Here is a 52,993-nt window from a genome sequence, read left to right as displayed (position 1 = left end):
CGCCGCCGACGCTGTACAGGCCATCGTCGTTGGGCTGGATGATCGAGGTGGCCGTCTGGGAGCCCTCGTCGAACCACTGCCAGCTGACGTGCAGGACGACCGCGCGGGCTCGCCCTCGCGGTCGATGCCACCGTCGATGACGTAGATGGTGTCGGTGACGTCGTGGCCGTACTCGTCGGCCGCCTCCTGCGTGCGGGCGGCGATCTTGCGGACGGTGTCGAGGGTGAAGTTCGGGAAGAGCCAGCCGTTCCACCGGTTGTTGGGGTTCAGCTTGGCGTCGTAGGGGCCGAGCATGTCGTCGATGCACACCCGGGTGTCGATCAGGCGGGATGCTGTGTCGGCGGGCTGCTGCGGCTCGTCGGTGTCGGTCACGGTGTGTTCCTCCGGGCATGGAAGGGGCCGGGCGCCCGCATGTACGGGGCCCGGCCCGGTGGGCGGGGTGAGGACGAGTCAGTGGGCGGTGGCGGCGTGACCCAGTGCGTTGATGAGGACGGCCACGGCCTCCTCGGTGCGGCCTGCGGCCACCAGCGCGGCGTGCCGGTAGAGGGTCGCCGCGGCGTTGGCCGTGAGCTGGTCGACGAACTGCTTGTACGTCAGGTGGCGCTGACGCAGAGGCCGGTGTCGGTATCCGGCGCGCAGCGCGCTCGTGACGATCTCCTCGGCGCGCCTTGCGGCAGCCCGGGTCAGGGCGACGTCGCGGGAGGCGCGGGCGAGAGCCTGGTGGCCGCGGGGCGCGGCGCAGGCACGCTGGGCGGCCGTGCGGCCCTGCGACCGGTCGGCGCGCAGGCGGGCGCAGGCGGTGCGGATGCGCTCGACGTCATGCAACTGCCGGGCGGTGAGCCGGGCCTGGCCGGCGGACGGCGCGTCAACGTAGAACGAGGCCAGGTTCGCGACGTACAGCTCGGCGCGCAGTTCGTCGTTGTCGCCGTCGTCGCCGGGGGCCGGGTGGACGGCGACGATGCGCATGGCGTAGGGGTCGTTGTGGAAGACGACGAGCCAGCTGCGGAGCGGTCTTTCGAGGCTGATGGGCATGCGGGTCTCCAAGAGGTCGCTGGACAGACGAGAGTTGCGGCACATGTGGGACCCGGGCGGCGGGAGTCAACCCGCCGCCCGGCCTTACGGTGTCAGCGGCTGATCTGGCCGATGTAGACGTGCACGTCGCGGGCCACGAGCCACAGGCTCTTGACGATCAGAGCGGTTTCGAAGAGCGAGCGGTAGAAGTGGCAGGCGACCTGCGTGAACTGCTCGCGGGTCAGGCCGTGCTCGCGGTCCTTGGGCAGGAAGGACTCGCCGGCCTCGAAGGCCATGGCGATGGCCCGGTTGACGAGGTCGGCGGCGTTGCGGACGTCGGCGCCGTCGACGTCGTGACGCTCGACGGTCTCCAGGATGTTCAGTCCGGGGCAGGGGGGCTTCGGCATGAGCGTGGATGCGATGGTCACGATGTTCTCCAAGAGGTCGCGGCGGGGAGGGGTGGCTCCCCTCTCGCGCTGTCCTTATTCTACCGCTTTTGGGGTTGTGTGCCCCCCTATGCCAGAAAATCTCAGGTATGGGCCAGATCTTTCAGGCGCTCGGGCGCGGCAACCTGACCACGAGCGCGGTCGCGTTGTCCTGGCTCGCCCCGCCCGACCGGCCCAGGGCCAGGGCCTCGGCCACGAGCGAGCCCGCCCCCTCCTTCGGGTCCAGGGCCATCAGCATGACGTCCTCCATCAGACCCGGCACGTAGGTCTCCAGCGGGTGGTACACCCCGTCCGAGCACAGGACGAGCTTCGCGACCATCTCCAACAACACCGCCTCGAAGCCGATGTCGCCGTCTTCGAGGCACGCCGTCAGCGACATGTGGTCCCACGCCTTGGGCTGGCGGCCGGCGTCGCGCAACTCCTGCGCGAAGTTGTGGTCCTTCGTCAGCGGCAAGAGGTTGCCGAAGTCGGAGAACCGGTAGGCGCGGGCGTCGCCGGACTAGGCCAGGCGCAGCACCGGGTCGGCGGGGTAGTGGACGGTCACGACCGCGGCCGCCCGGGTCCATGTGGCCGTACTCGAATCGTTGAGGTGAGCATGGGGCGGGGCGATCTTGAAGCAGTTCCGCGCGGTTGCCACTCGCTATGACAAGCGGGGCTACGTCTTCCTCGGCACCGCCAGCGCCGCAGCCGTAGTCATCTGGCTCCGGACCTGACGATGTGAACAGCTCAGCCACTGCCCTCGGCGAGCCGCTGATGCCCGCACGGTACCAAGCCGCCGTTCTTGTCGAAGACCTCGGCGTCATGACCGGCGTTCACCCACACTGTGATGCCTTGGCCATGGACGACCACGTTGAACGGCGACTGCTCCGAATCCGCCTCCGTTACCACCGTGAACACCTCGCCCGGACGCATCCAGTGATCAGTCCCCCATGGCTCGACCCAGAGGCAGACCATGCTGCTGGTCTCGTTGCTCACGCTCGTCTTGGACACGCTCGCACCCTAACCAGCAACATGATCGGCCGGACAAGTCCTAGTTGCGGCCACCGCCGTCCAGGCCGCCGAAGCCCAGCACACCGCCGTCTCCGAAGAGAAGCTGGCCGCCACGGTGGTGGCCAAGCTCGCGAGGGAGGTGATGACCCTCGACGAGGAGCTCGCAGACACCCATCTGCTGATCGAGGGCCGGTTTCACGACCACCCGCACGCCGAAATCGTCCTGAGCATGCCCGGAATCGGCCCCGTCCTGGGCGCCGAGTTCATCGCCCACACCGGTGGCGACATGAGCGTTTTCGGGAGCTCCGACCGCCTCGCCGGTGTCGCGGGCTTGGCGCCTGCCCCCAAGGATTCCGGACGGATCAGCGGCAACATGCGCCGACCACGACGCTACTGCCGGCGTCTGCTGCGGGTCTTTTACATGTCAGCCATGGTCGCCGCCCGCTGCTGCCCTGTCTCCAAGTCGTTCTACGAACGCAAGAGAGCCGAAGGCAAGACTCACAAGCAGGCCGTCATCGCCCTCGCGCGCCGCCGCCTGAACGTTCTCTGGGCCCTGATACGTGACGGCCGAACCTTTCAGATCACCGCGCCACCCAGCCCCATCCCACTGGGCTGACACCCTCACAACGAGTCATCAACCGGCCTTGACAACCACATTGGGAATCAGTAGGCTGCCGCGCCGATCGCCGCGTGAATGTTGTCGACTGCGGCCACGAAAGCCCCCGGGTCGCGCGGTTCCATTTCGAGGCAGATGCCCAAAGGTGTCTGCGTACCGCGTAGTTCGACGACCTGAGACAGCAGGCGGTACTCCTCCGCCGGGATGTCGGCGAGGTGCTGGTCGAGGTACACGGTCCGGCCCCCGTACTCGGCACTCACGTAGCCGGCGAGGTGGATCTCCGCGACTCGCTCCCACGGGAAGGCGCGGGGCAGGACGGGGCTGCGTCCGTGGACGTTGCGCTCGAACTGGAGGACGTGCGAGAGGTCGAGGCAGATCTGCACGCCTTCGTGGTCCGACGCCTCGTCCAGGAAGGACCAGAGGGAGGGGGAGTTCGGAAGCCACTCCAGTGGCGGGTTCTCCACCCGGAAGGGAACCCCGCAGGCGGCCGCGATCGCTGCGGCGCTCTCCCGGCACCGTGCCGCCGCCACGTTCATGTCCGGTGGACGGAACCACGTACCCTCGCGCCGGCCGAGGTACCAGAAGCCCGCGTCGCTGACGAGCGCCGAGACCTCATGCTCCTTAACCAGGGACGTCAGCGACTCCACCCAGGGTCCGGTGCCCTGTTCCGGCTGGGCCATGTTCAGGTCGAGCGGGTGGAGGGTGAGCCCGGAGCCCAGCGCCCGCCGGGTCTCGACGACCCAGTCCGGAATCCCGACGGCCGTGTGGACGCCGTACTCGACGAAGTCGGTGACCCAGCCCTGCGCGGCCGCTCCGCGGGCGTACTGATCGCACGCGGCCTCGACGGCGACTCCGATGCTGACGCCGCCGATCACCGCGCGCCCCCGGCGGGGACGTAGGACAGGGAGACGCCGTCGTCGAGCCGGTGGAAGACGACGATCCCCGGACGCGGCTCCGGTGCGGGCGTCACGTCGAGCGGCGGCACCCGAAGGAGCCACATCAGCGGAGCGGACCGGACGAAGGTCATGTCGCGGTAGCCGGTGACGTGCTGGAGGGTCTCCAGGACGTCATGGCCCACGATCACGAACTCCTTGCCCGCTCGCTCCTGGATGCCGAGGGCCTCCTTCACGGCCTTCCGCTCCACGTCGTCCAGCTGCTGCGCCTGGGGGCTGGACCACAGCTCGCAGCGGGCGAGGTCCTTCAGCCACTCGGGGTGCTCCTGCGCGACGAAGTGGCGCACGAAGTTGACGGCGTGGGCGAGGGGCTCGGTGTACGCCTTCTCGTACTCCCCCGACTCGCAGTAGGGCCGCAGGCCGTCGAGGGACCTGAGGGAGGACGCCAGGGCCACGGCGAAGTTGGGCGCCCACCGGTTGAGGTCGTCGACGACCTGTGCCATGAGGCGGGCCCAGGCCAGGTACTCCGTCGTCGCCTCGTCGTGCGGGGGCTGCCGGACCAGACTCCGGAAGCAGTCGGCCTCCGGCACCTCGCGAGCGACGTCTTCAGACGTGGTCATGCCATTACCCTCTCAATCGCGTCGAGACCGCGGTGCTGGACCTGTGCCGGGGCCAGTTCTGCCTCGTAAGTCACCCAACCGAGCTCCGGAGAACGCTCCTTCACGGTCCGGAGCACCTCAAGACAGCCCCGCAGCGGCGGGACGTTGTGGTTGTCGAGCAGCAGCAGCCGGTCGCCGAACCGTACCTCGCTCAGTCCGGCGATGTGCGCCACCCGGACGGCCTCGAACGGCACCCGGTCCAGCTCCCGCTCCATATCCAGTCCCTCGTTGACGCACCAGGCGTAGAAGTGCCCGATGTCGAAGCAGAGCGTCGCGCCGCGCTCGGCAAGTTCCTGCATGAACTCACGGGGGCTCAGCTCGCCGTCATGGGTGAGGCTGAACGGGTTCTCGGCGTGGACCGGGGCGCCCAGCTCCGCCGAAAGACCCTGGACGTTGCGGGAGACGCGTCCGGCGACCTCGCGGTCGAGCGACGTGGGGCGGAACCAGAGGTTGCACTCGCCACGCCCGCCCAGCCTCCAGTAACCGAAGTCGGTGACCATGTAGCGCGGCTCGCATCCCGCGTGGTTCTCCGCGATCAGCCTGGCCTCGTTGTCGATGTCGAGGGCGTCGGGCAGTTCGACCGACACGAGGTGCCGGGTTATGTCGCCGACGATCCCCTCATCGAGAAGGCGCCGCATGCCGGGGTCGTTGGCCGGCGGGTGGTGGCCGCCGTACTCGACGTATGAGACCCGCCGGTACACGGTCTCGTCGAGGTGGCCAAGCGCCGGCACGAAGTCGGAGACGCTGATCCCGATCCTGGTCACTTCTCTCCCCCGCTCCACTCGTGCCGCAGCAGTCCGAGGATCAACTCGTCGACACGTTCCTCGTCCCGCTGGAGGTTCTCCCGCATGACACCCTCCCTCACGAAGCCAACCCGCTCGAACAGCCGCACGGAACGCGGGTTGTCGGCGAAGACCTCCGCCGTGATCCGGTGCAGATCGAGCACGTCGAAGGCATGGTTCACCGCCTGCACGACCGCCTGGTACGCGTAGCCGCGCCCCCACAGGTCCTTCTCGCCGATGACGATCCCCAGCCGGCACCGCCGGTGGGCCCGTTCGATGAGCGCCAGATGGAGAAAGCCGATGGGTTCCGCGCGGTCCGCGAGCCCGATCGCGAGGTGGACGATGCCGTCGCTGGAGCGCATCCAGCGTTCCAGTGTCTCGGCGACCTGCTCACGGGTGTACGTCCGGATCTCGTCGTCGCTGAGCCGCTGGATCTCGACGTCGTTCTTCCACCGCAGCAGCGGTTCGAGGCTCGCCGACGTGTGGGGCCGCAACTCGACGGCGAAATCGGTCACTTGGGTTGCCGGCCTCTCATTCATCGTGCTTTCGCTCCTTGACCAGTTCATGGATACATCGCATCGCGATCTCGGCGGTCGCAGAGTGGGCGGGATCGGGCACGATCTCCGACACGTCGGCGCTCACGACGGTGCAATTGTCCGCAATCCAGGCCATCACGCATCTGACCTGCTCCGGGGTGGCGCCGAACGGCTCCTTGCTCCCCGTGTTCGGCACGTACACCGGATCGAGTACGTCGACGTCCAGGCTGACGTGCACCTTCCTGCCCCTCAGCGCGGACAGCGCCGCCGGGTCGACCTCGCGGACGACCGTGACGAGGCCGCCGGGATCGTAGGCCTCGTCGTAGGTCGTCCAGGCCCTCGCGCCCACGTTGACCACCTCGCGGAAGGCGCCGCCGGCGGCGAGTGCCGCCACGAAGTTGCCGTTGTGCAGCTCGCCGGAACCGTCGAGATGGAGACCCAGGTCCAGGTGGGCGTCCAGGTAGACGTAGGTCAGATCCTCGTGCCGCGCGGCCGCGGTGACGGCCACCGGATAGCTGACGGTGTGGTCGCCTCCGACGACGACGGGGACATGCCCTGCCTCGAAGACCGCCGTCGAGACCTCGGAGATTCCGCGGACCACGTCGCCCACGTCCCCGGAGAGGACGCCCACGTCGACGGCCGAGGGGCGGTACCGGCGGGTCCAGGGCCGCATCCGGGCGGACGAGCACCGGACGAAGGCGGCGGCCCCGTCGGAGTTCTCGCCGAACCTCCTTGAGAGGTCGGGATCGACGCCGAAGAAGCAGGCCGCCGCGAGCGGGCCGCTCGTCAGCTCGGCGAGGGGCACGACCAGCGCGCCCCCGAACCCCACCCGTCCGGTGCCGTCCGGGTCTTCGGGCGCCTCACCCATCGGCACCGCCCTTCACGAAGTACGAGAAAGGAGCGGACTCGCCCGGGATGCTGAGGCTCAGGTCCGCGGCGGCGTCCCTGACCGCGCGCTCGCCGTCCCACCGGTAGGGAAGACGGATGATCTTCCGCCGGTCCGGTGTCTTCGTGCCGCCGAGGCGCGCGTACTCCAGCTGATAGGCGGCCGCCTCGACGGCCGTCTGCAGGTCCGAGAGGCGCGACTCCAGCTCGGGCGTCATGTCGGTCCGCACGAACCGGAGATGGTGCTCACCGTGGTCGTTGGTGGTCCGCCGGCCGTTGAGCACGACGAGGTTGGCGCTCTCGGGGGTGAACGCGAGCGGGGCGTGCGGGGTGAGTCCGAACGAGTGGACGCCGAGCGATTCGACGTACTGGAGGATCTCGTCCAGCTTCTCCAGGGTCTCGTCCACGTGGCGCAGCTGCATCCTCGGGTGGTCGAAGATGAGATTGGCCTTCACCTTGATGCCCTGTTCACGGGCGAACCTCATCGACCGCAGGATGTCGGTATATGTATTGCCCTTCTGCATTCCTTCGAGGACTTCGTCCGCCAGCGACTCGACGCCGATCGTCACCAGGTCGACGCCGCTTTCGGCCATGGCCTCGAAGTGGTGGGCCTGCGCCTTCGGTTCGGCGCGGATCGAGCATTCGAGTCGTGCGCCGAGCTCACGCGTGCGTCTCGCGCCGGCGTCGGCGAGCAGCCGGAAGTACCCCATCGGCACGGCGTCCGAGATCAGGTCGATCCGTGACACCCCGTGCTTCTCCACGAGTTCGCCGATGTCGTGCACTACGTCGCCGGCCCGCCGGAAGAAGGCACTGACCTTGAATGGGTCCTGGGAGGCGAGGAAGGGGTAGTCGCAGAAGTCGCACTTCCCCCAGTAGCAGCCCTCCGAGACCAGGACCGGGTAGATGCGCTCGTCCAGGTATTCCGCGCGCTCCACCAGGTCGTACGAGAGGCCGCGGACCATGGAGCGGATGGTGCCGCCCTTCGCCTTCGCATGGCGCAGTCCGCCCTTCTCGTCGAGGTAGGTCGCGTTCGCCACCTCGTCGGCCCGGCACTCGCCTCGCAGGTACGCCGCCAGGCTGGGGAACTCCCCGTAGACGCTGAACTTGTAGGCGAGGTCGGCGCCGCAGACGGTCATGAGCCGTTCGAGGTCCAGGTCGTCCGTCAGCTTGATCGCCGCTCCGCCGAACACGATCCGCCCGGCGAATCCGGCGCCGTGTAGCCTCTCGCACAGCTCGGTCGCCGCCTCGGTCTGCGTGTGGAACAGGGTCGAGAACGCGATGTGGTCCGGTTCGCGCCGCAGGATCTCCTGGCAGAGCACGTCCATGGCGCGGGTGAGCCATAGGTCGCGGAAGTCCGGATCCGGCACCTCGGCCCGGGGGTTGACGAGCAGTTCGTGGACGGCGTTCCAGTCGATCCCCGCCCGGGCGCCACTGATCGCCGCGCCACGGCAGTAGTCGCTCTCCAGGAACGACAGATACCGGCCGATCCGGGTGAGGTCCCCCGACTCCAGCGCGTCCTGCGAGAGTTCCTCGGCGGTGAGCGCCTTGAGCCGGGCGGTGACGGCCGCCCGCACGACATCGCTCTGCAGCCAGTCGAAGAAACTCAGGTTGCCGTCGAAGAACTCGACGTCCACCCCGTGGGGCGACAGCGCGTAGTCGAGCAGGACAGGAGCCAGCGGCGGACCGTTGAGCATGCTCACCGCCTGCGGCGGAACGACGACCAGAAGCTTGGGCTGTGTCATGTGGTCTTCTCCGCCGGCAGGAACATCGCCAAGGCGTTCTTGATGAGGAAGTCGAGCAGGATCCGTACCTGCGGGGAGAGGCCGTCCCGCGCGTCGATCCGCAGCCATCCACCGCGGTCGAACAGGGTCGCGAAGAGCTTCGCCCGTTCGCCGTCGAGGACGACGGCGCGCCCGGTGAGTCCGCTCAAGAGCGTGGTCCCCTTGTCGTCGGTGTGGGAGTGGTAGAACGGGATGATGTCGAACGCCTCCCAGGTCTCCGCGTAACCCCACTGCGGGATGGGGAATGGCGCCCGGGGACGCTTCTCGAAGTACAGCAGGCTGTGCAGAGTGCAGGTGGCGCCGAGGAACGGGTACGGGAAGCCCCTGACCAGGCGGAGCTGGTGATCGAAGTCGTCCTCGTCGTAGGTGTCGACCGGTTCGCGGTGGCTCCAGTCCAGCTCCCACGGGATCGCCGGGTCACCGGAGGGGTCATAGTGGATGTCTATCCCGTAGTGGTCGGGCTTGAGGGCGATGTCCGCGCCCGGTGTCAGCCCGAACTTCCCCAGGGCGACCGTCGCGGCGGATTCGAGCAGCGCCTCCGCGGTGTCCAAGGTCAGCTGGGCCTGGCGGCGGGTCTCCCCCGGATGTCCGAGGAAGCCCATCAGCTGGACGGGGATGCCGGCGTCCGCGAACGAGCTGACCAGCGTCTCCAGACGCTGGACCTCCGTGCCCTTGTTGATGAGGTCGAGGACCTCCTGGTCGGTGCTCTCCATCCCGAACGCCGCGCCGAGGCACCCGGCACGGGCGAACACCGCGGTGTTCTCCATGCGGTAGCTCTTCTCCAGCCTGAAGTCGGCGCTCCACTTGATGTCCAGGTCGCTCTCGATGAGCGCCTCGGAGATCTTCAGGGCGTAGGCCGGTGACAGCACGTCGACGGCGAAGAAGAAGTGCTCGGAGTACTTGGAGGCGAGCTGCAGGTCCTCGATGACCCGTTCCGGCGTACGGGTGCGCCACGGCGAGGTCGGCGCGTTCATCGCGAGCCCGTAGTCACAGAACGAACACTTGTTCCAGTAGCACCCGCGGGTCGGCGAGTAGAGCGCGCCGGGCTTCGGCGAGGCGTAGAGGGCGTAGTCCCACACGCCGTAGTTCGGGGACGGCAGGGCGTTGACGTTCTCGAAGAAGTACCGCTTCAGCGGGCGGGGGTCCCGGACGTGGACGAGATTGTCGACCTCGCCCAGTTCGACCCCTCGCTGGCAGTGGTCCGCCAGCCGCTTGATGAGCGTCTCGCCCTCACCGGTGACCAGGTAGTCGACGGCGAAGTCGAGCGCCTTCAACTCGGTGATGTCGTCGAGGTACTTGTAGAACTTGGCGGCGATCGGTCCGCCGATGGCCACCGGGACACCACGCCGCTTCAGACGGGACGCGAGGGCCATGGTGTGTTCGAGCTGGGAGATGAACGGGATCGTCAGACCCACCAGACCGGGGCGCATGGCCGCGATCCGGTCGGCGTGGTGGTCGTAGAAGGCGTCGACAACGTCGATGCCGAATCCTGCCTCGATCTCGCGGCGCAGGGTCACGAGGTTGATGCGGTCGTGCTCCATGCCGGGAGGCGAGGCGCTGCTGAAGGTCCGGTAGACCGAGGACCGGGACAGCAGCGTCAACAGCCGTGGCAGTAGGCTGAGTTCGCGGACGGCATCGAGATACGCCGGGAGTTCGTAGAAGGCCTTCTCGTCACGCAGGGTCGCGAACGCCTGCTGGAAGCGTCGGCCGTCATCGAGCGTGTCGATGAAGAAGGGAAGGAGCGAGTCCTCCTCGGGCTCCGCTTCGTATCGCCGAACACAGACGTCACGCAGCTGTGCGACGACCGGCGGCGACATGATGTAGTGCCAGAACTCGATGGCGAGGTCCCGCACCACATAGGAGTGCCCCGACTCGTCCAGTGCACCGGCGAGGTAGGAGAGGCTGTGGTAGGGCTGAGTGATGTCGGTCGTCCCGCAGCTCGCGAGGTAGAGGACCGACGGGTCGCCGGAGGCGTGCGGGAAGCGTGTCGTCCAGTCCTGGTCCTGCCGGTCGAGGACTTCCCGGACGGTGCGAGGTAGGAGGTCCTCGATCCGGACAGTCATGTCAGCGGTCGTACTGCACTGCGGCGATGGAGCCAGGCGCGATCTCGAGGGCCTTCACGACACGGACGTTGTCCGTGTTCTCAAGGTCCGCGGAGGCCAGCATCTCGTCGAGCTGCTGGACCGTGAAGGCGGACCGGCCGTCCTGCGCGTCGGTGCTCGCGGCCGCGGCCGTGCCACCCGTCGCCGCCACCGCGGCGGCGGCGACAGCGGCGGTTGCGGCAGCCGTGGCAGCCGCACGGATGATCTTGTTTTTGCCCTTCTCGCCGCTGTGCGACTTCTGCTCGTCACTCATGGTGCTTCCCTTTCTGTCGCCTTCCGAGTCGCCCTGTTGAGCGATTCGGGGATCTTGTATAGCAGCGGCTCAGGGCGTGAACAAGGGCACGATCGAAGGTCAAGTCGCCTTTCAGTCAGGCGATTTGAGCAAGTAACGGAAATACGTCGGGTCCGTATCAGGCCGCGGCCGGGGGCAGGTCGTCCAGGGTGAGGGCTCCTTGTCGTATGAGCTCCCGGGCGACGGCCTCGAGCGCACTGCCCCGGATGACGGACCAGTGCACGTCGCTGGTGACCGTCACCTGCCACAGCTTCCTCGCCAGGTCGCTGATGTCCATGTCGGCCACGTAGTCGTCCTCGGGCGCGACGAGCCGGTGAGTTTCCGGACCACCGGGCGGCGCCGAGGTCACGAGGCGAACGGCGGGATTCGGCCGCAGGACGCCATCGGTATGTCCGTCCAAGTCACGGTCGAGGAACCGGAAGTGGTCCGCTACGTGGGCGCCCACCGGCCGCGTCACGGGGTTGCCCAGGCTGACGGTCTGGACGGTTCCCTGGCGCGGACCGCCGCCGGGCTGCCTGCACACGACGATATACCCCGTGTGGACAGTGCTGATCCCGACGTCACCCAGGGCGTCCACCATGCGCACGGCGTACTCCGTCCGCTCCTTGGCCGTCAGGGCGTGTGACGCGTGGGTGTCCGCGTAGGCCCAGACCGGGAACTGACGCTCGACGAGGACCAGGACGTCGAAGCCGTCCTTGGCCCCGAGCCACTCCCCGATCCTTCGGGGCAGGTCTTCGAGGTTGAACAGGTCGGTCGTGATCGACATCAGCCCGCCGGGTGCCAGGATCTGGCCGGCTCCGGACACGATCTGCGCGAGCAGCCGTTCCCCGTCCGGTCCACCGTCCCGGTAGAGCAGGTGAGCGCCCTCGGGAACCTCCGGAACGAACGGGGGGTTGGCGACGATGCGGTCGAACTCACGGTCCGAGAAGGGTTCGAGCAGGTCCCCGAGGACGAAGGTCGCGTTCTCAATGCCGTTGAGGGCGGCGTTGAACCGGGCGAAACGGATCGCCCGGGGGTTGATGTCAACGCCCACGACCTCGTCGCTGTAACGGCTCGCGACCAGTGACTGAATACCGCTCCCCGAGCAGAGGTCCAGCGTCCGCCCTGCCCTGCTCCGAGGCGCGACGTTGGCCAGCCCGGCACTGTCGTAACCGATGTACATGACACGGTCACCGAGATCGTCGGCGCCGGCCCACCAGTCGGAATAGCGGCCCGTGTCGGTCGCAAGGAGGAGGTCGTGCGCGCATGTGATGTGGACCTGAGAGCGGAAGCCGCCGTCGGTCTCACCCAGCACTCCCAGCAAGAGCAGCACGTCCAGGGAAGGTTCACTCAGGAGTGTCCTGACGGTCCGCTCGTCCACGGCCCTGTCGAGCAGGAAAAGCCTGACCGCGGCCGCGAGCGGGTCCACCCCGAGGACATGCCTGTCGAGGTGGTGGAAGGCCGCGGGTTGGATGTCGAGCACCGGCATCCCCACAACCGCCCGGACCCCGGCCTCGTCATAGCCCGCGGCACGGAGGTCGTCGCGCACGGCGCCGATCGCCGACCGGTCATCGGGGGTCAGCGTTGCGAAGACGGCTCGGCCGTGGTGGCGGTCGCTGAAACTGTCGAGCGTCACGGTTCCGGTTCACCTCAACTCGTGGGCTGTCGCGCAGCATTCGTGGCCGGTGGCCCGGATGGCCCGGTCGGCGGCGCCGCTCATCGTCGCCTCTCGCTCGATCGAGGTCAACCGGGCGACTCCCTGCCGACTCCACTACCGACAGGCCGGGCTCGTGAGTCGTCGTTGTTGATGTGTCTGCCCTTGCGGGCGGCCCAACTCTCGGAGCAGTTGGTCCCGCTCTGCGGCTTCCCATTCCAGGACGCGTTCATCCACCACCGGCTGGTGCACGGAAGCTGAGGCATCTCGGGCCCGTTCAGACGGTCGATGGTGGCCTGCCGTTCTGCTGGTGGGCCTGGCCAGGCTGGCGGCTCCGGGTCCGGCCTGGACGCTCATGAGGTGGCCGTCGGCGAGGCGGATGCAGGCGGGCTGCCAGCCGGTGCCGGTGGCGGCGAAGCGGTCGAGTCTGTCGGTGCTCACGCGGTCTGTTCATGGTCGACGAGGCGGGCGGCCGGGCCGTGCTGGGTCCGGCCGCCCGCGGGGGTCAGGAAGTGGCCGGGGTGTAGCGGGGCTTGAGGGCGTCGATGATCTGCGGTAGGCCGCCGCGCAGCACCTCGGGCACGTCGGTGTGCTGGCGGGCACCGTCCAGGGCGCCCAGCAGCACGACGGGCCCGCGCAGGCAGTACCCCAGCTGGTCGAGGCGGATGGCGTTGACCAGCGACGTCGCGTACAGGTTCTCCGGCAGCCCCAGGGCATTGCCGTCTTCGTTCACGGCCACGGACAGGCGGCGGGTGCCATCGGGGCGGGCGTAGTGGGCGATCTCGACCCAGCCCTCGACGACCGGGCGCAGGGCTGCCGACAGGCCCCCGCCGGCGGGCAGTTCCAGGTCTGCGAGGGTGCCGTCGGCGTCGAGGCGGATGGCGCGAATGGTTGTCATGGTTGTCTCCGAGTCGGTGAGGGGGGCCGCCCGGGCGGCGGCCCCCAGGGGTGGGTCAGAACGGGCGAAGGGCCAGGGCGAGTTCGGTGATCAGCTGGCGGCCGACGTGCACCGCGTGACCGACGGTGAATTCGTCGGCCTCGGCGCGGGCGGCCATCTCCACCAGGCACTTCAGGAACACCTCGGGCATGCAGGCGATCCACGTGCGGTAGTCCTGGCCGTAGCTGGCCGTCCGGTGGGTGGCGGTCAGGACCTGGTCGACGGTGATCGCGACCTCGCCGGCGGCGCCGATGGTGAGGCCGAACCGCTCGACGAGCAGGGCCTGCAGGTGCGGGCCCCCGGCGAGGATGTCGGCGAGCCGGTCGGCCGTGTGGCCGGTGGTGAGCGCGTACGGGGCGGCGAGGCGGTCGGTTGTTGCGGTGACGGACATGGCTTCCTCCAAGAGGCCGTTGGTCGTGCAGGGACGGGCCTGGCCGCCCACCTGGGGGGTGGGCGGCCGGGCCAGGGTGGGTCAGGCGAACCAGACGCCCATGAACCCGTCCAGCTCCTCCAGGGCCTGCGAGAACTCCTGCGCGCGGGTGTGGGTGAAGCTGACCGCCTCGATCGCGCCGCGTTCCGGGTCGACGGCCACGAGCGTGATGCGCAGCTCGTCGGCCGCCGTCGGCTCGCAGATGACCTTCAGGACGAGGGAGTTGTCGGTGAAGCGGGCGTAGAGGTTGTTGGCGACGCGCGCGACATGGTCAGCGCGGTCGGTGAGGTTGGCGGCGAGCAGTTCCTGGGCGGTGTCCATGGCTTCTCCAAGTCGTGAACGGGAACGTTTGAATGTTGTGGCACACCTCGAGCCCGGGGGCGGCTTCCCACTCCTCGAGCCCTGCGGCGTCCGGCGGACCAGAGCCAGCTCTCTCTTCTGTTATCGACGTCGGCCGCTACTCTCCACGCGGCACTCCCCTTATTCTACCGCCACCAGTGAGCCCGTCAAGAATTTTATTCCGCATTTCCGCAGGTCAGACGGCTGCAGGCTCGGCACCTGCTCGGGCCACGGCACCGCACCCAGGGCCCGACTGTGCGTGTCCGGAACCTCGGCCAGCGGCCAGCCCGCCCAGTGCAGGCCCATCGCAACAAGGATGAACGCGTCCGCCTTGTCGTACCGGCCCGGCCCTTCGCACTCCAGCCCGTACCGCTCGGCGACCGCATCGCGGACCATGCCCTTGGCGATGCGCGCCCGCTGCTTGCGCGGGTAGTCCTTCGCCGGGTTGGACACCCCCATCGCGTAGACGATGCGCGAGGCGGGCGCCACCACCGCGTACGGGATGGCCCGCTCCCACAGGTCCTGCGTGAGGATCCACCACAGGCCCCCCAGCTCGTGGTGCCCGGCCTGCCCGCCGTGCCCGTACGCCGCGCCCTCGATGACGACCAGGTCGGCCGCGGCGGTCCGCTCCCGGACCTCCTCGCGCAGCCAGTGCAGCCGCTGGTGGCCGCGGCGCACCTTGGGCCGCAGCGCATCAGCCCAGCCGTCACCGGCGACGCCCGTGCACGTCAGCGAAGGGTCCACGCCGATGACGCGCGGGGCCGGGCCGGCTGTCGCCATCCAGGCATCGGGGGCGAGAACGAGGTCAGTCAACGAGGTCTCCTTGCACAGCAGATGGGGGGTTGGTGGGCCGCGCCCACGGGGGTGTGGGCACCGGGCGGGCGCGGCCCGGCTCGGGGGGAGGTCAGTGCGGGTGGGCCGCGGGCCCCTCGCCGCCCTCGGCGAGCTCCAGCAGTGCGCGACGGGCCAGGCGGGCGACGTCGCCGAGCAGCGCGTGCACCGAGTGGGCGTAGTCGTCCGCGCTGGCCTTGGCCGCAGCCAGGTACAGGGCCTGGCAGGTCTCCATGTCGCCGTTGGCGAAAGCGGTGATGAAGCGAAGGGAGAAGGTGTGCGCGGGGTGGCGGGGCTCGTCGTCCGGTTCCTGTGCGGCCAGCGCCCACTGGGTCTCGGGGCCCTGGTCTCCGTAGAGGCGCACGAGGGTCTGGCGGGCGGCGTCCGCCAGGCCGCAGCACACCCCGTACATCTGCTGGCCGGTGCTGTTCCGCAGGATCTCGCCCATCAGGTTCGAGGCGATCTGGAAGTCGCACTCAACGGCGCGGTGGATGGCGTCCATGAGCAGCTTGGCGCGCAGGGAGGTGTTCGCGATGCTCGGTTCCTTTGTCTGGGTGGTTGGGTGGGCCGCGCCCGCAGGGGTGTGCACCGCGGGCGCGGCCCGGATCAGGGGGGCTGGGTCAGGCTGCGAGGAGGGCGAGGCTGTCGGCCCATGCGCGGCCGCCGGACGCCCACGCCACGGCGTGCAGGGCCGCGCGCTTGTTGGTCTCGTCCAGCAGGCTCAGGTTCGCCAGGGACAGGGCGTGGCGTCCGGTCAGGAGGCAGGCCAGGCGCAGCACCTGCCACTCCGAGGGCGATCCGATCAGGGGGCCGTCGCCGGCGGACAAGCACGCGATGGCGACCTGACGCCAGGCGATGCGGGAGTGGCCGTCGCCGTCGTCGTGGATCAGGCCGGTCCGCTCCAGTTCGGGCAGCCAGTGGCCGTCGGTGGCGAGCAGCCACACGGCGGCTTCCTCCTGCCAGGCTCCGGCGGCGCGCTCTCCAAGGCGGGTGGCGAGGTTGGTCATGTCGTTCACGGGTTCTCCAAGAGGTGTTGTGGTCAGCGGGTGGTGCGGGGCTTGGGCGTGTGGCCGACGTGCCAGCCACGGCACTTGCGGTTGCGGCACTCGTAGGCCGCCAGGCGTACGGCGCCTTTGGCGATGAGCCGGTCGCGGTGGTCCTCGGCCTGCTCCTCGGTGTCGTGACGGCGCTTGCCGGTGCAGGCCCGGTTCTTGGTGCGGATCACTGGGGGCCGCCGGTGTCGGCGCGGGGGTCGGTGGTGGGGTGGAGCATCGTGGTCTCCAAAGGGGGTCGGGCCTGCCGCCCGCTCCCCTTTCGCCGGAGGCAGGCGGGGGACGGGTCAGGTGGTACCGGCGAAGTCGAGCTGCAGCTGTTCCTGCTTGCGGCGCGCGTCGATCTCGCGGGCCGCCTGCCGGCAGGAGGGGCAGACCCGTTCGTCGTTGCGGCTGTGGCTCTTCGCTCCGGCTTCGGTGCCGCGGGAAGGGCGCAGCTTCGGCTCTGCCAGCTCCTCGTCGCTCACGTCGTCGAGGGCGTCGATGACTTCGCCGTTGCACCACACGCGGCCACCGGCAATCCCGTCGAACTTGGCCTGGGAGGGCTTGATGGTGGCGATGCACTCGGCGCGGAACGGGCACGGCTTGCAGTAGCCCAACCGGGCCTGGCACAGGCGCTTGAGGTCCTGAGCGGTGCGCCAGGCGTCCTGGTTGGGCGCGAAGCCGTCCTGACCGCTGCAGGGTGCGCGAAGGGTCCACGCGCCGGTCACATCTGCTCCTCGGTGGTCACAGGGGTCTCCACGAGATCGGTTTCAGGGGTGACAGGGGGCGGCGGACCAGGCCGGTCGGGGCCTGGCCCGCCGGGGCTCACAGAGCGGCCGCGGCCGACCTTTCGAGACCGGCCTTGATGCGCTCGCCGATGTGCCGGGCGACGTTCACCGACACCGCGTTACCGCCCTGCATGGTCTGCTCGGCCTGGGTGCCCAGCACGATGTACCGGTGGCCGAACCGCTGGGCGGCCAGCTGCTCGCGGGGCTTGAGCATCCGGAAGTAGCAGTCCTCCACGGCCGGGGCCGTGTTCAGCAGCGCGGCCGAGTCGTGGGTCGTCATCGTGTGCACCGGGTCGGCGGCCGTCTTCACGGCGGCCTTGCGGTAAGGGATGACCAGGGCGTCGCGCAGCTCGGGCGGGACCGCGCCGCCGGGGACGACGAGGCCGTGATGGTTGCCCTGCGCGGTGACGGCGGTGATCGGCTCGGTGGCCGGAGCCGGGTTGGCATGCTGCCGGTAAGTGATCACGAACGGCTCCGCGTCGACCGTGACCAGGGCCTCGCTCTCGCGGGTCATCCGGGTACGCATCGGGTCGGCGACGTCGCTGCACGCGGTGTTCCAGCTGCCGCCCGTCGGCACGAGCAGCGCCTCGCCCTGCTTGATGGTGCGCGTGGTGAACGGCCGCTCCGCCACCGCGTAGGCCCGGTCGGTGCCGTCCTTGCCGTGGTTGAGGGTGATCGAGGACGGTTGGTGAGGGAACTTGACCAGGCCCGCGCGGATGCGCTCCGTCGTCGTATCGGCCAGAGGCTTCTTCCGGTCGCCGATGCGCTGGCCGAGGTCGTCCCAGTTGATGACGGAGGCGGCCGGGCGCACGTACGGCTCGACCTCGGCGTGACGGCAGCGCGTGCTGGGGCACCGGTAGCTGTAGTCCCGGCGGTACTTGCCGATGCGGACCCCGCGCTCGAACCACGCCTTCTTCGCGTGGACGTCCTTGCCGCACTCGAAGCAGAACGCCAGCGGGCGGGGCTCCAGGTCCGGCTTCGGCATCCCCTTGAGGCGGAAGACGAAGTTATCTGGACAGTTCCCCCTTGTAGGTGACTGTGTGCACGGAGCCGCGTGCGTAGGGTTCCGGACGTGCGAGTGGTGAAGGAGCCCGATGCGGCAGCCGGCCAGCCCCAGGTGCGGTTGGTCGACGCGTCCGGCGAGCCGGTAATTGAAGTCGATGAGTTTTTGCGGTTGTTGACGGTGCGGGCGTACTCGCCGAACACCGTCCGGGCCTACGCTCACGATCTGCAAAAGCTCTACCTGTTCTGCGAGGAACGCGGGATCGGGGCGGGCGGGTTCACGCCGGCCCGAGCTGTGGAGTTCCTGGAGTGGCTGCGGCTGGCGTCGTCCTCGCGGCGCGCCCAGCGGCTGGAGCTCGGCATCGCGACGCGCGAGGGGCGGGTGCTGTCGGCGAAGACCTGCAACCGGGTCCTGGCCGCGGTGTCCTCGTTCTACGAGTTCTTGATCGCGAGCGAGAAGTACGCCGGCCGGGACAACCCGATCGTCAAGAAGGTCGACCAGGCGGCGGCGCGTGTGCCGGACCGGTACCGGCCGCCGTTGATGAACGCCCGACGGCAGCAGCCGGTTCGCCGGGTGCTGCGGGTTAAGACGGTGGAGCCGGTGCCGCGTCCGATGCCGGACGGTGTCTACCGGGCTCTGCTCGATGAGCTGCGGACCCGCCGGGACCTGGCGCTGTTGGAGCTGATGTGGGAGGGCGGACTGCGGCCGGGCGAGGTCCTGGGGCTGCAGTTGGAGGACATCTCCTACGGCCAGCGCCGGGTGACGGTCCGCAAGCGGTTCGACCACCCGCGCGGAGTGCAGCAGAAGTCCCGCCGGGACCGCGTGGTCGACCTTCACGAAGGGCGGGCCCTGGCAGCCCTGAACGCCTACGTGATGCGTGAGCGGCCGTCCGATATGGACAGCCCCTGGGTCTTTCTCGTCGGGGGCCGGGGCAAGCGCCGGGGCGAACCGCTGGGCTACGACGCGCTGGTGCGGATGTTCGCCCGGGCCGCACAGCGGGCCGGGGTGCGCGATGCCTGGCTGACGCCGCACAGCCTGCGGCACACCCACGCCACCAGGATGTTCGAGGGCGGCATGCGGGAGCTGACGCTGATGACGCGGCTCGGGCACGCGACGCCGGACTCGATGAAGGTTTACACCCGGGTCAGCGATCCCGAGGTCGTCAAGGACTACCGACAGGCGATCGGAGAGCAGGACACGTGAGCACGAACGCCCCATTGCGAGCGGCGTCATCGCCCTTCACCTCCGCCGACACGGTCCCCCTGCACTGCGCAGAAGCGGAGTACGCGGCGTTCACCGACGCACTGCCAATCAGCGACCGGTGGCGCCGCAAGCACGCCAACTTCCGGCGGCGTTTTGTGCGCACCTACCCGGACCTGCCCTCCTGGTTCGCGTTGCCGCTCCGAGTCCGGCTCGGCTGGCGCAACGGCGAGGGCCAGAACCGGCGCCGCGCCCCCGAACCCGGCTTTGACACGGCCACGGCATGGATCAACTTCAACGCCCGCCACTACTTGACCTACCTCGCGCTCACCGGCCGTCTGCGCATGGACTGGGGCTGGCTGCTGGGCATCGGCGTGCTCAAACCGTTCCTCGTCGCCGACCAACTCGGCCTGCCGATGCGTGACCAGAGCGAGGACCTGCGCCATCGGCTCCTCGCGCTCGGACACGTCCGCGATGACGCAGCATTCCGCGTCCCCTGGGGGTTGATCCGGCTGGTGATGCACCGCGGCGACGCGGATCTGCACACGCTCTCCAGCGACGAGATCGAGGGGATGCGGCATGCCATCCGACACTGCGAGCGCATCCCCGGCCTGCTCCAGGTCGTCGGCGAGGACCGCTGTCCCACCTTGAAGGCCGGGTGGGGCACCAACGCCTATCGCACCGGCCTTGCGCTGTTCCACGCCGGCATCACCGGCCGACCGCCCGCCCGGGAGGAGACGGTTCCGTTGCCGCGGCTCAGCGGGAAACCGCGCATCGACGCCGTCTTCGAACGCTTTCTGGCCGAACGCGCCCTGGTGCTGCGGCCCGAGAGCATGTCCAGCACCCGCGGCGGGCTGCGCCGCTTCGGGCTCTGGCTGGACACCGAACGCCCGCACATTGCCAGCCTCGACCAGCTCAACCGGGCCGACCTGGTCGACTTCATGGACTCCGTCCACCGGCTGCACAAGATCAAGCATCCGGACCAGCCACTGAGCCGGGCCTACCGCGCCGGCATCATCTCCACCGTCGCCGTGCTCTTCCGCTACGCCGCTGTCGCCGAGTGGGACGACGTCCCTGCCCGCCCTTTGATCACGCACGCCGACATGCCCCGCGTCATCGAACGCGTCCCCCGCTTCATTCCTGCCGACCAGCTCGGCCCGGTCATGGACCGCGTCCGGGCCCTTGGCTGTCCCCTCCAGCGGTGCGCGCTGCTGGTCGCCCGGTGGAGCGGCGCCCGCCGCACCGAGATCCGCAAGCTCCACCTCGACTGCCTCGACGTCTACCCCGACGGCACGCCCCGGCTTCGGCTCGCAGCGGGCAAGGCCCTCAAGGAGCGCACCGTCCCGCTCCACGAGGAAGCCGCCGAGGCCCTCCGTACTCTCGCCGCACTGCGGCAGGTCCAATCCGACCGTGGGATCCACGACCCTGATCTCGGACGCCCGACGCGCTACCTCTTCCTGCGCAACGGCGTGATCGCAGGCCCCGACTACCTCTTCGCCCACCCGCTCCGCGTGATCTGCGAAGAGCTGGCCATCCTTAACGGCGTCGGCAAACCTGCGATCCACCCCCACCGGTTCCGGCACACCCTGGGCACCCAACTCGCCGAGAAGGGTGCTCGGGTCCAGACCATCATGAAGGTCCTCGGCCACAAGAGCCCCGGCATGTCGATGACGTACACGCACATCTCCGACCCCACCGTCCTGGCCGACTACCAGGCCGTGCTTCAGCCCGGCGCCACCATCGCCGGCCCCCTCGCCGACACCCTGCGTTCCGGGCAACTCGACCAGGACGCGCTGGACTGGCTCAAGACCAACTTCTACAAGACCGAACTCGAGCTTGGACGCTGCCTTCGCCTGCCCCAGGAGGGCCCTTGCGAGTGCGACCTCTACCTCAGCTGCGCGAAGTTCGTCACCACACCCCAGTACGCGACACGCCTGCGTGAACGCCTCTGCGTCGAGCGGCAACTGATCACCGACGCAACGGACCGCGGATGGGAGCGGGAGATTGATCGCCACCGGCGCGTCGCCGACCGCATCACCAGCCTCCTCGACGACCTCGGCGAACCACACGACGAGCCGGCCGACTGACCAGTGCGACTGAGAAAAACACTGGTCGAACGGCTTCGCCCAGGACAGGATGCGGCTATGCGTTTCCCCAACGAGGACCCCGAGCTGCTCGCTCTTGTCCACCGCTACGTCAGGCCAGACCGGCGCTACCTCAAACTCGGCGGCCCTCTCACGCGCATGACCGAGCCTGAACGCACCAAGTTCACACGGGAGCTCGGCGAGGCCGCCGGCGAGATCACGCCCCGCGAGCTGACCATCCTGCTTGAAGGCACGTGGCGCGAACGCAAAACCGCAGCCTGGCTCATCACCGTCGCCCGCAGAACTGAGTTCCGCGAACGCCTCGGCGAAATGCTGCTCGCCAGCGAGGTCTGCTTCGCAGGCTCGGCCTACTGCGTCACCTTCGCCACGTTCGCGACTCCCGCCGACGCAGATCTGCTGGCTGCCTACCTCGATCGCTACCTGCGACGCCCCGACCTCTACTACGACCAGCCGGCCGCCATGGGCGCGCTCCTCCACCTCGACGCCAAGCTCCATGCCGACCAAGCAGCCCGGTTCCTGACCGCGGACGGCCTCTGGCATCAGTGGATCGACGGACCGCCCCGCAAGGAGCACCACGGCACGCCAGACAGCTATCGCGAGAACATCAGCCGGCTCTGCGTCTTCGCCGATGAGAGCGCCGAGCACCGCCCGACAAGGAACCGATGACGTCGTCCTCAGAGGGGTGACACCTGATCGAGGGAACCCACCGCCGCACAACTCAAGGTTGTCCAGATAAACGATGTAGATGCGGTCCCGCCACTGCGGGGCACGCAGGTTGGTGTCGTCGCCGACGTGCGCGGAGGTGGCGCACAGGATCTGCGGGGCCTCGTAGCCGAGCTCCGTCATGGCCTTGACCCAGGTCCTGAACAGGACCCAGCACAGGGCGAACTCGACGACGTTCTCGATCACAACGTACGGGAACCGCTTTGCCTCGCAGGCCCGCACCACGCACCAGGCGGTGGGCCGGGTCCGCTCAAACGCGTCCGGCGTCAGGGCCTTCCACGACTCGGCGTCGTCGTCGTCACCGAGCTGGTCCAGGACGTCGAACAGGTTGAGCTGATCGGTCGGGTGAACGCGGCCGCCGGCCGGGGACACCTCGGTGCAGATGATGCTTGCCCACAGAAGAAGGGCGCGGGGCAGGAACCGCATCGGGTAGCCGCTGACGTCGGCGGTCAGGTGCTCGATGGTCGGGTGGTTCGCGGCGTGCGAGTCCATCGCGGTCTGCCAGTGGTTCATGGCGAGCTTGCCCTGCCATCCGGATTCCACCAGGCCGGAGGAGGAGCCGCCGGCCCCGGCGAGCAGGTCGTTGAACGTCAGCTCGACGTCGCGGGGAAGAATGGTCAACACGGTGTTCTCCAAGAGGTGCGGGTCGGCCCCGCCGATGGGGCGGGGCCGAAGCGGGTCAGGTGCGGGCGGGGCAGGGGCCGGTGAGGCGGGCGATCAGCAGCGGCAGGGCCGCGGCGTCGCCGATGCGGCGGGCGTAGTCGATGGCCTCACCCAGCTGGGCGCGCTGCGCGTCGGTGACGGGGTGGTTGATGACGCACCAGCACTGGCGGGCCGGGGCGGGCGCCGCCTGCGGCTCGGGGGCTTCGGGGACGGTGTCCACGGGTGGTGTCTCCAAGAGGTACGGCGCGGCCCCGCACACGTCGGTGCGGGGCCGGGCGGGTCGGGTGGGGGTCAGGCGCCGATCGGGGTGACGAAGACCGTCCGCACGACCTGGTGGCGGTGCCAGACGGTCAGCGGCCACTCGGTGCCGCCCTGCTCGTGGACCTGCTGCCAGCCGTCCTGGTCAAGCTGGTGGGTGTAGAGGCCGTACTCCTTGACCGCCTGCAGGTGGGTGTCGAACGGGTCGGAGACGAGCCGTCCGACTGCGGTGTGCTGGGGGCTGACGCCGAGGACGACGACCCCGTAGAGCTGCGAGCGGTCCGACACGGACTCGCCGAGGACCTGCCCGGCGGTCTTCGTGTCGGCGTCGCCCATGCTGTGCAGGTAGATCGCGATCGCGGCGAGCATCGCCTTGATGTCGGCGGCGCACTTGCTGTGTTCGCCCTCGGGGGTGGAGTCGTAGACCAGGGCGTCGAAGTTCGGGTTGTCCTTGTGGCTGCGCACGATCCGCCAGCCGGTGACGTCCTCGAGGCGGGTGGGCAGCTCGTGCTCGTCGGCGATGACCAGGTGCGTGCCGTCGGGGAGGTTGACGTAGATGACGTTCTGGCCACCGGCGGTGTCGAGGTCGCAGACCAGTCCGGCCGCGCGCAGCGGGGTGGTGACGGCGTCGTACTGCGTCCAAAGGGCCTGCCACTGCGGGTCGTTCAAGCCGCCGTGGTCGGGCAGGGAAGCGAGGGTCATCGTGATCTCCAAGAGGTGAGCGGTCGACACAGTACAGGGTTGTGGCACATCTTGGAACCGGGCGGCGGGATTGCCCGCCGCCCGGACCGGGGTGGGTCAGTCGCCGGCGGGGTGCTGGAGGGTCAGCACGGGGGCCGGGGCGGGCTCGGGGCCAGGTTGGCGATCTGGCCCTGCAGGCGCTTCAGTTCGGCCCTCTGGCGGGCGATGTGCTTGCGCTCGGCGGCGTCGGCCTCGACGTCGATCGCGTTGGCGTGGGCGTCGAGGGCGGTCGCCATGCGGCGGGCCTCCTCGGCGATCTGCCGGGCCTGGTGGGCGGCGTCGCGGTCGCGCTTGGGGCTGAGGTGGAACTCGGCGCCGCCGGCCTCGGCGAGGAGCTGCCGGGCGACCAGGTCGCGGGCGTGCTCGGCGCTGCCGACGTCCTCGAGCTGGATCCCGTCGCGGACGCACTCGTCGAGCTTGGCGAGCTCGGCGAACAGGCCTTCGACGGTCCCGCGGTTGGCGGTCCAAACGTCGGCGAGGGCGATCAGGACGGTGGCGGCCTGTGCGGAGGCGTCCAGGACCATCCGGTCCGGGTGGTCGCGGCGCAGGGTGGGCAGGTGGCACATGCGGTTCTCCAAGAGGTCAGTTTGCTCGGTCGGGTGGTGTGGCACATGCGGGCCCGGACGGCGGATGTCGCCCGCCGTCCCGGCCGGGGGGTCAGGCGGTCTGAGCGGACTGCCGCACGGGAAAGCCGAGCTCCCCGGCGAGCGCGATGGCGCGCACGGCGCTCGCGAGGTAGCGGCCGTCCTTGAACTCCCCCACGGGGGCGGTCAGGCCGTGGAACTCGCCGCTCACCTCGGTGATGGCGATGGGCCAGGCCTCGACGAGGAAGCCGACGACCTTCTCCGACTCGACGACCAGGACGTCGCCGTCGCGGATGTCGTCGCGGCACTGGGTGGCGTCGTATGCCTCGGAGGTGTCGTCGAAGCGGTGGACGGGCCCCAGCAGGGCGGCGTCCTCGGCGGCGATTTCGGCGTCGTTGGCGTCGATCGCGTCGGCCTCGGCCAGCTCGTCGGCGGCGCGCGCGGCGTCAGCTGCGTCGTCGTCCTGGATGTCGATGTAGTTCATGCGGTTCTCCAAGAGGTCAGTGGGACGTTTGAAAGATGTGGCATATCTGGGGCCGGGGGCGACTACCCGCCCCCGGCCAGAGGGCTACGTCATGGGATTGCTGGTGGCGGTGTAAACCGAGTGCGGCCAGACCATGCAGTCGGTGACCCTGACCCAGGCCGGCCTGTCCAGGAGCTGGGGGGCGCGGGGGTCGTGATAGTCCGCCGGTGACATCGCCTTGGTGTACGTCTGGTGCGGAAGCCGCATCCTGAATCGCGGACTGCAGCGCCAGCTGGCGAAGACGCACGTCAGCTTGCTGGCGGGGTCGGCCGACTGGGCGGGGCTATCGATGGCCGTCATCACCGTGCGGGGCACTTCTCGCAGTAGGTGACGCTGAGCCAGTCGGGATTGGTGAGGATCCTGGGGTCGTTGAGGCTGCGTGCGTTGTAGTTGCTCGGGTGCATCCGCCTGACGTAGGTGTTGTGCGGCGTCGACTGGGCGCACTGGACGCAGTCTTGGATGTGCATGGGCTGTCCCTCCGTTCGCGGTGTCGTGGGCGGGGGGCCTTTCCCCCTCACCACTGCCCTTATTCTATCGCCTTTGGGGTGGGGGTCCAGTTTTATTTTTTGTGTGACCGGGCGTCACCGGGCCCTTCCCGCGCCGCCCGTGCCGCCTGGCGGGCCAGCAGCCGGGCCGCCTCCACGTCCTGCGGGCGGTCCTTGGCCACCTTCCGCGCCTGGGCTTGGTCCGCGTGCCAGTTCTTCATGAACTCCCGCTGCGACTGCCGCTCCGCCTCCACCCGCTCCCGGTCGCGCTCCGCGCGCGCGGAGCGCGGGTTGGTTTTGCAGCCACGACAACTGGCAGCCGGAGTCGAGTGCTTGGGGCAACCGTGCGGCTCCCCTGCGGCGTCAGCCGCGGGGGTAGGGGGGAAAGGAAGAACAGCAGTAGAAGAAGGAAAAGAAGGGGTTCCACCGGTGGAACCCTTGGGGTTCCCCCCGTGGAACCCTTGGCGTTCCACGGGTGGAACCCTGGGCTCGTCGTCATCAGGGTTCCACCCGTGGAACCCTGGCTCTCGCCTCACCCCTTCGCCGGCGGCCAGCTCCTGCACGTCGAGGCCCTCGCGCGTCCTCGCATCTATGTCCTCGTGCGTCATCGCGGGCTTGGACGGTGCCGCGCGAGTGATGCCCGAGCGGGCTTTGTTCGGGTTCTTCGGCGCGGCGTCGGCGGCCTGGAACCGGGCGTCCAGGTCGTCGTTGGACGGGATCGGGGGCACCCCCAGCGGGAAGACCCGGTACACCGCCCGGCGCCCGAGCATGCCGACCTCCACGCGCTCGATCAGGCCCTTGGCGACCAGCTCGGTGACGATGGTCGTGCACCGCTTCTCCCCCACGCCGACCCACGCGCGAACACGCTTCATCCCCGGCTTGGACAGGCGGGTCTCGTCGTCGGCCGAGTCGCAGATCTTCATCAGGGCCAGCTTCTGGCCCTGGGTGACCACATCGGCGGGCAGGTATGCGGCGACGAGCATCAGGTGAATGGACAACTGAACTTCCCCTTCTGCGGGCACGCTGCCGCCCGCCCGGGTCGCGGGCGGGCGGCAGCGGTCCGATCAGGCCTTGTAGGCCCGCACGTTGATGGTCTTGGGCGTCTTCTGCGCGGTCTTCCTCTCGGGGACCGCGAGGCCCGCCTCCTTCAAGTTGGCGACCATCCGCTTCTCGTCGGGCACCATCGGCACCGTCAGGCCCGCCGACTCGTGGAGGTCGACCATGGCCTGCAGGTCGCCGGACCAGACGTCGTTCCCACCGGTCCACACCAGCTCGTTCGCGCCGTACACGCCCGCCGGCGAGAGGTCGACCTTCTTGCGGGCCAGGGCCTTCATGCGGTTGCCCTGGAGGGCCAGCTCGTGGCCTCGCACGTACTCCGCCAGGGCCTCGGTCCGGTCGGCGTCGTCGTGGATGAGCACGGTCTGCACGGCCGCGCCGGGGCTCTCGGGCAGGCCCCAGCAGGCCGTCATGAACGGGCAGTGGTCGCAGATGGCATCCAGGCCCGGGCCGTCGAAGTCGCGGCGCCCCTCCTCGGGCGACTTCAGCTCCCGCACACGCTGGACCCACCAGCGGGCGCGGGTGGCCTCGTTCGGGTCGAAGTCGAACTCCTCGATGTGCTCTTCGCCGTTGTCGCGGTTGACGAAGCGGAAGCGGATCCGGGCAACCTCCAGCGGCCCGAGCTTGGCCAGGTACCGCTGGCCGCGCACGTCCTCGAACCCGGTCGTGCGCAGCAGGTCCGCGTACAGGTACACCTGGCGCAGCTCGGCCGCCGAGGGCCCGTAGCGGCGCACCTTCTCCCACAGGTACGTCGACTTCGTCTTGACGTCCTCCACGGTCACCCCGTGCTCGGCGGCCACCTTGGGCCGGTGCCGGGCCGGGACGCGGGCAGCGGTGGCCTGGTCGAGCTGCACGGCGTCGATGTGGCCCCGGATCGTGTCGTCGGCCACCGCCCTCTCCACCAGCCAGCCGTACTCGGTGCGGGCGGCACCGAGCAGGCCCTCGTGGATGTAGGTGCCGAGGATGGCGGCTCGCTTCTCGGACCAGTCGGAGGGGGTGGTCCCGAACAGGACGTAGGCGGCGCGGCGCTCACACACGGTGTCGGATGCGCCGAGCTGGCGCTGCAGGGATCGCGGCCGTCTCGCGTCGACGTCGTGAGCGGCTGTCCACAGGGACACGCTTTCCATAGGTTCTGCGGTCATCAGGTACTCCTGGAAGTAGGGCGGCTCAACGCCGGGCGGGGACCTTGGATGCCGTGGTCTTGGCGGGGTTTCGCTTGCGCGCAGGCCGGCGTGTCGGCTCCGGCACGGTCACGTCGTCGGGGTCGACGTCGGGCTCCTCGGCGGCCTTGCGCTCCGCTGCGGCGCGCAGCCGGTCGGCGTCACTTGCCGAGCCCTGGCCCATGTCGGTGGGCGGGTTCTCGAGGACGGCGACCTTCCGCTCGATCGCCCCACGGATCGAGACGACCTCGGCGCGGGTCAGGCCGGTGTCGTCCTTGGCGGCCTCCCACCACAGCTCGCGCAGCTTCTCGACGTCCTGCAGCTCCTCGACGTCGTTGTCCTCCAGCCACGCCTGCACGCGGTCGCCGACCAGGGCGGGCATCTGGCGGGGCTGGGAGTCCATCGAGCAGCCGAGCCGGTTGAACACCAGGTCCTCGACGGTGAAGTTCTCCAGGACGAGCGGCTTGCCGTCCTCGACCCGCAGCTGCAGCGAGCGGGCCTTGATGACCTGAGGTGCCCTGCCACGGCGCATGCGCACCCACACCGAGCAGTCGAAAGCCAAATCCTTCTGGGCCTGGACCTTCCACTCCCTCAGCACGCGGCCGCGGTTGTCCTTGACCGGCTTGCCGCCCTCGTCGATGGCGGTGATCTGCTTGCCCCGGGCGGTGATGATCGCGATGCCGGGGAAGGTCTGCAGCAGGTGGATGACTTCCAGCCAGCGTTCGGTGGCGTCGTTCCACAGGTTCATGCCGACGTCGATCGAGGCGTCCGGGTTCTCCTGCAGGAGCTGCGCGTTGTTCCTGCTGCGCCGGGCCCGCTCGTTGGTCCAGGTCTTAAGCATCCGCCACAGCGCGGTACCCGAGTCGACGGACAGCACCACGGGCGGTTCGCCGGCGGCCGCCGCCCGGCGGGCTTCGAGGAACACAGCCCGGATCTGCTCCAGGATGTCCCGGTAGGTGCCGTCGTGCTCGATGATCAGGTAGCGGGCGCCGTCGATCGCCGCGTACTCGTCGGCACTGCCTTCGGCGAGGTCGACCCAGTACATCTGGCCGACGAGCTCGGAGGCGGAGAACTCGGCGGCGGAGTAGGTATTGTGCGTGACAACGAAGTGCTCGGTCACGTACAGGTGATCCTCAGCGGCGACCCTGATGCACCGGGCGGGTTTCACACCGAGGAACGTGATCTCCTTGACGATCCGCCACGGCATCATCGCCATCCGCTTCGGCCGCGCGGCCTGCCACCTCTCGACCTTGCGCGACAGCGCGAACGGGCAAACACCTGGCTGCAAGCGCACCCGGAGCCGAAACGCGAGCTGTCCCTCTCGCAACTCACCATCAGCCGTGCGGAACTTCGGCGTCTTGGTGGACGTCGAGGCGGTGCCGCCCAGGGACTCGACCAGTTCGCGGACATCGGCCGCAAGGCGATGGGAACTCGTGTAGAAGAGCGCCCCGGTCTTCTCCACCCCGCCGTCGGTGTCCATCAGCCCGCGCAGCAGCGCCAGCCGGTCGTCAACGCTGGCCCGCTTATACGGCTCGGGGATGAACTTGTTCTCGCTGCGGTGCCCGTGCAGGCAGAGGTCACGAAGCCGGGTGAGCGTCGCACCGCCCCGCAGGAAGATGTTGCGGGGGTCGCTCTTGTCCTCGGCCACGGTGTCGCCGGGGGGCAGTGCCGCCCGGACTGCCGCGTGGAGCTCCGGGTCTGCGCTGAAGAAACTGACCGTCTGCGTGATGCCACCGTCTCCGAGGAGGAGACCAAGCAGGTACGGGTTCAGCGGGAGCGGAGTGCCGTTCTGCGCGTAGTGCACGGGCTGCACCATCGGCAGGTGCACCACCCGGCCCGCCTTGAGCAGTTCGGCGATCGCATCGGTGGTCAGGACGCGGCCGGGGTGGTTCCGGCGCTCTCCGTTTTTGCGCCGCCGGTGCCGGTCCTGCGTCGTCCACACCTGCCACAGGTGGTCCCCGGCGGCTTCAACGGTCGCTCCGTCGGACAGGGTGACACGGTAGATCGGCAGGTCGCCGCGGTCGAACACACCGGTGACGGTGGTGACATGGCCGTCGGCGCCGATGACGTGCCTACCTTCGGTCAGGTCACCAATGCGGGTCCACCCGTCGGGTGTGGCGACGAGGGAGTCGAGTGGCTGGGCCTTCCCGGCGCCCTCGTCTCCTTCGAGGAGGATCAGGGGCCACGGGACGATGCCGGTAGGTTTGCGGGTTTTGAGCTTGATGCCCATCGGTACTGCTCCAAGAGGTCGTTGGTCTCATCTGGCGCGCAGGGCCCGGGTCTCGAATAGCGGCGCCCACTGGGCGTTGCGTTCGATGAGGAGCCGCACGTACCGGCTGCGGAAGTTGTTGTTGAGCCGGAAGACATCGCCGCTGGTGGCTTCGCCGTAGCGCCAGCGCAGGAGCTCGAAGAGCATCCCGAAGCCGACGCGGGCGAAGCCCTTGGCGACGCAGTCGGTGGTCAGTGCCTCCAGGTGCCGCAGCACCCACGGGTTGAGGGCGTGGAACGCCTCGAACCGGTGCTGGATGGACTGGCCGGGGTGGATGTCGGGCTGCTGGACGGGCTGGATGTCATCCAGGCCGGGCAGTTGCTGCTGGATGGCCAGGCCGGGGTGGCTGGCCAACTGCTGGACGGGCTGGCTGCCGTCCAGGCCGGGCAGTTGCGTCTGCTGGTAGGGCACGAAACCCCCGAAAGTGCGCTCACACTTGAATGGTGTGGCACATCTTCACCGATACGAGTCACGTGATCAACAGGCGAGGCACCCCCGGGCCCGCGCCGACGGGTCGGCGAACGGGCCACGCACGTGGTGGCGTTCATGCATTCCTCCCAAGAGCAAGGCCAGCGTCACCCTTTGCGACGCTGGCCTTATTCTATCAAACTTGGGGAGGGTGTCTAGCTGTTTATGCAGGTCAGGGGCGCTTTGCGGCGAGTCCGCGCGGGACGATCACGGAGCCGGGGCCGGTGTACCGCCTCTGCCGCAACGCCGCCTCCACCTGAGGGTTGACCGCCCACGGCACGGTGCGGGCCTTTGCCTGCATCATTGGCGCCCCCACATTGATCAAGGTGTCCAGCAGCCAGATCGGCGACCCCGACAGCGAGTAGTCCGGCGCCACGAACCCGCCCTTGCGGACCGCCGCCGACATGGTCTGCTGGCTGGACAGGCCGAACAGTTGTGTCGTCTCCTGCAGACCCAGCAGCGGCGGCACCTCGTCCACGCTCTCCGTCCACGCACCGGGCTCCTGCTCGGCGATGAACTGCTGCAGCACCTTGCGGTCCATCTCCTTGCGCCGGGGCGCGATCTTCTCGAAGTCCCGCACGAACGACATCAGCCAGTACGGCGACCCCGAAATGATCACCGCACGGTCGTAGTTCAGGATCCCCCGGCCCAACCACTGCGTGATCAGCGTCCCCGGCACCCCGTACACGGCTGCGAACTCCTGCCTGCCGGCCAGGAACGGCTTCGTCGGCATCGCCGGCCCCCTCTTCTCCCACTGATGTTGTATCTAGAATACAGCTAGGCTCGCCCCGGTGTTCGAGCTGACCGGCTGCTAGGGTGAGTGCTCCAAGAGGTCGAGGCCCCCACCGCGTGCGGTGGGGGCTTTGGTCTTTCCCGACCTGGGTCAGCCGAGCGGCGTCGGCTGCGACTCCTGGTACTGCGGCGGCGCCGCGTACCCCAGCAGCCAGCCGAAGCGCGGGCTGATGTGGAGCTCGGCCCAGCGGAACACCAGGTAGTAGGCGCCCGCGAACGCCGACGTCTCCAGCGACACCAGCATGGTGCTGTCCAGGTCGATGCCGAGGCGTAGGGCCTGGGTGATCAGCCATCCGGCGAGGATCGGCGCGAGGGTCCGCACCAGCGACAGAAGGTAGTTGTAGAGCATTCTCACTCCTTGGGTTGGCGGGCGACCGCAGCGTTCGCCCAGAACATGACTTCTTCGAGCCGGAACAGGGCGGCCTGCTTCTCCGCCCCGGCCGGCAGCTCGGCGTTCAGCGTCAGCGCGAGGTCCAGGCACACCGTGCGGACGTCCTCGTGCGCCTGGCGGCGCGCGGCGGTGTCGGCCGGGTGGAACGTGAACCGGCGGATGATCTCTTCGGCGTCCATCCGTCCCTCACTTCCGGCCGTAGGCGAGGGTGAACAGGTAGGCCCAGCCGCGCGGCCCGATCGCCACGTCGTGCGGCTTGCCCTTCTCCCGGAACTGCGGGTGCGCGGCGAAGAATTTGCCCACCCCGGCCTGCGTGCGCGGCCCGTACGTGTCGGACAGGTCCCGGTCGCTGATGGTCATGAACTTGGCCTTGCGCAGCGCCTTCTGCAGCTCCTTCGCCGACGGGCGGGACTTGCCCGGCGCCAGGCCTGCGGGGAACTTCGGCGGCGCGTAGGGCTTCGCCGTCGGCGGCTTGGGCGTCGGCGGCTTGGGGGTGGCGGGCGCCCCCGCCCACGTCTTCCAGTCCTCGACCGTGGCGAAGTTGCACACGTTGACGTCGGTGTGGTTGCGGATGCCGTACTGGTGGACCACCCACGAGTGCGTGACGCGAGGGTGGCCGGCGGCCGCACCCGGGTCAGCGATCCACAGGCCGTCGCCGCACTTGCTGGTGGTGTCGCGGTTCTTCCAGTAGTCCAAGTTGCAGTACAGAACCACCCGCAGGTGCGGCCGTAGCTTCTTCACGGCCGTCAGGAACGCGTCCTTGTCGGCGCACGACGGCACGGTCCCCGACGTGGTGGTCTCCCAGTCGCACGCGAGGACGTCGCCCGCCTTGGGCTGGGCACAGTGGATGAAGTACTCGGCCTGCGCCTGGACGTTGCCCGGCCACAGGAAGTGGTACCAGCCGACCGGCTTGCCCGCCTTGCGGGCGGCTGCGGCCTGCTCCACCCGCAAGGGGTTGGCGTAGGTGCGGCCCTCGGACGCCTTGATGATGACGACGTCCACACCCGTCAGGTCCGGGTGTGGCTGCAGCGAACTGATGTCGATGGCCTTGATCATGTTGTTGCCCGGTGCTTCTCCCCCACGCCGGACGGATGGTGCTGCAGCGGCGCAGACCCTGCTACGGGCCTGCGCCGATCCTGCTGGTGAACCACAGCTGCACCAGGCCCAGCAGTAACGGGGCGACGAACACCGCCACCAGCCACTTGCGGGTGTTGGCGGCCTGCTGCTGGTCGCTCTCGCGCTGGCGGACCGCGGCCTCCTGCGCATCCTCAACCGCCTGGATCCGCTGGTTCACCAGACGCTGGTCGGCCTGGTAGACGTCCTTGGTGACCATCTGCTCGAACCGCTGGCTCATCGCGGCGAGATCACCGCGCAGGTCGTCACGAAGCTGCTTGATGCCGTCGCTCTGGTCTTCGCGCAGCTGCTGGAGCGTGCGGTGCAGTTCCCACAAGGTGGGATCGGCGTTCGGCGGCTGCGTCACCGCGCACTCCCTTGGTTGGCGTGCCCCGCGCCGCATCCGATCTTAGGGGCACGGGGCGACACCACACTGGGGTCAGGCCATCTCGGGCTGCGGGTCGATGAGGATCGCCGACACGATCTCCATGTTCTGCTGGCACAGACCGCACTGGACGCTGGGCGTCCCGGCGTTGGAGTACAACTCGGCGACGTCGAACGGCGGCTGGCCGTAGTTCTCGCACGTCTCGGTGATGCACTGGACCACCGCGGCGTAGTACTTGCCCGGCTCGAAAACGAGATCGCTCATGATCCGACCACCATCCAGAAGACCGTCGTAGTGACCGTGGTCGAACGGGTGAGCCACACCGTCAGACCAGTTGCGGTGACGCTGGTCGCCCCCACACCGGTCACGGAGGTTCCCGGCACGGTGGTGTTCGCGGTGACGAACGCGCGGAAGGTGCTCCCCGCCACGTGCAGGCCGCTCACTGTGAAGCTCGTCGGGGCGTTGGCCGCGCTCGGAGTGATATTCACGGACCCGAAGGCCATGTTCCCCGCGGTCAGGCGCCCCGGTGCGGTGATCTTGTCCGCGCTCAGGACGATCTCGGAGTCGGCTGTGACCGGCCCCGTCTCCGAGTACAGGTTGATCTCCGCCGCCGAGTTGCCCAGGTCGCTTCCGCTTGACAGCAGGAGCTCGTACAGGCCCCCGCCCAGGAAGGAGTACAGGACCCCCGCCTCTTCCTGCAGGGAGGTCTGACCCGAGATGCCGAAGCGGACGTCGCCGGCGGTCAGGGCCCCGTAGTAGTCGACGCCGAACCGGCTGTCGTAGGTGAAGTAGGCGCTGCGCCCGTTGCCGTCGTCGGGCACGATCTCGGCGAGGACCTTGCCGGTGGCGTCCGTGGCGAAGAAGCGGTTGCCCGACAGCGCGAGCCGCGCACCCGACTTGGCGGTCTGGACCGTGGCACCGGTGATGACCTGCCCGTCGATCGCCCCCGCCACAATGTTGCTCGCCGTGAGCGCCCCCATCTCCACGACCTCGATCGCGAACATGTCGATCTCGGCCGTGCCGCTGCCACCCGTGTAGTTCACGAACACGATGGGGGTGATGTACCGGACGTTGGCGTGCAGCTGGCCGGGCGCGTTGGCGTTCGGCTTGACGCCGCCGACCGGGGCGGCGGACGTGCCCTTGATGTAGCCGGTGTACGTCACCCACCCGCCGGTGGTCAGGTCATGGGCGTTGGCGGCGACGAAGAACTGGCTGGAGGACGAGTTCGCTCCCGTGATGTTCACCCACGTCACACCGTCGGCGGCGAGGCCCGCCACACCCGCGTACAACTTCTGGTTGGTGCCGGGCGTGCTGTTGGCGACGGTCTGCCGGACCCGGGCGCTCACCCGGTAGGTGACGCCCGGATCGAACGGGATCTTGACGTCGGGCCGGTAGCCGGCCGCGATGTAGCCGACGCACCGCATCACGCTGCTGCCGGACTGGGCGTCGGCGACCGCGACGGTGGTCATGGAACCGGAGCCGGATTCGCTCCACTTGGAGGCCTGGTCGCCGAAGTCGTAGAACTTCTGCCCGACCTGCCCCTGCAGCCCGACCGACAGCCGGTCGACGTTGATCGTCCCGGCGTTGAGCGCGGATGCGTCGAGGTTCTTGATGGTCGCCTTGGACGCGTCGAACGTCCCGACGACGATCTTGCTGGCGTCGATGGAGGAGATCACGCCGGACGCGGCCGTGATGGTGCCCGCCACGAATTTGTCGGCGGTGAGGGTGTTCACCGCCATCAGGTCGCCGGTCAGGCTCAGGGCCTTGATCTGGGCGGCGGTGATGCTGGCGGCTATCAGGACCTCGGCGGCCATGGTCCCCACCGCGAGGCGGTCGCCGTTGAGCTCCCCGACGACCAGCTTCGGTGTGGTGATCGAGCCGTCGGCGAGCTCGGTCTTGCCGACCGCTGCCGCTGCGATCTTCGCGCGGGTGACGGCGTCGTCGGCGAGCGCGAGTTCGCTGATGATGCCGTTCAGGACGGCCTGGGCGACGACAGGCGTCGGCCCGGCCGGTCCCGCAACCGGCGACGGGTCGGAGACGACACCGGATGTCGAAACGGACACCAGGCGCACCCACACCGGGACCGCCGCTGGCACGGTCATCGTGCCGCCCTGCGCCGAGTAGAACGCGGAGAACAGGGACCCGCCGTCGGGGAACTCCGGGTCGGTCGAGGAGTGCACCTCCACGTACGCGAAGTCGGCCGGGGCCGGGGCGCCACCGGCGAAGGAGCCGTCCCAGGCCACAGCGACACCGCCGAGGACGGACGTGATCGTGGGGGCGCCCGGCACGGGCGGCGGGGGGCCGTTGACGGCCGCGACCGCCAGCGTGCCGTCCGGCTGCAGGCCGATGCTGCCGCGCAGGTCTCCGCCGTCGTCGTAGACGGTGATGGCGCCGTTCTCGATCGAGGAGTTCGCTAGGCGGCTGGTACGGGACAGGTCCCGCACCAGCCGTTCCAGGGTGGCGATCCTGCCCGCCAGCACGGCGAGAGTGTCAGCCAAGGGTCAGCCTCCGTAAGTGAAGGAGTCGGCGCGCGCCAGGCGCACCGTCATCCGTTCCTGCTGGTCCCCCTGCGCCGCCGTGAGCGTCCATCCGGTCACCCGCGCCCATCCGTCGTAGTCGGTCCACTGGTCGTGGATCTGCACCCACACGTCGTCGCCCACCGCGAAGGAGCCGAAGCGGGCGGCGGGGTGGTCGATGAGGTCGACCTCCGGGATGTCGCCGCGTATCTGGCGGGCGATCCGCTCGGTGCGGGCCCTCGCCGACAGCTGGTCCTTGCCCTTCACCGCGGGCAGGTCTATGACTTCCTCGAGGCGCAGCCGCCCGTCACGGACCGCGTCGATCGCACGCAGCCGCGCCCGCCCCTCACCCGAGCCGAGGGCGACGACGACCTGCGCGAAGGTGTCACCGTCGTAGATGACCGGCTCAGGAACGGCGATGTTCACGCCGGTCGTGAACGACACGTCCGTGCGGCGGGTACCAAGGCGCGGCCAGCCGATACGGAACCTGCGCAGCGGCACGTCGCCCGACCACTGGACCTGCTCGGTCCACTCCGGGCCGCCGTCGGCGTCGACCGCGTCGACGACCAGGTCCGCGAGGCTGCGGGTCTCCCACCAGCCGGAGGCGTACGGCTCCTCAGGGGTGCCGATCTTAGCCTTGGAGGTGGTGCCGTCGACCAGCACGCCCAGGTTCCCGTCGGGCTGCTCCTGGCAGTACGCCCACACGTCCCGCATCAGCTTGCACGGGTCGCCGTACGTGTACGGGCCGCGCGCGTTCAAGTTGCCGTGGAGGTCGTGGCGGCGCCCCAGGTACGAGGTGAACCCGGCGGCCTCGATCGGGTACCGGCCGGCCTCCGGCTCGGCCCGCCAGATCAGGCCTCCCCACATGAGCTTGGAGTCCCGCTCGGCAAAGATCAGCGTGTTGCCGGGGTCGACCATGGAGCCCAGCACATGCGCCAGGTGCGGTTCCAGCGTCGCGGACAGGCTGCCCGGCCCGTTCAGCTCCGGGCCGTAGGAGACATCCGACAGCGGCAGGTCCCATGCCAGGACCTGCCCCGTCAGCGCGCTGCACGTCAGATAGCGGTGGGAGTGCACGCTTAGAACACGCCCTCCTCGAACTCCACGTCCGCGATGGCGGTCGTGGCCGTGTCCACCTGCAGCGTTCCGGCGGCCGCGTTGTCCATGGCGATCATGGCCTGCAGCAGCTGTGTGGTGCCGCGCATTGCGGAAGGCACGGTGATGGTGTCGGCGGAGATCAGGTTCACGCGCTGGGAGCGGTCGCCGCTGGTGAAGGTGCCCGTGTCGAAGTTGACGCCCTGGCTCTGGACGGTGCCGAGCTTGAACGCGGCATGCCCCCACACGCTTCCGTTCATGACCTGCGTGGCGGCGACATTGAAAATGATGCGGGTCCGTACCGCCCACACGGGCACGGCTATGTTCCAGCGGGCCGCCGTCGGCCACGACACGTACGTGCCGTCCTTGTTCCCGGAATAGTTCTGGTCGCCACTGGGGGAGGCGGTGTAGATCTGCCGGTCCCGGCGCGGGTTGGCGATGGTCCGCAGGTTGGTGATCAACGCGTCGGTGATCGTCGCGGTGTTCGGCCCCATCGTGATCCGTGCGAGCGGGATCGCGGTCATGCCTGCCGGCGGCTGCGTCGCGGTGCTGCTGACGTTGGAGACGACGTAGAAGTAGCCGATGTCGTCGGAGGCCGGGTTCAGCTGCCCCTCGTAGTCGGGGTCCAGGACGCGCAGCACCACCATGTCGGTGCGCCCGGTCGCCCCGGTCGGGGCGATGTTCAGCGTTGCCGAGCCGACGTTGTACTGGGTGTAGGAGCCCTGACCCGAGGCGGCTCCCCGGATCACGCCGGAGCCGTCGGCGATCTGAACGCCCGCGCCGGGCGTCGTTAGTTGGGTGACCTTCAGGTCGTTGTACTCGGTCACGCCCTGCGACCCGCGGGACAGGTCGCGGATCATCATGCGCATGGTGCGGGCGGGGTGGGTGCCGCCGGTGACCATCATCGGGGGTTGGATCAGCGTCATTGGGGTGTCCTCACAGGGCGGTGTAGGCGTCGCGCCACGACAGGGCCAGACGGCAGGTGTTCGTGTAGTCGGTGGCGGTCCAGCGGATCTCGCTCTTGCCGGGCGGGATCTGGAACAGGTCCATGCGGCTGCCCGCCGTCAGGGCCGGGGCCGCGTTGCCGCCATTGCGCAGCACCCAGCGGGTGCCCGGCCGGGTGTCGATGTCGATGTGCTCCCCGGCCCCGAGGGTTATCTGCAGCTGCAGGTAGCGGCCGGTCTCCACCACCCACACCTTCGGGTTGGTGACCGGTCCGTCGATGCGGACCGTCGGCCACGCCGCCACGTCACCGGAGTTCAGGACCCACCCGGGCCGCTCGTCCGGGTTCGACACCCCCGTGGTGATCGGGGCGACCAACGGGGCGGTGAACCCCTGCGAGTCGTTGCTGATGTCCAGGGGCAGCACCAGCGACTGCGAGTCGTCCGCGTGCCAGCGGGGGTCGGTCGCCGCGAAGTCCAGCATGAACGGGATCCAGCCGTGGACGGCCTGCGCCATCGTCGCGGTCTCCACCCGCCGCCACCTGCCGTACAGGCGCTTGGTGTCCCGGCCGGGCAGCTTGGCCCGCAGCACCGCCAGGGCCCCCGCTGTGCGGCGGGTGCCATCCGTGCCGGTGACCTGCTGCAGGCGGGCCAGCAGATCGAGAGCGGCCCCCGGGTCGTCGGGGGTGCGGATACCGGCCTCGATCGACACGGTGCGCGACCCGTACAGGTCGACGCCCGGGAAGCCGCCGTCATCGGTCGGGTTGTCCACGTCGGCCGTACGCAGCTCCGGCGCGGCCAGGCCGCTGACCTCGCCGACCGGCAGCAGAGTGCCTCTGCCGATCACCAGGCCGCCGCCGACGTCGAACTGGTAGTCCCCAAGGGTTGCCATCAGAGCTTGCCTCCTCGCTGCGCGGCACGAAGGCGCCGCATCACCTCCGCGCCGATCTCCTGCGCAGCCCCCCGGCCGCCACCACCGGACGTGACGGTCACCGGCATCTGCCCGATCAGCGGCCCCGCCTGCTCCTTCACGACGACGACCTGCACGCCACCGGCCGGCCGGGCATCCATCCGCATCGGGCCCGTCACGCCCTGGGCGGTGAGGGTGTAGCCGAACCGTTGGGCGACGTCCTCGAGGACCGCCGTCGCGCTGGGCCGCTTGGACTGCCCGAGCGGGATGTACGCCTCACCGCCCGTGCTGGGCTCCGCAAACCGCACCAGGCCGTTGCTCGTGGCGTACAGGCCGGGCGTCAAGACACCGCCCTGCGCGTACGACAGGCCCTTGTTGGCCCGCCCCAGGTCGGCGACGAACTGCGCGGCCCGCGACCCGAGCGCCGTCTTCAGCCGGGACAGGCCCGCGTTGGCGACCTCGATGATGCGGTCCTCGCCGAGCTTCGTGGCATCGGCGACCTGGTGGATACCGGTCTTGCTCGACTTGATCGCCGAGACGATCGACAGCAGGTCCGCCAGGTCCTGATCGGACAGCGTCGCCGACGCCGACTTCGACGCCGAGTTCGCCTTGGAGGCGGCCGACTTGCTCTTGACGGCCTGCGCGGCCAGGTCGATCGCGGCCTGGTCGCCCTGCTCCGCGAGCCGCGAAGCCAGGTCCCCGTAGCCGGAGGCTGCCAGCTTCGCGAGGTTCTGCTGGAACGTGGCCGTCTGCTTGGCCGCACCACCGAGCTGGCTGGTGTACTCCGACAGCGACGCCTTCGCGGTCGCGGCCAGCCTCTCCAGGTCCTTGGCCATGGCCTTCGTGTACTTCGAGCTGCCCGTGGCCATCTTGTGTGTCAGGTCGACACCGTCGGCGCCCATCTCCTCCAGCGCATCAGCGACGTCCTGGCCGGCACGGCGGGCCACTGTCGCCAGGTCCCGGCGCCAACGCTGCGCCTCCGCGACCGACTTGCGCAGGTTCGATGCGAACTTGCCCAGGTCCAGGGCGGTGCCCTTCTTGTTCTTGGAGTCCGAGCCGATCCCCGACAGGGAGAACAGGCCCCCGGAGCCCCCGGCCGGCTCGTACGACCACCCGGACATGCCGCCGTCGGCGTACCAGCGGATTTCCTTGCCGCCCAGGCGGCGAACCGTCTCCTCGGCGATGGCCCGTGAGCGGGTGCGCTTGGTCGGCGACAGCGGGATGTAGCTCTCCCCGCCGGTCTCCCGCTCACCCCAGATGCGGTAGCTGCCTGCCGGTGCGATCTGCGCGACGTGCTGCTCGGGGCGGCGCACGCCGCCGTCCGCGTAGAAGTCGAGGACCGAGCCGCGCGCCTGGGCCTGCACACTGTCGGGGACACCGTTGGCGTCCTTGTCCCAGGACGTGGGCTTGCGGGACAGGTACACGGGGATCGTCACCGACTTCGGGGCGCTCACCGAAACGGAGATCTGCTTCGTGCCAGGGATCGAGCGCACACTCGCACCGATCAAGCCCAGCTGAGTTTGCACGGCCGCCATGTCGCCCGACAGCAACGCCGACGTCAACGCCATCGCGGCCGCACTGCCCTTGGTCTTGGCGACCTGCTCGATCAGCGTCAGCATGCCCGTCCACTCGGTGAGGGACTGCTTGCCCGCCTTCTTGAACGCGCCGGAGACGCCCTTCAGGTCCTCCTCGCTGATCGGCAGGTCCGCACCCCAGATCGCCCGCAGCTGACCCATGGCGCCCTTCACGTCACCGGACAGAAGGGCCTGCTGCAGGGTGTTCGCCGCGTCCGTGCCCTTGGTCTCGGCGACCTGCACCAGCAGGCCCATGCCGCGCTGCATCTGCACCTTCGCGGCCGCACTGCCCTTCTTCACCGCCCGCGACATGTCGGAGACGGCCATCTCCTGCAGGACCTTCCCGAACTTGCCCGCATCGTTGGTCTCTGCGGCGTCGGCGAACCTCTGCGCGGTCTTCTTGCCGTAGCGGGCGGCGATCGCGGGCAGCTGGTCCAGGCCGGCACGGAACGCTTCCGAAGACCGGGCCGACGACTCGGAGATGATGCCTTCCAGCTCGTCGGCAACCTTCGTCTTGCCCTTGCCGAGCTGCGTGACCAGCTCGTCCAGGATCGGGGCGGAACTCACCCCGAGCTTCGCGAAATGGTCGGTCAGCCCCGTGTACCCGGACATGGCGAGCGCCGACAGGTTCCGCTGGAAGTCCCGCTGCGACTTCAGCTGCTTCTGCAGCTGGTCCATGTAGTCCTTGAGCGTCGCCTTCGCGTTCTTGTTGGACTTGGCGACCTTGTCCTGTGCCGCCGACCACGCCCTGGCCGGGTCGACGATGCCGCCCAAGGCCTCCGCCATGGCCTTCATCTCGTCGGTGTACTTCGGCAGCCCGTCCTGACCGGGCGGCACCAGAAACTCCAGGGACCAGGTCTTCGACGCGTTGATCCTGGCCTGGTTGACCTTGGCGTTGACGATGTCCATGTTGGCGGCGAGCTCGGCCTGCTTCTTCACCGCGGTCGACCAGATGCTGTGCTGCTTGTCCAGGACTTCCATCGCATCGTTGCCCGCGACTGACAGCGTCGAACTGACCTGCCCGGACGAGTCCACCGACGCGAACGAAGCGTTCTCCCACACCTTGGCCTTGAGGTCCGCGAGCTTCGAGCCGCCGGTCGTGATGGCGTCCAGAGCGTCGGTCATGTCGAGGCCGACCTTCTTGAGCTTGGCCGCATCATCGGACTTCGTCAGCGACTCGGTCAGGGCCCGCAGACCCGCACCCTCGTCGCCCTGCTCGTTCTCCGCGCGCAGGGCCTCCACCAGGTCGTCGGTGGCCACCTTGGCCTTCTGCTTCGACGCCGAGTACGCCGAGTACGCGATGACACCGATCGCGAGGAGCGCCGTTAGGCCCGACACGGCCAGGCCCGCACCCTTCAGCACCGCCGGCATCGCCGACTGGCCTGCCTGCGCTGCGGCCAGCGCAATGCGGAACTCGCGCCACTGAGTGGTCAGTTTGGTGACCGCGACCAGGGCCAGCATGCCCCCGGCGGTCACCGCGAGCAGTCCCGCACCGATCTCCTTGAGCGGGCCGGGAGCGTCCGCGAGAGCCCCGGCGAACACCGACACGGCTTCCCCGACGACCTGCAGGACCGGCAGCAGCGCCCGCCCCAGGTCCATGCCCAGCGCCTTGCTGCGGTTGACGAACAGTTGCCACTGCCCGGCCGTGGTGTCCATCTGCATCCGGAACGCCTGTTGGGTGGCCCCGGCGCGCTCCACCTCGTTGGCGATGCCCGCGTAGGTGTCGGCGTAGTTCTTGCCGTCGTTGGCGGCCAGCGCCAGCACTGCGCGGGTGGCCCGCACGTCGACGAACAGCTTGGTAATGGCCTCGGACGAGCCGCCTGTGGCCTTCGCGAGCTTGTTGACGACGACGTGCAGGCCGTCCTGCTGCACTGCGGATGCCGCCGAGTCGTACCCGAGCTCCTTCATCGCGTTACTCAGGTCCCGGGTGGGCGCCATCATCCGCGTCATCATCCCGTTCAGCGCGGTCGCGGCCTCCGCCGCTGGGATACCGGTGAGGGTGATCGCGGCGTACGCCGCCGACAGGTCGTCGAACTCCACGCCGGCGGCGGCCGCCATCGGCACCACGTCGCCAAGGTTCTGTGCCAGCTCTTCGAAGGAGATGACGCCCTTGTTGACGGTCTGGAACATGATGTCCATGACGCCGGCGGCGTCACCCGCGGTGAGTCCGTACGCCTTCAGCACACCCAGCAGGGCCCGCGAGGACGTCTCGGTGGTCGTCAGGCCCGCACTGGCGCCCTTCGCTGCCACTCCGAGGATCGTCATGGCGTCGGCGCCGTCGAAGCCCGTGGAGACGATTTGGTACAGGCCGTCGGCGAGCTGGTTCGACGACTGCGTCAGGTCCTTCGACAGGTCGACGATCTGGTCGCTGAACGACCCGACGTTCGACTGGTTGATCTGCTGGGAGATCGTCATGACGTTGGCCATGCGCTTCTCCAGCGCGATGGCCTGCGCGACACCGGCCCCGAGGACCGCCGTCAGCACCAGACCGGTCTTCATGTACCCGTTGACGCGGGCCTGTGTCGCTGCCCGCGTCTCGGCATCCGCAGCGGCCTGCGCCTGACGTACGGCGGCCGCGTTCGCCGCCGCACGCTGCGCCGCTGCCGCCTCGGCCTCCGACCGTGCGGTGACCGCCGTCAAGGCGGTGGCGTCGGCGGCCTGACGGGCCTGCAACGTCCGGGTCGACAGTGCCGCACCACGAGCGGCCGCAGCCTGCGCGGCAGCGGCCCGCCCCTCCTGCAGCGTCTGCGCCTGCGCGGCCTGCGTGGCCGCCCGGGCGGCGGCCGCCGCCGTGGCCTGTGCCGCGGCCGCACCCCGGCCGGTGGTGGCCTGGGCGCGGGCGGCCATGGTCTGGGCGACGGCCTGGGCGCGCAGTGCACGCTCGCCGGCCATCACCGCTGCCGCCCGCTCGGTCTCGGCCCGCGCGGCCAGGTTCGCCGCGAGGACCTGCGCACGGCCGTTGCGTTCGGCGGCCGCAGCGGCGGCATTCTGTGCGGCCTGGCTGCGTTGCACGGCGGCGGTGACACGGGTCTGCCCGAGGACCGCGTCGACGGACGCGGACGCCTGCAGGCGGGCCAGGCGTTGTGTCGCCGTCGAGGTTTCCATCAGGCTGCGGTTGACCTGCTGCAGCTGCCCGTCGAACTGGCGCAGCTGCCCGGCACTGGACCGCAGACCGCTGGTCAGTCCGGCTGTCGTCGCCTGCAGGTTGACGTACAGGTTGTAGGCACTGCCTGCCACCTACTGCTCCCGTCTGGGCGTGAGCCCGATCTTGACCCCGCGCCCATCCGGTCCGTCCGGTACCTGCTCCCGCTCCATCTCCAGCAGCTCGCACCCCGGACAGGTGCTCGAATCGGCCACGTACGCGAACCGGTCCCCGCCCAGATCCGGCTTCCACTCATCCGCCCTGGTGCCGCAGCCCGAACACACCGCCCGGCTGTACGCCAGCCACGCCAGGGCTTTCGCCCGGTCCAGCGCCGACCAGCGGCCGTCACCGGCCCCCGTGAACTGGCTGTGCGGCATTCCATAGGTGTGGCATAGCTCCATCTCCGCCCGGAAGGCCGGGTCAGAGATCAGCCTTTTCCCAGGTCCGCCCGCAGCGTCTGGTTGATGACGAGAGCGGCCGTGAACAGGGCCTTCGCCTCGGCGTCCGCCCAGGTGTCCAGGAGCTCCTGCGCTTCGGCCGCGCTCATCCCCTCGACCTCCGCACCGCCGGCGTCACGCTCGACGTGGCAGGCGGAGATCAGCGCCGCGGGGAACGTGTCGACGTTGTACTCCATGCCCTGGTCGGCCTGAGCCTCAGTGGGGGCGTGGTCGCGCAGCAGCTGCTCCCACACCGGCCGCGGTACGGCCCGGAACGTGAGGACCATCGTGGCGTCCGCGAGGGCGTCCTGTGCCCGCGTCAGGCCCGCATCGGCAGCCAGTACTTGCGGGTTCGACGCCACCCACGCGTCGTGCTGCTCCTCACGGATGCCCTGCTCAGTGCATTCGGCCAGCGCCCCGGCGCGGGCCTTGGCCAGGTTCAAGGCCGCGTCTGTCACAGCGGTCTTGGCGTCCTGGTCGTCGCAGATCGACAGGGTCCGCTCAGGCAGCTTCCGGGCCCGCAGGCGGGCCATCTTCGCCGACCAGTGGGCGTCCTTGGCAACCGCAGCCGCCGGCGGCTCAGTGGTGTTCGTGGACATGCGGGATCCCCCCTGGATCAGGTAGTCGCCGGGACGGCGGCGTCGAGCGTCGGGTCGTCGGACACCGCGAAGGTCACGGTGAACTTGGCCGGGTCCGATCCGGCGGAGTAGGCCGGGGCGCGCGAGGCAACCCGGACGGGGAAGATGTCCATCGACTTCGACGCCGGGACGTCGCCCTTGCGCAGGATGACGACGTACCCTTCCTCGCCCTTGCTGAGGAGGGTTTCGATGGCGTCGCCGGCCTTGTCCTCGTAGAAGGTCAGGGTCGACGCGTCGGCCTTGTCCTCACCGGGGATCGACGTGGTGAGCGTCGAGCCCAGGTCGGGGGTGTCGATCGGGCTGTTGCCGAGCGACCAGCCCGCAATGTCGGAGATCGCGCCGGACAGCTCGGTGCCGGTGGTGATCTCCTGGCGGGTCGGGACGTTCGTCTCCGCGGTGATCTCCGGCAGGAAGTAGATCTTCGTGATGCCGCGGCGCATGAACCGCTGCTGGGTGGTACCCAAGGGGGGTGCTCACTCTCCGGGGACCCCGGCCTCCGGCAATGGAGGCCCGTCCCCAACAGGTCGCAGGACTGCGAACCAGGGGTGCAGCCCGTACCGGTGTGGCCGGGCGTCCGCGCGGGGGCCTCCGCGGTGAGGTGCGATCAGGCGTCAGCTGTTCGGTGTTGAAACCGTCAGGACGAATCGCTGAACGTAAGTGTAGGTGGAGCTCACGACACCGGTCCCTTCCTCCCGGTCGAGCTCCCGGCCGATCACGGTGGCCCCGGTCACGGTGATCGGGTTGAGGTACTGGCCGCTGCCCGGCACCCGGGCCAAGAACGCCTGCCGGGCCTTGTCGGCCTGCAAGGACGCCTGCTCGGCGGTCTGGCCCACCGACGACACCTGCAGCAGCACCCGTGCATCGGCGTCGCTGTCGCCGAACGACGGGCCCAGGCCGGCGACTTGGCCCAGCTCGTACAGCACGCAGTACGGGATCGTGTTGCCCGTCGGCAGGGATGCCGTCGTGGGCGCGGTCCCGTACCCGCAGGAGCGGCCTGTCGCCGTCTGCAGCATGGCCTGCACTGCGAGCGCCACTTGGCGCCCCGACACACTCATCTAGTCCTCCTCATCGTTGTTCGTCACTGATCACGTCGGATTCCCGTCGGCGATCCGCCCGATGGCCTGTACGAACAGGGGACTGACCGTCTCAACGGCCGGGCCGACGTGGGCATATGGCGGCTGGTTGTAGACCCGGCCGAGGCTGTCGGGGCCGACGTACCCGAACTCCAGGCGCCGCCCTTGCGGTTTGGCGGTGCCGACGATCGCCGTCACCGCGTCACCGGTGACGTGCACCTCATGCGTCCAGGAGCGCCGGTAGTCGCCGGTCGGCGTGTTCGGTCCGGGCCTGCCCGAGGCGTTGGCCTTGATCTGCGTCTCCAGCAGCATCGCGTAGTGCCGTACGACGGACACCGCCGACGGCAGCATCCATGCGGCGCGGGCCTGCAGCTGGGCGGCGATCTCATCCGCGTTGCTGAACGCGCCGCCGCCAGGGCGCGGGGTGCCGGGGGTAGCCACTATCCGCTCACCTCCGGCTGCCACCGCCCGGACGCCCAGTCCTGCAGCAGCGCCAGCATGGCCCGCGTCATCTCGTGCGGCCCGCCGTCCAAAAGGTCGCACCGGGCCAGGGCGTTGCGCTCCAACTCGCCCGCGTCGACCGCCGACAGGAAGGCCGCGGCCGCCGGTCCCGGGTCCGGGGAGACACCGACGGCGACACGCGCCAAACCGTCGAACTCGTCCTTCACCAGCGGCGACAGGAACAGCAGCAGCTCCGCCGGCTGACCCGCGCTCTGGCGAAGCTCGTACCCGGAGACCTTGGAGGAGATGTCACGCCCGTCGAATGCCACGGTCCCGGTGGCGTGTTCGGCGGTAATCCGCACCCAGTGCAGCTGATCATCCATGCGATTCAGCGTACGGAGGAACTCGGACAGCCCCACGGTCTGGCGAACGCCCAGCTCAGCGCATGTGCGGAACTCTTGGCACCCAACACGCCTCGGATGCAGTCCCCGGCCCGGGCCTGCTGGCGGTGCCGCAGTTCGAGAACGGCGGCGGCCCGGCCGGGGGCGTTGGATCCTGGTGGCTAATTGGCGCAGCGCCACAGCAACGTTCACCGAGGTGCCGATCTCTGTCCGATTTGCCAGTAATGAGGGAGCTCTCCCGGCTAACTAGGCCCCTTGGGGTGAGATGAAGAGACCAATTTGTCTCCCTGGGTCATGTCGCCAGTCACCCGCTACGCGCAGGCTGTCACCGGGAGGTTTAGGTTCTGTGTCGTCTCCGTGATGCCGAGGATATTGCGAATACTGACCTTGGGCATGCCCAACCCTTCTACGGTGTCACCGTCGTCTGGTGCTTCGCAAGTGAATGCCAACGGCGACAGGCCGTCACGTACTGTGCCTCGGCGCGGCTGGTCAGCCGAGCGATGAGGGCCCAGCCCCCGGTTCGAGGATGGATGAGGGTCCGTGTCCGTTCACCGCCCCGGAGGAACCATGACCCATATCGCACACAAGGCACCACCGACCAAGGTCCTGAACGGGCGGATGCTGATGGCGGCCGTGGTATCTGCCGTCAGCGGACTGCTGTACGGCTACGACACGGGCATCATCTCCGGCGGACTGCTGCAGATCTCCAAGGAATTCCACATCGGGAACGACATGAAGCAGGTGATCGCCGCCGCGATCCTGCTCGGCGCCGTGATCGGCGCCCTTGCCTGCAGCGTGCTGTCCGCACGCATCGGCCGGCACCGCACGATCCTGCTGATCTGCGTGGTGTTCATGCTCGGCAGCGTGAGCAGCTCGCTCGCCCCCACCGCGGTCAGCCTGGCCCTGGCCCGGGTGGTGCTCGGCTTCGCCGTCGGCGGCGCCACCCAGACCGTGCCCATGTACATCGCCGAGTTGGCCCCCAAGGCGATCCGCGGCCGGCTTGTGCTCTGCTTCCAGCTCGCCATCGGCGTTGGCATCGTCATCGCGACGCTCGTGGGCGCGAGCCAGGCTGTGTCGTGGCGGGAGGCGATCGGCGCGGCCGCCGTACCGGCACTGGTGATGCTTCTCCTGCAGCTGCGCCTGCCCGAGAGCCCGCGGTGGTTGGTCCTCAGACACGGCCGCGTCGGCGTGGACGAGGCCACAAGGGTGCTTGAGGACATACGGCCCGACAGCTACGACATCTCCTCCGAGCTCGAGGAGATCGTCGCCTTGGAGGGACGCCAGCAGCGGACCAGCAAACGCAACCGCGGGTGGAGCGGGCTGTGGCAGCCATGGGTGCGCCCGGCTTTGGTGGTCGGCTGCGGCATCGCCGTCTTCACCCAGCTGTCTGGCATCGAAATGATCATCTACTACGCCCCGACCATCCTGACCGACAACGGCTTCTCCGAGACGACCGCGCTATCGGTCAGCGTGGCGCTGGGCATGACCTACCTGGTGATGATGGTGGTTGGCCTGGTGATCGTCGACAAGGTCGGGCGCCGTCGGATGACCCTGGTGATGGTGCCCGGCGCGGCGGTCAGCCTGTTCGCCCTCGGAGCCCTCTTCATCACCGGCCACGCCACCCGCGACTACGTGCCGTCCATCGTCGCCTGCCTGCTCGCCTTCATGTTCTTCAACGCTGGCGGGCTCCAGCTGATGGGCTGGCTGACCGGCTCCGAGATCTACCCGCTGTCGGTGCGTGCCGCCGCCACAAGCGTGCAGTCGGCCACGCTCTGGAGCACGAACCTGCTGATCACGCTGACCCTGCTGACGATGATCAGCATCTTCGGTGTGGGCCAGGTGTTCTGGATTTACGGGATGTTCAACGTCGCGGCGTGGCTGTTCGTATGGCGGCGAATGCCGGAGCTCACCGGGCACAGCCTCGAAGACATCGAGAGGCACCTGAAGAGCGGGAAGTTCCGCCCCCGCGACTTCGCCCGCGTCTGACGCGAACCACGTGGCAAAGTGCGGCTCCGAACCGCTTGCGGAGGTCGTGTGGGCCACTTCAGCTCAGCCTGGTGGATGAGCTGATCGCTGTGCCAGCGTGGTCCGGATATGGTCCGCCGACACCACCCACGCGATCCACGAATCACAAATTCTCCACATCGAGCCCGTCCACGAAGCCCCCCCCCCGGGAGACCGCCTGGACCTTGGCGGCGTACGAGACACCCGTCTCGGACCGAATGTGGCACCTGGCCGCGACCGGCTCCACTCCGGCACCCGTGCTCCAGACCCTGCTTCACCACCTCGCCGAGGGAGGCGGTTGGGAGACAGCCGTCGGCGGCCCCGTCGATGAGAAGACCGTCACCGCCGCCACCAAGCCACTCAACGACGCCGGGTGGAAACACACCGTCGACGGACGCTGGATCCGCTGGACGAACCTGGCCGAGGACGCCGGCGTCCAGAAGCCGAACAGCACCCTCGCCACCTTGACCGTCTGGGCCGGCCCCAGCATCGACCACCCCACCTGGCCCCTCACGGCGTCCCCCCACACGCCAAGCTCGCTGCTGGCCGCCGACCTCACCGACGACCTCCTGGAACGGCTCCGAGATCCGCTACAACGGGAGCAACAGCGACCTCGGCAGTATGTACAGGAACAGCGCAGGTCGGTGGTACATCGCTGGCAGCAGCAGCATCGTCTACCTCTCGTATTCCGACGATAGCCTTTGCGGCCGACCTTGAAATGACGCAGCCGCCGGACAGGTCGACGTCCTAATGCCGTGTCAGGCAATGTCTGCGTTGGTGTGATCGCGCCGCCTGCGCCCTCGGCCCAGGCGGCGCATTCACGAGTCTGCCCGGTGGCCGTCAGATGGCGCTGGACGCGGTGGTGATGCGTTCCATCAGCCTGGTGGAGCGGCAGATCTCCACCGTGGACGCCTCGGTGACGACCTCCACCAGGTCGCCGATCAGCGCGACCGGCGCCGACACGGGCGTCACCAGCCGGTACCAGGCGGAGCCCTCGGACAGCCAGTCCTGGCCGAGGACCTGCCCGAGGACGATCTGCCCGTGCGTGGACAGCACCGCACCCGGACCTTCGTACACCACGGTGGTCGGGGTCTGGCCGGGCTCCCCGGTCACCGGGTCCAGGACGGGCTGGCCGGCGGTGCGGGAGATCCGCACCGTGTCGGTCAGCTGCGCCTCCAGGTCGGCCCTGGCCTGCGAAAGATCCACTGGCACCGGCTCACGCCCCGGTGGTCTGGGTGGACTCGTCGAGCCACGTGGTGCGGACGACGGCGAGCGAGTTGGCATCGGAGATGTCCAGGATCCGCCACACGCGGTTGATCAGGCCGGGGTCCTGCGTGGCCTCGGTGACGCGCACGTGGTCCTCACGCGACGCGAGCGGGGCATCCAGCGGGGTCAGGAGCCGGTAGCGGTTTCGGGTGTCGTCGGCGTACGCCTGTCCTTCCAGGGACAGGACCAGGCCGGGCCCGCCGGACGCGAAGATCGCACCGGCCCCGGTGTAGAGGATCTGGTCGGGGCCGGGGTGGTACTCGCCGGAGTCCGGGTCAAGGACCGGCTCCCCGGGGCGGAAGATCTCGACAGTGTCCACGAGGATGCGCGTCTCGACGATGGGGGCGACGGCGGCAAGCGAAAGCCCATCAGAGGGCGGAGGAGTGCTCATACGTTCGAGCGTAGGGCGACGCACGGACAGCTCCCCCGGCCCGAGGAAACTGTCCCGTGTCAGCGAAGATTGATTCATTGCCACCGAAGTTTCACTGCAAGCGAGGGTTGATGAGCCGCCGGATATCACAAGGTGTACTGGTCATCTGCTCGATCGGCGCCATGATCAACATCGTGGACGCAATCGGGACGGGGCACCTGGAGCCGCACGATGTTTTCCCCGCGCTGGTCGCGCTCGGCGCGGGTGGTGAACTGCTCAAAGAGCAGCGCCCCAGGGCCGCAAAGGTGTTGGACGCCGTGATATCGGTGCTGCTGGTGGTTGCCGGATCCGTCGCGGGGGCCAGGGCGTGGGCTTCACTCTTCCGGGGCACGGCCCGTGACTGGCTCGACCTCGGAATCGGGGTTCTGGTCGCGCTCTACGTTGCCGTCGGTGCGGGCCGGCTGCTCGCGCACCTGTCTCGCAGAGCATCGAGGTCTCGCATGCATGCCGACATGTTCAGCGCGTAACACCGACATCGGTCAAACTTCCCTACGTTCTTCCACGGGACCGGGCGAGCCCTTGCCACCAGCGGCGCTTGCAGCGTGATGCCTCTGTCCTGCTGCCCATCTGCCAGATCAGCGGTAACAAGGTCGACTGACTGGCAGGCTCGCGCAAGTATCCGCTTGTTGGTACGCGACGGTGAGGAGCCCGGTGATCACTCAAGGAGTAAAGGTCACGGCGCGGTGCGACGACTGCGGTGGCGTGCTGATACTCGACGTTGGCCAGTACATCGACCATGGGCAGTTGTGGTGGGGCACCGAAGGTGCATGTACTGCCTGCCCCAACGGGTGGTGTGAGCAGGACACAGGCGGAGCGACTCCAGAAGAGATCAGGAATGCCCTGCTGGCAGAGCATGGGCCCGCACGGCTTCGCCTCGCGGACGACGAGTCAAGCCTCGTCCCTGTCTTGCGAGTCCTGCGCGAAATGCTCCGCCTGTCCCTGGGCCAGGCACGGGTGATGGCCAGCGCGCTCCGAGAGACTGGCCTGGTTGGCACGCTGGTCGAGATGGAGTTCATTGCCGACGGGCTGCAACGCCGGTCAGTCGCTACAAAGATCGAGAGGTGCGAGACGTCGGCCGACTGAACCCCCACGCACCCAACCAGAATGGCTTGACAAACGGCATTAGGAATCGCTGCGACAGGTCGTACGTTTCCGTGAGCCGAGGAGGAGGAGCTGCATGAATGACGCTGACTTGCTGCGAACCCTCGGTATCGACCCGTCGCAGCTGGGCCCCGCCCCACCGTGGGCGCCGCGCCAGAGCGCAGGCATTGAGCGGCTCGACGGGAGTCATCCGTGCGTACGCTGCGGCGATCCTGCGAGAGCGACCGGGGTCGTCGAAACACCCTGGACCGCTGCATGCCCTGCCTCATCGCCACCACCCCGCGCGGCGGCCCCCGCGCTCCGATCGTGGACACGCTGGCCGTTCTGCGGGAGGCAGCCCGGGAGGCGGGCGTCGCCCTGACCATCGTGGCCGACGAGTCGTAGTGGCCCTGTCCATGGGTGAAACACGAGCAGCCGCCGTTGCACCTTCGTTCGATGCAACGGGGGCCGCGTCGGTAGGGCCGTTACTACAGCTCCCGCTCGATCTGGTTTTCCGGGACCTGCTCTGTTTGGTGGGTCTTCTCGTTCATGACGGTGTGGCGAGACTGTTGCCCCTGGCCCTCGGTCCGCTCGATCTTGCCCTGCGCCTGCTGGCCTTGCTCGTTGCGGTACTGCACGCGCTGCCCCTGCTTGTACGGCATGAACTCTCCAAGTTTCCTGTGAGTCGGTGGGAGGCTGGCCCCGCTCGTTCGGCGGGGGATGCCCCTCATAGCGCCCGTGACCATCGTTAGGCGCACTGACAGCTCACCCCCACCTCCACACCCCAGCAACCACTACGGGCCGAATGGAGGACGTCGTAATCTGCCGTCGTGGACCGCTATCACGTGACCCTGTCGATCGGAGCCCGCACCGTCATGCGCGGCTGGTGGTCCGACGAGGCGGCGGCCGAGCGGAAATACACGCGCTGGATAGGCGAGCGCGGCGGTGTCGATGGCGCCCGGATCACGCTCACCGACGAGGCGGGCGCGTGCTGAAGTGCTGGCCGCCCGAGGGCCGCTGACGCTCCCCGTCCTGGTAGATGCTGACGATCAGCGGCGCCAGTTCCGCGTCCCGCAGGGCACGGGCCGACATGGGACGTTTCTTGTACGCGTAATAGGTGGATGGGTGGATGCTGCAGTCGTGCTCGGTGAGCGTCCTGTAGATCGGCTCGACTCCGCCGAAGCGGTCCCGGTGCTCGTCGATGAACGCTACTAGCGTGTGTGTGGCCGGTCGAGCTCGGCCGCGAAGAGACTTGCCGCGGCCTTCAGGATCTCGTTCGCCCGCTTCAGCTCGGCGACCTCCTTCTTGAGGGCCTTGAGCTGGGCGGATTCCCGCGTCGTAGCCCCGGTCCGGGCACCGGCATCGACCTCGGCCTGCCGCACCCAGTTCCGCAGGGACTCCGGCCCGATGTCGAGCTTCGCGCCGATCGAGCGGATCGCCGCGGACTCCGTCCTGTACTGATCACGAGTCTCCAGGACCAGATGCACGGCCCGCTCCTTGAGCTCCTTCGGGTATTGCTTCGCCATAACGGACTCGATCCCTCCAAAAGATCGAGCCTCGATCAAACCCGGAACGGTTCACACTGCAGTTGGCGCTCGGCACGCCGGACTCCCTGATCGGCGCGATGCGCCTGGCCCGCGCCCACAAGTAACAGCTGCTGCTGCGCATGGTGCAGCACCTGCACCAGGCCGGGCACGTGTGGCCCGCCGGCGAGTCGCTGCCCGCACGCCTGGCGTGGGGAGCACACACCCCCACCGACCGCACCACCGTCCTCACCGACGTCACCAACGGCTACAACGCGGGCGTGTTCTCCCCGGAGACCGCGGTGCGGATGCTGCAGGACGCGGGATACCCCATCGACGACGTCACCGAGGAGATCGAACGCAGCTAGGCACTGTTTCTTGGATCATGTTCGGAGCCAGATGGTGAGGGCTGCGAGGGTGACGGTTCCGAGGTAGATGTAGGCGCGTTTCTCGTAACGGGTGGCGACGGCGCGGAAGCCTTTGAGACGGTTGATGGCGCGTTCGACGGTGTTGCGTTTCTTGTAGCGCTCGCTGTCGAAGCCGGTGGGTCGGCCGCCTCGGGAGCCACGGTTCTGGCGGTGTCTTTGCTGGTCGAGGCGTTCGGGGATGATGTGCTGGATT

64 protein-coding genes and 3 pseudogenes (1 of these 67 cut by a window edge) are annotated in these 52,993 nt (G+C 68.9%); 11 read left to right on the top strand and 56 right to left on the bottom strand.

Going from position 1 to position 52,993, the window contains the following annotated elements:
- The 5 genes from ACFYP5_RS33815 to ACFYP5_RS33795 form a co-directional block, all read right to left on the bottom strand.
- Positions 1-372, bottom strand: the 5' portion of a protein-coding gene (locus ACFYP5_RS33815; RefSeq protein WP_389042929.1) for a hypothetical protein. Its footprint begins 66 nt before the window's first position; the window shows 372 of its 438 coding nt (coding positions 1-372); its start codon is at positions 370-372; the stop codon falls past the left edge of the window.
- 78 nt (positions 373-450) lie between these two features.
- Entirely contained in the window at positions 451-1,032 is a 582-nt protein-coding gene (locus ACFYP5_RS33810; RefSeq protein ID WP_389042927.1) for a hypothetical protein, read from the bottom strand.
- A 92-nt stretch (positions 1,033-1,124) separates the two neighbouring features.
- On the bottom strand, positions 1,125-1,439 hold the full coding sequence (locus ACFYP5_RS33805; protein ID WP_389042925.1) for a hypothetical protein: 315 nt from the start codon (positions 1,437-1,439) through the stop codon (positions 1,125-1,127).
- 121 nt (positions 1,440-1,560) lie between these two features.
- Positions 1,561-1,911: a hypothetical protein gene (locus ACFYP5_RS33800; protein ID WP_389042924.1), complete on the bottom strand. Its 351-nt coding sequence runs from the start codon at positions 1,909-1,911 to the stop codon at positions 1,561-1,563.
- Positions 1,912-1,956: 45 nt separating this feature from the next.
- On the bottom strand, positions 1,957-2,094 hold the full coding sequence (locus ACFYP5_RS33795) for a hypothetical protein (protein ID WP_389043092.1): 138 nt from the start codon (positions 2,092-2,094) through the stop codon (positions 1,957-1,959).
- Between ACFYP5_RS33795 and ACFYP5_RS33790 the strand changes: the two are divergent.
- Positions 2,069-2,170: pseudogene (locus tag ACFYP5_RS33790) on the top strand (IS5/IS1182 family transposase); the annotation flags it as partial. The gene ACFYP5_RS33795 and the pseudogene ACFYP5_RS33790 overlap by 26 nt on opposite strands.
- 13 nt (positions 2,171-2,183) lie before the next feature.
- Here ACFYP5_RS33790 and ACFYP5_RS33785 read toward each other — a convergent pair.
- Positions 2,184-2,447 carry a hypothetical protein gene (locus ACFYP5_RS33785; protein ID WP_389042922.1) on the bottom strand — a complete coding sequence of 88 codons (264 nt, stop codon included), beginning with the start codon at positions 2,445-2,447 and terminating at the stop codon, positions 2,184-2,186.
- 43 nt (positions 2,448-2,490) lie between these two features.
- Here ACFYP5_RS33785 and ACFYP5_RS33780 point away from each other — a divergent pair.
- Positions 2,491-3,063 (top strand): annotated as a pseudogene (locus ACFYP5_RS33780) (transposase); the annotation flags it as partial.
- A 47-nt stretch (positions 3,064-3,110) separates the two neighbouring features.
- Here the strand turns inward: ACFYP5_RS33780 and ACFYP5_RS33775 are convergent.
- From ACFYP5_RS33775 to ACFYP5_RS33690, 18 genes are all read right to left on the bottom strand, one after another.
- Complete coding sequence (locus ACFYP5_RS33775) at positions 3,111-3,938, bottom strand: DUF692 family multinuclear iron-containing protein (RefSeq protein ID WP_389042920.1); 828 nt, start codon at positions 3,936-3,938, stop codon at positions 3,111-3,113.
- Positions 3,935-4,576 (bottom strand): hypothetical protein, encoded by a 642-nt coding sequence (locus ACFYP5_RS33770; protein ID WP_389042919.1) that lies wholly within the window; start codon positions 4,574-4,576, stop codon positions 3,935-3,937. The genes ACFYP5_RS33775 and ACFYP5_RS33770 overlap by 4 nt, the downstream gene beginning before the upstream one ends.
- The gene (locus ACFYP5_RS33765; RefSeq protein ID WP_389042917.1) at positions 4,573-5,379 is read right to left on the bottom strand and encodes a DUF692 family multinuclear iron-containing protein; all 807 of its coding nucleotides are present in this window, start codon (positions 5,377-5,379) and stop codon (positions 4,573-4,575) included. The genes ACFYP5_RS33770 and ACFYP5_RS33765 overlap by 4 nt, the downstream gene beginning before the upstream one ends.
- The gene (locus ACFYP5_RS33760) at positions 5,376-5,936 is read right to left on the bottom strand and encodes a GNAT family N-acetyltransferase (RefSeq protein ID WP_389042915.1); all 561 of its coding nucleotides are present in this window, start codon (positions 5,934-5,936) and stop codon (positions 5,376-5,378) included. The genes ACFYP5_RS33765 and ACFYP5_RS33760 overlap by 4 nt, the downstream gene beginning before the upstream one ends.
- On the bottom strand, positions 5,929-6,801 hold the full coding sequence (locus tag ACFYP5_RS33755; protein WP_389042913.1) for an arginase family protein: 873 nt from the start codon (positions 6,799-6,801) through the stop codon (positions 5,929-5,931). The genes ACFYP5_RS33760 and ACFYP5_RS33755 overlap by 8 nt, the downstream gene beginning before the upstream one ends.
- Positions 6,794-8,560, bottom strand: a complete 1,767-nt coding sequence (locus ACFYP5_RS33750) for a B12-binding domain-containing radical SAM protein (RefSeq protein ID WP_376257694.1) — start codon at positions 8,558-8,560, stop codon at positions 6,794-6,796. The genes ACFYP5_RS33755 and ACFYP5_RS33750 overlap by 8 nt, the downstream gene beginning before the upstream one ends.
- Positions 8,557-10,662 carry a B12-binding domain-containing radical SAM protein gene (locus ACFYP5_RS33745; RefSeq protein WP_389042911.1) on the bottom strand — a complete coding sequence of 702 codons (2,106 nt, stop codon included), beginning with the start codon at positions 10,660-10,662 and terminating at the stop codon, positions 8,557-8,559. Before ACFYP5_RS33745 ends, ACFYP5_RS33750 begins: the two co-directional genes overlap by 4 nt.
- 1 nt (position 10,663) lies before the next feature.
- On the bottom strand, positions 10,664-10,954 hold the full coding sequence (locus ACFYP5_RS33740; RefSeq protein WP_389042910.1) for a hypothetical protein: 291 nt from the start codon (positions 10,952-10,954) through the stop codon (positions 10,664-10,666).
- 157 nt (positions 10,955-11,111) lie between these two features.
- Positions 11,112-12,608: a methyltransferase gene (locus ACFYP5_RS33735; protein WP_389042908.1), complete on the bottom strand. Its 1,497-nt coding sequence runs from the start codon at positions 12,606-12,608 to the stop codon at positions 11,112-11,114.
- 523 nt (positions 12,609-13,131) lie between these two features.
- Complete coding sequence (locus ACFYP5_RS33730; protein ID WP_389042906.1) at positions 13,132-13,524, bottom strand: hypothetical protein; 393 nt, start codon at positions 13,522-13,524, stop codon at positions 13,132-13,134.
- A 55-nt stretch (positions 13,525-13,579) separates the two neighbouring features.
- Entirely contained in the window at positions 13,580-13,954 is a 375-nt protein-coding gene (locus ACFYP5_RS33725; protein WP_389042904.1) for a hypothetical protein, read from the bottom strand.
- A gap of 81 nt (positions 13,955-14,035) precedes the next feature.
- Complete coding sequence (locus tag ACFYP5_RS33720; RefSeq protein WP_389042903.1) at positions 14,036-14,314, bottom strand: hypothetical protein; 279 nt, start codon at positions 14,312-14,314, stop codon at positions 14,036-14,038.
- A 159-nt stretch (positions 14,315-14,473) separates the two neighbouring features.
- A complete protein-coding gene (locus ACFYP5_RS33715; RefSeq protein ID WP_389042901.1) occupies positions 14,474-15,145 on the bottom strand; it encodes a hypothetical protein in 672 nt (223 codons plus the stop codon).
- 91 nt (positions 15,146-15,236) lie between these two features.
- A complete protein-coding gene (locus ACFYP5_RS33710; RefSeq protein WP_389042899.1) occupies positions 15,237-15,665 on the bottom strand; it encodes a hypothetical protein in 429 nt (142 codons plus the stop codon).
- 118 nt (positions 15,666-15,783) lie between these two features.
- Positions 15,784-16,179, bottom strand: a complete 396-nt coding sequence (locus ACFYP5_RS33705) for a hypothetical protein (protein WP_389042898.1) — start codon at positions 16,177-16,179, stop codon at positions 15,784-15,786.
- Between the two features lie 23 nt (positions 16,180-16,202).
- Positions 16,203-16,388, bottom strand: a complete 186-nt coding sequence (locus tag ACFYP5_RS33700; protein WP_389042896.1) for a hypothetical protein — start codon at positions 16,386-16,388, stop codon at positions 16,203-16,205.
- A gap of 114 nt (positions 16,389-16,502) precedes the next feature.
- Complete coding sequence (locus tag ACFYP5_RS33695; protein ID WP_389042894.1) at positions 16,503-16,925, bottom strand: hypothetical protein; 423 nt, start codon at positions 16,923-16,925, stop codon at positions 16,503-16,505.
- 97 nt (positions 16,926-17,022) lie between these two features.
- Entirely contained in the window at positions 17,023-17,970 is a 948-nt protein-coding gene (locus tag ACFYP5_RS33690) for a DNA cytosine methyltransferase (protein WP_389042892.1), read from the bottom strand.
- An 87-nt stretch (positions 17,971-18,057) separates the two neighbouring features.
- Here ACFYP5_RS33690 and ACFYP5_RS33685 point away from each other — a divergent pair, with 87 nt between their 5' ends.
- From ACFYP5_RS33685 to ACFYP5_RS33675, 3 genes are read left to right on the top strand one after another with little or no spacing between them, the layout of a single operon-like run.
- Positions 18,058-19,191, top strand: coding sequence for a tyrosine-type recombinase/integrase (locus ACFYP5_RS33685; RefSeq protein WP_389042891.1), 1,134 nt, complete (start codon positions 18,058-18,060; stop codon positions 19,189-19,191).
- The gene (locus ACFYP5_RS33680; protein WP_389042889.1) at positions 19,188-21,275 is read left to right on the top strand and encodes a tyrosine-type recombinase/integrase; all 2,088 of its coding nucleotides are present in this window, start codon (positions 19,188-19,190) and stop codon (positions 21,273-21,275) included. The genes ACFYP5_RS33685 and ACFYP5_RS33680 overlap by 4 nt, the downstream gene beginning before the upstream one ends.
- A gap of 57 nt (positions 21,276-21,332) precedes the next feature.
- Entirely contained in the window at positions 21,333-21,959 is a 627-nt protein-coding gene (locus ACFYP5_RS33675) for a DUF6000 family protein (protein ID WP_389042887.1), read from the top strand.
- Between the two features lie 736 nt (positions 21,960-22,695).
- Here ACFYP5_RS33675 and ACFYP5_RS33670 read toward each other — a convergent pair.
- The 27 genes from ACFYP5_RS33670 to ACFYP5_RS33540 all read right to left on the bottom strand — a co-directional run bounded on the left by ACFYP5_RS33670 (position 22,696) and on the right by ACFYP5_RS33540 (position 46,051).
- Positions 22,696-22,899 carry a hypothetical protein gene (locus ACFYP5_RS33670; protein ID WP_389042885.1) on the bottom strand — a complete coding sequence of 68 codons (204 nt, stop codon included), beginning with the start codon at positions 22,897-22,899 and terminating at the stop codon, positions 22,696-22,698.
- Between the two features lie 71 nt (positions 22,900-22,970).
- Positions 22,971-23,639, bottom strand: coding sequence for a hypothetical protein (locus ACFYP5_RS33665; protein ID WP_389042883.1), 669 nt, complete (start codon positions 23,637-23,639; stop codon positions 22,971-22,973).
- Between the two features lie 122 nt (positions 23,640-23,761).
- The gene (locus ACFYP5_RS33660; protein WP_389042881.1) at positions 23,762-24,256 is read right to left on the bottom strand and encodes a hypothetical protein; all 495 of its coding nucleotides are present in this window, start codon (positions 24,254-24,256) and stop codon (positions 23,762-23,764) included.
- 79 nt (positions 24,257-24,335) lie between these two features.
- Positions 24,336-24,746: a hypothetical protein gene (locus ACFYP5_RS33655; protein ID WP_389042879.1), complete on the bottom strand. Its 411-nt coding sequence runs from the start codon at positions 24,744-24,746 to the stop codon at positions 24,336-24,338.
- Positions 24,747-24,830: 84 nt separating this feature from the next.
- Positions 24,831-25,085, bottom strand: coding sequence for a hypothetical protein (locus ACFYP5_RS33650; RefSeq protein WP_389042877.1), 255 nt, complete (start codon positions 25,083-25,085; stop codon positions 24,831-24,833).
- Positions 25,085-25,252, bottom strand: coding sequence for a hypothetical protein (locus ACFYP5_RS33645; protein ID WP_389042876.1), 168 nt, complete (start codon positions 25,250-25,252; stop codon positions 25,085-25,087). The genes ACFYP5_RS33650 and ACFYP5_RS33645 overlap by 1 nt, the downstream gene beginning before the upstream one ends.
- A gap of 92 nt (positions 25,253-25,344) precedes the next feature.
- A complete protein-coding gene (locus ACFYP5_RS33640) occupies positions 25,345-26,268 on the bottom strand; it encodes a hypothetical protein (RefSeq protein ID WP_389042874.1) in 924 nt (307 codons plus the stop codon).
- 66 nt (positions 26,269-26,334) lie between these two features.
- Positions 26,335-27,468, bottom strand: a complete 1,134-nt coding sequence (locus ACFYP5_RS33635) for a PD-(D/E)XK nuclease family protein (protein WP_389042873.1) — start codon at positions 27,466-27,468, stop codon at positions 26,335-26,337.
- A 25-nt stretch (positions 27,469-27,493) separates the two neighbouring features.
- Positions 27,494-29,716 carry an LAGLIDADG family homing endonuclease gene (locus ACFYP5_RS33630; RefSeq protein WP_389042871.1) on the bottom strand — a complete coding sequence of 741 codons (2,223 nt, stop codon included), beginning with the start codon at positions 29,714-29,716 and terminating at the stop codon, positions 27,494-27,496.
- A 27-nt stretch (positions 29,717-29,743) separates the two neighbouring features.
- The gene (locus ACFYP5_RS33625; protein WP_389042870.1) at positions 29,744-30,166 is read right to left on the bottom strand and encodes a hypothetical protein; all 423 of its coding nucleotides are present in this window, start codon (positions 30,164-30,166) and stop codon (positions 29,744-29,746) included.
- Positions 30,167-30,395: 229 nt separating this feature from the next.
- Entirely contained in the window at positions 30,396-30,956 is a 561-nt protein-coding gene (locus tag ACFYP5_RS33620) for a hypothetical protein (RefSeq protein ID WP_389042869.1), read from the bottom strand.
- Between the two features lie 150 nt (positions 30,957-31,106).
- The gene (locus tag ACFYP5_RS33615) at positions 31,107-31,364 is read right to left on the bottom strand and encodes a hypothetical protein (protein ID WP_356672392.1); all 258 of its coding nucleotides are present in this window, start codon (positions 31,362-31,364) and stop codon (positions 31,107-31,109) included.
- Between the two features lie 2 nt (positions 31,365-31,366).
- Positions 31,367-31,585, bottom strand: coding sequence for a hypothetical protein (locus tag ACFYP5_RS33610; RefSeq protein ID WP_356325957.1), 219 nt, complete (start codon positions 31,583-31,585; stop codon positions 31,367-31,369).
- 7 nt (positions 31,586-31,592) lie between these two features.
- On the bottom strand, positions 31,593-32,462 hold the full coding sequence (locus tag ACFYP5_RS33605) for a glycoside hydrolase family 25 protein (protein WP_389042867.1): 870 nt from the start codon (positions 32,460-32,462) through the stop codon (positions 31,593-31,595).
- Between the two features lie 61 nt (positions 32,463-32,523).
- Positions 32,524-32,886 carry a hypothetical protein gene (locus tag ACFYP5_RS33600; protein ID WP_326604269.1) on the bottom strand — a complete coding sequence of 121 codons (363 nt, stop codon included), beginning with the start codon at positions 32,884-32,886 and terminating at the stop codon, positions 32,524-32,526.
- Positions 32,887-32,958: 72 nt separating this feature from the next.
- On the bottom strand, positions 32,959-33,168 hold the full coding sequence (locus ACFYP5_RS33595; RefSeq protein WP_356643479.1) for a hypothetical protein: 210 nt from the start codon (positions 33,166-33,168) through the stop codon (positions 32,959-32,961).
- A complete protein-coding gene (locus ACFYP5_RS33590) occupies positions 33,165-35,402 on the bottom strand; it encodes a hypothetical protein (protein ID WP_389042865.1) in 2,238 nt (745 codons plus the stop codon). The genes ACFYP5_RS33595 and ACFYP5_RS33590 overlap by 4 nt, the downstream gene beginning before the upstream one ends.
- 3 nt (positions 35,403-35,405) lie before the next feature.
- A complete protein-coding gene (locus ACFYP5_RS33585) occupies positions 35,406-36,494 on the bottom strand; it encodes a hypothetical protein (protein ID WP_389042864.1) in 1,089 nt (362 codons plus the stop codon).
- Positions 36,495-36,496: 2 nt separating this feature from the next.
- The gene (locus ACFYP5_RS33580) at positions 36,497-37,438 is read right to left on the bottom strand and encodes a hypothetical protein (RefSeq protein ID WP_389042862.1); all 942 of its coding nucleotides are present in this window, start codon (positions 37,436-37,438) and stop codon (positions 36,497-36,499) included.
- A gap of 10 nt (positions 37,439-37,448) precedes the next feature.
- Positions 37,449-38,345: a phage distal tail protein gene (locus ACFYP5_RS33575; protein ID WP_389042860.1), complete on the bottom strand. Its 897-nt coding sequence runs from the start codon at positions 38,343-38,345 to the stop codon at positions 37,449-37,451.
- Positions 38,345-43,174 (bottom strand): phage tail tape measure protein, encoded by a 4,830-nt coding sequence (locus ACFYP5_RS33570; RefSeq protein ID WP_389042858.1) that lies wholly within the window; start codon positions 43,172-43,174, stop codon positions 38,345-38,347. Before ACFYP5_RS33570 ends, ACFYP5_RS33575 begins: the two co-directional genes overlap by 1 nt.
- Positions 43,175-43,456, bottom strand: a complete 282-nt coding sequence (locus ACFYP5_RS33565; protein ID WP_389042856.1) for a hypothetical protein — start codon at positions 43,454-43,456, stop codon at positions 43,175-43,177. It abuts the gene before it with no gap.
- Between the two features lie 50 nt (positions 43,457-43,506).
- Complete coding sequence (locus ACFYP5_RS33560) at positions 43,507-44,115, bottom strand: hypothetical protein (RefSeq protein WP_389042854.1); 609 nt, start codon at positions 44,113-44,115, stop codon at positions 43,507-43,509.
- 17 nt (positions 44,116-44,132) lie between these two features.
- Entirely contained in the window at positions 44,133-44,618 is a 486-nt protein-coding gene (locus tag ACFYP5_RS33555) for a hypothetical protein (RefSeq protein ID WP_389042852.1), read from the bottom strand.
- 147 nt (positions 44,619-44,765) lie between these two features.
- Positions 44,766-45,209, bottom strand: coding sequence for a hypothetical protein (locus ACFYP5_RS33550; protein WP_389042851.1), 444 nt, complete (start codon positions 45,207-45,209; stop codon positions 44,766-44,768).
- A 30-nt stretch (positions 45,210-45,239) separates the two neighbouring features.
- Entirely contained in the window at positions 45,240-45,668 is a 429-nt protein-coding gene (locus ACFYP5_RS33545; RefSeq protein ID WP_389042849.1) for an HK97 gp10 family phage protein, read from the bottom strand.
- On the bottom strand, positions 45,668-46,051 hold the full coding sequence (locus tag ACFYP5_RS33540) for a hypothetical protein (RefSeq protein WP_389042847.1): 384 nt from the start codon (positions 46,049-46,051) through the stop codon (positions 45,668-45,670). Before ACFYP5_RS33540 ends, ACFYP5_RS33545 begins: the two co-directional genes overlap by 1 nt.
- Before the next feature lie 636 nt (positions 46,052-46,687).
- Between ACFYP5_RS33540 and ACFYP5_RS33535 the strand changes: the two genes are divergently transcribed.
- Together ACFYP5_RS33535 and ACFYP5_RS33530 are read left to right on the top strand one after the other, a co-directional pair.
- The gene (locus ACFYP5_RS33535) at positions 46,688-48,055 is read left to right on the top strand and encodes a sugar porter family MFS transporter (RefSeq protein WP_389042845.1); all 1,368 of its coding nucleotides are present in this window, start codon (positions 46,688-46,690) and stop codon (positions 48,053-48,055) included.
- Positions 48,056-48,258: 203 nt separating this feature from the next.
- The gene (locus tag ACFYP5_RS33530; RefSeq protein ID WP_389042843.1) at positions 48,259-48,771 is read left to right on the top strand and encodes a DUF317 domain-containing protein; all 513 of its coding nucleotides are present in this window, start codon (positions 48,259-48,261) and stop codon (positions 48,769-48,771) included.
- Positions 48,772-48,913: 142 nt separating this feature from the next.
- Here ACFYP5_RS33530 and ACFYP5_RS33525 read toward each other — a convergent pair whose 3' ends face one another.
- Both ACFYP5_RS33525 and ACFYP5_RS33520 read right to left on the bottom strand, forming a co-directional pair.
- Positions 48,914-49,279: a DUF6093 family protein gene (locus ACFYP5_RS33525; protein ID WP_389042841.1), complete on the bottom strand. Its 366-nt coding sequence runs from the start codon at positions 49,277-49,279 to the stop codon at positions 48,914-48,916.
- 10 nt (positions 49,280-49,289) lie between these two features.
- Complete coding sequence (locus ACFYP5_RS33520) at positions 49,290-49,730, bottom strand: DUF6093 family protein (protein WP_389042840.1); 441 nt, start codon at positions 49,728-49,730, stop codon at positions 49,290-49,292.
- Positions 49,731-49,786: 56 nt separating this feature from the next.
- Between ACFYP5_RS33520 and ACFYP5_RS33515 the strand changes: the two genes are divergently transcribed.
- Together ACFYP5_RS33515 and ACFYP5_RS33510 are read left to right on the top strand one after the other, a co-directional pair.
- The gene (locus tag ACFYP5_RS33515; RefSeq protein ID WP_389042838.1) at positions 49,787-50,236 is read left to right on the top strand and encodes a hypothetical protein; all 450 of its coding nucleotides are present in this window, start codon (positions 49,787-49,789) and stop codon (positions 50,234-50,236) included.
- Positions 50,237-51,125: 889 nt separating this feature from the next.
- Positions 51,126-51,254 (top strand): hypothetical protein, encoded by a 129-nt coding sequence (locus tag ACFYP5_RS33510; RefSeq protein ID WP_389042837.1) that lies wholly within the window; start codon positions 51,126-51,128, stop codon positions 51,252-51,254.
- An 83-nt stretch (positions 51,255-51,337) separates the two neighbouring features.
- Here ACFYP5_RS33510 and ACFYP5_RS33505 read toward each other — a convergent pair whose 3' ends face one another.
- Positions 51,338-51,511: a hypothetical protein gene (locus tag ACFYP5_RS33505; protein ID WP_389042835.1), complete on the bottom strand. Its 174-nt coding sequence runs from the start codon at positions 51,509-51,511 to the stop codon at positions 51,338-51,340.
- Between the two features lie 168 nt (positions 51,512-51,679).
- On the opposite strand from ACFYP5_RS33505, the gene ACFYP5_RS33500 reads away from it, so the two are divergent.
- A complete protein-coding gene (locus ACFYP5_RS33500; protein ID WP_389042833.1) occupies positions 51,680-51,844 on the top strand; it encodes a hypothetical protein in 165 nt (54 codons plus the stop codon).
- Positions 51,845-52,060: 216 nt separating this feature from the next.
- On the opposite strand, the gene ACFYP5_RS33495 is transcribed toward ACFYP5_RS33500, so the two are convergent.
- Positions 52,061-52,375: a transposase gene (locus tag ACFYP5_RS33495; protein ID WP_389042831.1), complete on the bottom strand. Its 315-nt coding sequence runs from the start codon at positions 52,373-52,375 to the stop codon at positions 52,061-52,063.
- Between the two features lie 140 nt (positions 52,376-52,515).
- Here ACFYP5_RS33495 and ACFYP5_RS33490 point away from each other — a divergent pair, with 140 nt between their 5' ends.
- Entirely contained in the window at positions 52,516-52,740 is a 225-nt protein-coding gene (locus ACFYP5_RS33490) for a hypothetical protein (RefSeq protein WP_389042829.1), read from the top strand.
- 15 nt (positions 52,741-52,755) lie between these two features.
- On the opposite strand, the pseudogene ACFYP5_RS33485 reads toward ACFYP5_RS33490, so the two are convergent.
- Positions 52,756-52,993 (bottom strand): annotated as a pseudogene (locus ACFYP5_RS33485) (IS5/IS1182 family transposase); the annotation flags it as partial.

The organism is Streptomyces sp. NPDC005262, from assembly GCF_042872425.1.
Taxonomy (GTDB): Bacteria; Actinomycetota; Actinomycetes; order Streptomycetales; family Streptomycetaceae; genus Streptomyces.
The sequence above is the reverse complement of the archived record's forward strand: the minus strand, read 5'-3'. Positions and strand labels throughout refer to the sequence as shown.

What these genes read in the sequence shown, in the direction of transcription:
- ACFYP5_RS33810 (WP_389042927.1), bottom strand. Translation starts at nt 1,032, where the DNA reads ATGCCCATCAGCCTCGAAAGACCGCTCCGCAGCTGGCTCGTCGTCTTC.
- ACFYP5_RS33770 (WP_389042919.1), bottom strand. Translation starts at nt 4,576, where the DNA reads ATGACCACGTCTGAAGACGTCGCTCGCGAGGTGCCGGAGGCCGACTGC.
- ACFYP5_RS33760 (WP_389042915.1), bottom strand. Translation starts at nt 5,936, where the DNA reads ATGAATGAGAGGCCGGCAACCCAAGTGACCGATTTCGCCGTCGAGTTG.
- ACFYP5_RS33755 (WP_389042913.1), bottom strand. Translation starts at nt 6,801, where the DNA reads ATGGGTGAGGCGCCCGAAGACCCGGACGGCACCGGACGGGTGGGGTTC.
- ACFYP5_RS33750 (WP_376257694.1), bottom strand. Translation starts at nt 8,560, where the DNA reads ATGACACAGCCCAAGCTTCTGGTCGTCGTTCCGCCGCAGGCGGTGAGC.
- ACFYP5_RS33745 (WP_389042911.1), bottom strand. Translation starts at nt 10,662, where the DNA reads ATGACTGTCCGGATCGAGGACCTCCTACCTCGCACCGTCCGGGAAGTC.
- ACFYP5_RS33740 (WP_389042910.1), bottom strand. Translation starts at nt 10,954, where the DNA reads ATGAGTGACGAGCAGAAGTCGCACAGCGGCGAGAAGGGCAAAAACAAG.
- ACFYP5_RS33730 (WP_389042906.1), bottom strand. Translation starts at nt 13,524, where the DNA reads ATGACAACCATTCGCGCCATCCGCCTCGACGCCGACGGCACCCTCGCA.
- ACFYP5_RS33725 (WP_389042904.1), bottom strand. Translation starts at nt 13,954, where the DNA reads ATGTCCGTCACCGCAACAACCGACCGCCTCGCCGCCCCGTACGCGCTC.
- ACFYP5_RS33720 (WP_389042903.1), bottom strand. Translation starts at nt 14,314, where the DNA reads ATGGACACCGCCCAGGAACTGCTCGCCGCCAACCTCACCGACCGCGCT.
- ACFYP5_RS33710 (WP_389042899.1), bottom strand. Translation starts at nt 15,665, where the DNA reads ATGGACGCCATCCACCGCGCCGTTGAGTGCGACTTCCAGATCGCCTCG.
- ACFYP5_RS33690 (WP_389042892.1), bottom strand. Translation starts at nt 17,970, where the DNA reads ATGCCGAAGCCGGACCTGGAGCCCCGCCCGCTGGCGTTCTGCTTCGAG.
- ACFYP5_RS33675 (WP_389042887.1), top strand. Translation starts at nt 21,333, where the DNA reads ATGCGTTTCCCCAACGAGGACCCCGAGCTGCTCGCTCTTGTCCACCGC.
- ACFYP5_RS33665 (WP_389042883.1), bottom strand. Translation starts at nt 23,639, where the DNA reads ATGACCCTCGCTTCCCTGCCCGACCACGGCGGCTTGAACGACCCGCAG.
- ACFYP5_RS33655 (WP_389042879.1), bottom strand. Translation starts at nt 24,746, where the DNA reads ATGAACTACATCGACATCCAGGACGACGACGCAGCTGACGCCGCGCGC.
- ACFYP5_RS33650 (WP_389042877.1), bottom strand. Translation starts at nt 25,085, where the DNA reads ATGACGGCCATCGATAGCCCCGCCCAGTCGGCCGACCCCGCCAGCAAG.
- ACFYP5_RS33645 (WP_389042876.1), bottom strand. Translation starts at nt 25,252, where the DNA reads ATGCACATCCAAGACTGCGTCCAGTGCGCCCAGTCGACGCCGCACAAC.
- ACFYP5_RS33635 (WP_389042873.1), bottom strand. Translation starts at nt 27,468, where the DNA reads ATGACCGCAGAACCTATGGAAAGCGTGTCCCTGTGGACAGCCGCTCAC.
- ACFYP5_RS33630 (WP_389042871.1), bottom strand. Translation starts at nt 29,716, where the DNA reads ATGGGCATCAAGCTCAAAACCCGCAAACCTACCGGCATCGTCCCGTGG.
- ACFYP5_RS33620 (WP_389042869.1), bottom strand. Translation starts at nt 30,956, where the DNA reads ATGCCGACGAAGCCGTTCCTGGCCGGCAGGCAGGAGTTCGCAGCCGTG.
- ACFYP5_RS33615 (WP_356672392.1), bottom strand. Translation starts at nt 31,364, where the DNA reads ATGCTCTACAACTACCTTCTGTCGCTGGTGCGGACCCTCGCGCCGATC.
- ACFYP5_RS33610 (WP_356325957.1), bottom strand. Translation starts at nt 31,585, where the DNA reads ATGGACGCCGAAGAGATCATCCGCCGGTTCACGTTCCACCCGGCCGAC.
- ACFYP5_RS33605 (WP_389042867.1), bottom strand. Translation starts at nt 32,462, where the DNA reads ATGATCAAGGCCATCGACATCAGTTCGCTGCAGCCACACCCGGACCTG.
- ACFYP5_RS33595 (WP_356643479.1), bottom strand. Translation starts at nt 33,168, where the DNA reads ATGAGCGATCTCGTTTTCGAGCCGGGCAAGTACTACGCCGCGGTGGTC.
- ACFYP5_RS33580 (WP_389042862.1), bottom strand. Translation starts at nt 37,438, where the DNA reads ATGACGCTGATCCAACCCCCGATGATGGTCACCGGCGGCACCCACCCC.
- ACFYP5_RS33575 (WP_389042860.1), bottom strand. Translation starts at nt 38,345, where the DNA reads ATGGCAACCCTTGGGGACTACCAGTTCGACGTCGGCGGCGGCCTGGTG.
- ACFYP5_RS33565 (WP_389042856.1), bottom strand. Translation starts at nt 43,456, where the DNA reads ATGCCGCACAGCCAGTTCACGGGGGCCGGTGACGGCCGCTGGTCGGCG.
- ACFYP5_RS33560 (WP_389042854.1), bottom strand. Translation starts at nt 44,115, where the DNA reads ATGTCCACGAACACCACTGAGCCGCCGGCGGCTGCGGTTGCCAAGGAC.
- ACFYP5_RS33550 (WP_389042851.1), bottom strand. Translation starts at nt 45,209, where the DNA reads ATGAGTGTGTCGGGGCGCCAAGTGGCGCTCGCAGTGCAGGCCATGCTG.
- ACFYP5_RS33540 (WP_389042847.1), bottom strand. Translation starts at nt 46,051, where the DNA reads ATGGATGATCAGCTGCACTGGGTGCGGATTACCGCCGAACACGCCACC.
- ACFYP5_RS33535 (WP_389042845.1), top strand. Translation starts at nt 46,688, where the DNA reads ATGCTGATGGCGGCCGTGGTATCTGCCGTCAGCGGACTGCTGTACGGC.
- ACFYP5_RS33520 (WP_389042840.1), bottom strand. Translation starts at nt 49,730, where the DNA reads ATGAGCACTCCTCCGCCCTCTGATGGGCTTTCGCTTGCCGCCGTCGCC.
- ACFYP5_RS33510 (WP_389042837.1), top strand. Translation starts at nt 51,126, where the DNA reads ATGCCCTGCCTCATCGCCACCACCCCGCGCGGCGGCCCCCGCGCTCCG.
- ACFYP5_RS33505 (WP_389042835.1), bottom strand. Translation starts at nt 51,511, where the DNA reads ATGCCGTACAAGCAGGGGCAGCGCGTGCAGTACCGCAACGAGCAAGGC.
- ACFYP5_RS33495 (WP_389042831.1), bottom strand. Translation starts at nt 52,375, where the DNA reads ATGGCGAAGCAATACCCGAAGGAGCTCAAGGAGCGGGCCGTGCATCTG.
- ACFYP5_RS33490 (WP_389042829.1), top strand. Translation starts at nt 52,516, where the DNA reads ATGGTGCAGCACCTGCACCAGGCCGGGCACGTGTGGCCCGCCGGCGAG.